Genomic DNA, 55,992 nt, shown 5'->3' with positions numbered 1-55,992 from the left:
GGTCGCTCCTCAGGCAGTTTTGCTCAGACGGGCCGACGACAGCACTTTGCTGAAGCGCAGCCGGCCATCAAACGGCGGCAGGCTGTACTCTTCTGCATCGCGCGTCAGGTCGAAGTGTGGCTGGTAGCCCTGGCTCAGGTAGAGCCGCACCGCCTCAGGCTGGCGAAAACCGGTAGTCAGGTAGATCTGGCTGTAACCGGCAAGCTCGGCACGGCGCTCCAGCTCCTGCACCACGCGTGCCGCCAGCCCCTGCTGGCGCAGCGCGGCGTCGGTCCAGATGCGTTTGATTTCGGCGGTGCGCCGATCAAACGGTTTATAAGCGCCAGTGGCGATAATCTTTCCCTCGCGCTCCAGCACGATAAACAGCCCCTGCGGCGGGAGATACCACTCGGTCAACTCCACCTCAGCGTCGCGGGAAAAGTAGTCACCGTAGCGGGCGGCATACTCGGCAAACAGCCCAGCGAGGATCGGTTGCAGCTCGTCGGCATCGGGCGAGAGATCGCGGAAACGTTCGTTCATCTTCTGCTCCTTAATCGCCAAGGCCTGGCGGGTTGATCTCAGATTGCGCGATACGCTCTACCCCTTCACCCCAGCGGTTGAGCACCTTGTCGTAATCGCCGCTCGCCATCGCGCCATTCAGGGCACTCTGCACCGCCGGTGCCAGCCCGTTGCCTTTACGCAACGTCACGGCAATATGCGCCGCTTTTGGCCAGCCGCCGTCGACACTACCCACCAACCGGGTTTTGCCGGTCAGCGCCGCTTTCCAGGCACCAATGACATTGGGGCCAAAGAAGGCATCCGCGCGCCCCGATTGCAGTGCCAGCGTCTGCGCGGCGTCATCTTTGGTGTAGACCGGGGTAAAGGGTTTCAGCCCCTTCTTCAGGTTTTCCGCGTTCCAGGCCAGCAGGATCGCCTCCTGATTGGTGCCGGAGCCAACAATGATGCGCAGCCCGGCGATATCCGCCGCCTGCTGGATCTGTTTAATGGGGCTGGCGGTTTTGACATAAAAACCGAGGGAGTCTTTGCGATAGGTAGCGAAATCAAACTTCGCTTTGCGCGCCTGGGTGACGGTGATATTGCTGATCGCGGCATCATATTTGCCGGAGGCCACGCCCAGCGGCCAGTCCTCCCAGGAGGTCGGCACCACATTCAGTTCAAGCCCGAGGCTGTCCGCCACCAGCCGGGCGATATCCACTTCGCTGCCGAGCAGGGTTTTGTTATCGGCGGCAAATACCGTCAGTGGCGGCGAGTTAAGCGCTGCAACCGCGACGGTGAATTTACCCGGCTGCACAAAGCGGTACCCTTGCGGTAACTGGCTTATCGCCTGCGGGTTTTTCGCTGTATGAATCGGCGTGGAATTGGCCTCAAGGCTAACGCCGGTGCCGTTGATGGTCACCTCGCTGGCCTGCGCCAGCGGCGACAATGCCAGCGTGGCCGCCAGTAAAAGGGTGCGTGTCTGCATAGCGTTCTCTTCTTCTATTGTGTTGACCGGGGGTGTACGGGCAGCGCCAGGCCTAAACTTTCGCGCAGGGTTGTGCCGGGGTAGTCGGTGCGGAACAGACCGCGCGCTTGCAGGATTGGCACCACTTTTTCGACGAAGCGCGGGAAAGTATCCGGCGTGCCGCCCTGGATAATGAACCCGTCGGCGGCGCGACTCTCAAACCACTGCTGCAAGCCGTCGGCCACTTGTTCAGCGGTGCCGGAAAAACGCGGGCGCGGCGAGGCGCTCTCCAGCGCTACCTGGCGCAGCGTCAGCTGGCGTTCGCGGGCATTGCGCTTGATCTCATCGGTGGTGCTGCGAAAGCTGTTCTGCCCTAAATCCCCAATCTCCGGGAAGGGTTCATCGAGCGGGTACTGGCTAAAGTCGTGGTGCTCGAAGTAGCGCCCGAGGTAGTTGAGCGCATCAGTAATGGAGACCAGCGCGGCGGTGGTTTGATACTGCTGCTCGGCATCCGCTTCGCTGTCGCCGACAATTACACTGACGCCCTGGAAAATGTGCAGCTCGTCGTGATGCCGCCCGTGCCCTTCCAGCTGCTGTTTCACGTCGCGGTAGAAGGCCTGCGCCTCGGCCAGCGTTTCATGGTGGGTAAAAATGGCATCGGCATGGCGTGCCGCCAGTTTTTTGCCATCTTCCGAGGCGCCGGCCTGGAAAATAATCGGCCTCCCCTGCGGCGTGCGACCAATATTTAACGGCCCTGCGACCTGGAAAAAGTCGCCGTGGTGGTTAAGGGTGTGCAGCTTTGCCGGATCGAAAAATTGCCCGCTCGCTTTATCACGAATAAAGGCGTCCTCCTCCCAGGAGTCCCACAACCCTTTCACCACATCGAGATACTCATCGGCAATGCGGTAACGCAGAGCGTGATCGGGGTGTTCTTCGCGGGAGAAATTTTTTGCCGAGCCCTCCAGCGGTGAGGTGACGACGTTCCAGCCTGCCCGGCCATGGCTCAGGTGATCGAGACTGGCGAACTGCCGTGCCGCGGTAAAGGGTTCGCTGTACGAGGTTGAGAGCGTGCCCACCAGGCCAAGATGGCGGGTGACACTTGCCAGCGCCGACAACACCGTCAGCGGTTCAAAGCGATTTAAGAAGTGCGGGATCGATTTTTCGTTGATATATAAGCCGTCAGCGACAAACAAGAAATCGAGTTTCCCCTGCTCCGCGATCCGCGCCGTCTCCTGCACAAAGTCAAAATTGATACTGGCGTCGGCGACCGCCGCAGGGTGTCGCCAGGCGGACATATTTCCCGATGCGCCATGCAAGATGGTGCCAAGCCGCAATTGTCGTGCTGTAGACATACTCCCTCCGGAATTCAGGCAACAGGTGGCCCGGAGCCAGCGCCCCAGGTTATTAAAAGGTTGGTTAAAGGTGCTGTAAGGCTTCCTCTGCCAGGCGGGCAAAGTAGCGCGCCGCCTCATCAATCAGCCCTTCATCAGGATTGAACGCGGGGTGATGCAGGCCGTACGGGCTGTCGCTGCCGATACTGACAAACGCGCCGGGTATCTGCTGCAGATAGAAAGCGAAATCCTCACCACCCATGTGCAGGTCTGCCTCTGCGGTGCGGTATCCCTGCTCGTCGGCGACCTCGCGGGCAAAATCCGCCCACTGCGGGTGATTGACCAGTGCCTCCGGGCCGTCAAACCAGGTCACGGCGATAGTGGCATCAAAAGCCTGCGCCAGCCCGGCGGCGATCGCCTCAACGCGTTTTTTTACCTGTGCGCGAATAGCCGCATCGTGGGTACGCAGGGTTCCCTCCAGTTCGACATGCTCCGGCAGCACGTTCCAGGTATTGCCGCCCTGAATACGCGTCACGCTTAACACCACCGATTCGAGGGTGTTGACGTTGCGGCTGGCGATACTCTGCAGCGCCACAACCAGCTGGCTGGCGAGCAGAATGGCGTCGTTGCCCTCATGCGGCCGCGCCGCGTGCGCCCCTTTGCCGCTTACCTTCAGACTGAAGCGATCGACATTGGCGTAAAAGGCACCACCGCGGGTGGCAAATGCGCCGACCGGCAGGCCCGGCTCGTTGTGCATGCCGAAAATCGCGCTCACATTCTCGAGCGCCCCGGCCTTAATCAGCCGTTTCGCGCCGCCAAAACTCTCTTCCGCGGGCTGAAACAGGATGCGTACCCTGCCGGTCAGCTCCGCTTCCCGCTCTTTTAATAGCAGCGCCGCGCCGAGCATCACGCTGCTATGAATATCGTGGCCGCAGGCGTGCATCACACCGGGGTTGCGCGAGGCAAACGGCGAGTCGACCGCCTCCTCAATCGGTAACGCGTCGATATCGGCACGCAGCGCAATCACCTTATCGCCGCTTCCGACTTCCGCCACCACTCCGGTCGGCAGTTCCAGCGGCAACAGGCGCAGCCCGGCATGCTCCAGCCAGTGGCGAATGCGCCGCGTGGTTTCAATCTCCTGGAGAGAAAGCTCGGGATGCTGGTGCAGCTCCCGCCGCCACGCAATCAACTGTTCGGTAAAACTCATCCCGTCACCTCCTGTAGGGTTTGCGTCTGCACGACCGCCTGCGCCAACAGCAGGAGCGAGGTTAAACGCGCGCGTCCTTCTGCTACCGGCGTGTCGATAATAAATTCGTTAATGCCAAACTGCTGATGCAACGCATCCAGCCCGGCCCGCACCGTCTCTGGCGTACCGGCAAGGATTGCACTTTCGCGCCGCGCAATGCGCACAGCTGGGCTGCCCGCCTGACGGGCAAAAGCCTGCCCCTGCGCCTCACTCGCCACGCTCACTTTTTGCCCGTTCGCCAGTTCAACGCCCCACACTTCCACCTGCTGCGCCAGCGCGTCTGCCCGCGCCTGGGTTTCGGCCACAATCACCTGTACAGCGACCAGCGTGTCGCGGCGGCTTTGCTGCTGCCATGCCGTGACAACGTCACGCAGGAGTGCCTTATCCCCGTTCAAATGTGCGGCGTAGACAAAGTTCCAGTCGAGAGAGGCGGCAAGCGTTGCGCTCTCAAGGCTCGCACCGAGCAGGAAACGCTCCGCCGGGATCGCCGCCAGCGGCGTCGCCAGTAAAGATTCATCCGCGCTGTCGTCCGGAGTCAGCGACAACCAGTTGTCCAGCTGCGCCAGCTGATCGGCAAAACGCCCCTTCTCTTCGGGATTCACCCCCTGCTGCAAAGCGCGGGTTGAGTGCGGTAAGCCGCCCGGCGCTTTACCCACGCCCAGATCGACGCGCCCCGGGGCGAGGTTTGCCAGCAGGTTAAAATTTTCCGCCACTTTGTAGGGGCTGTAGTGTTGCAGCATCACGCCGCCGGAGCCGACACGGATACGCCGCGTCTGGCCAAGTATCCAGGCAATTAATAGCTCCGGAGACGGGCTTGCCAGCTGTGAGGTGTTGTGGTGTTCGGCTATCCAGAAGCGATGATAACCCCAGTTTTCCGCCTGCTGCGCCAGTTGCAGCGTGCGCAGGAGCGCGTCCTGCGCGGTCTCATGTTCCGCGATGGGGCTTTTATCCAGCAAACTCAGTCGGTAAGACATGGTACGCTCTCGTGTCAGAGAAGATGAGCCAATACTGGCGCGCGCCGAATCTGCCGTGAAACAATTAATTTACATTTGGTAAGCAAAAAATTTGCAAAGCCAGCGTAGCCAGGCGCTAAAGCCATTAGCTGGCGAAATAAATAAAGCTGAATAGCGGTGCGGGCTGGGTAAAACACCGTTTTATGGTTGTGGTTTTTTCTGTTGCATTTTTCGCCATCTTGAATCATTTCCTCTGCTTGATGGAGTTGACTTCACAATTTCGACTAATAGTGTGCTGTTTACGGCTGGGTATGTTTTGCGTCAGTAAACGATTGCGGTTACGATGCTGCGCCATGTTTTCCCTTATCCATACACAGAAACAATGGAAAGAGAGAACGTGTAGCCGACGGTGCAAATCGTGTGGTTTTTGTGCTGCGGCTTGAGACATTCCGCAAGGTCAGACAGGTCAACAGGGTAATGCAATGAAAACAGAGAACAACAACACCACGGAGCATCACGCGGCAAAACGTCGCTGGCTGAACTCTCATGAAGAGGGCTACAGCCAGGCGATGGGTAACCGCCATGTACAAATGATCGCCATCGGCGGCGCAATAGGTACCGGTCTCTTCCTCGGTGCCGGCGCGCGTCTGCAAATGGCCGGGCCATCGCTGGCTATCGTCTATCTCGTTTGCGGTATCTTCTCATTCTTTATTCTGCGTGCGCTGGGCGAACTGGTACTGCACCGCCCTTCCAGCGGCAGCTTCGTCTCTTACGCCCGTGAGTTCCTCGGTGAAAAAGCCGCCTACGTCGCCGGCTGGATGTACTTCATCAACTGGGCAATGACCGGCATTGTCGATATCACCGCCGTTGCGCTTTACATGCACTACTGGGGCGCCTTTGGCGACGTGCCGCAATGGGTCTTCGCCCTCGGCGCGCTGGCGATTGTCGGCACCATGAACATGATCGGCGTGAAGTGGTTCGCCGAGATGGAGTTTTGGTTTGCGCTGCTGAAAGTGCTGGCGATTGTGCTTTTCCTGGTGGTCGGAACGGTTTTCCTCGGCACCGGCAAGCCGCTGGACGGAAATAGTACCGGCTTCCATCTGATTACCGACAACGGCGGCTTCTTCCCCCACGGCATGATGGCCGCGCTGGTGCTGGTGCAGGGCGTGGTCTTTGCCTTTGCCTCTATTGAGCTGGTCGGTACTGCTGCCGGCGAATGTAAAGAGCCGCAGACCATGGTGCCAAAAGCGATCAACAGCGTGATCTGGCGTATCGGCCTGTTCTACGTTGGCTCGGTTGTGCTGCTGGTGCTGCTGCTGCCGTGGAATGCTTACCAGGCTGGGCAAAGCCCGTTCGTCACCTTCTTCTCGAAACTTGGCGTGCCCTACATTGGCGATATTATGAATATCGTGGTGTTGACCGCCGCACTCTCCAGCCTTAACTCCGGCCTCTACAGCACCGGGCGTATCCTGCGCTCAATGTCGATGGGCGGTTCCGCACCGAAGTTTATGTCGAAGATGAGCCGTCAGCAGGTACCGTATGCCGGTATTCTGGCGACAATCTGCGTCTATATTGTGGGTGTGTTCCTGAACTACCTCGTACCGTCGCAGGTGTTTGAGATTGTGCTTAACGTCGCGTCGCTGGGGATTATCGCTTCCTGGGGCTTTATCGTGGTGTGCCAGATGCGCCTGCGCAAAGCAATCCGCGAAGGCAAAGCAGCCGATGTCAGCTTTAAGATGCCGGGCGCACCGGTAACCTCCTGGCTGACGCTGCTGTTCCTGCTCAGCGTGCTGGTGCTGATGGCGTTTGATTATCCGAACGGCACCTTCACCATCGGTTCCATTCCGCTGATCGCCGTTCTGCTGGTTGCTGGCTGGTTTGGCGTGCGTAAGCGCGTCAACGAAGTGCATGCCACCGCGCCGGGTGAACAGACGCCGCGTACCTGATCCCGCACCATTGGCGCTGCGCCATGCCGGACAGTGAAGTTGACTGTCTCGCAGGCGCAGCGCCTGTTTTATCCCTGCCTCGCTGTCCCTTTCCTGCATAATTGCCGTTTTTTACAGCGCCATGCTGCTACTTTGAGCGGTTACGCTTAAGAATATCCTCATTACCTGTACACTTACCGCTTTGCTGTCCTATATTTTTAGCGCTAAAGGTCACTTTTTTAGTACCAGACGCACGCTTCCGCTATTCAGGGCGTGTTATAAGCTTATATATTTGTAATATTTATACAAAAGTACACGGTGTACGGGGTGGTGAATGTTTTCTTTTGTGGCCAGACAGGCGATCTTTGATAACCAACTGAACACCGTCGGTTACGAATTGCTGTTTCGCAATAGCATGGATAACCGTTTTCCGGAGATCTCTGCCGAGCAAGCCACGACCCAGCTGATCGAAGAGCAGTTTCTCAGCGCGCCTGTCGGGCGTAAAAACGATCTGACGACGGTCTATGTCAATTTCCCCTACCAGTTACTGATTGAAGGCCTTGCCGAAACGCTGCCTAAAAACCGCGTAGTGATCGAAGTCCTCGAAGATGCGCAGCCGGACAAGCAACTGCTGGAGACAGTAAAACGTCTGCAGAACCTCGGCTTTCGCGTCGCCCTCGACGATTTCGCGCCTGGCAACCAGTGGGACGCTTTCCTGCCTTATATTGATGTGATTAAGTTCGATATCAGACGAAGCTCGCTCGAAGAGATTGACGCCTGGGTCAATGCCAACCGCGATGCATTGCGCCACGCGGTGCTGCTGGCGGAAAAAGTGGAAACCTATGAGGAGTTTGAAGCCTATAAAAAACTGGGTTTTCGCCTCTTCCAGGGCTATTTCTTCAGCAAACCGGTGGTCTCAAAGCGCAATAAACTGGTGCAGAATCGCGCCTTTGCGCTGCGGTTGATGCAGGAAGTGAACGTTGAGTCGCCGAATTTAAACCGCATTGAAGAGTTGTTGAAACGGGATGTCTCCCTGTCGTTTAAGATCATGCGCTACGCGCAGAACATCTTATATAACACCCGCGGGATTAGCGGCTTTCGTAACCAGTCCTTACGCGACATTGTCGTTTACCTTGGTATTAATGAGATGCGCCGTTTCGTGCTGGTCGCCTGTCTTACCTCTTTTGAAAACGTCACCAATACCGAAATTTACTATCTGAGCCTGATCCGCGCCAAGTTCTGTGAGCTGGTGGCGGCGCGTACCTCAAGTAACAACGTCGCCAACGACGCTTTTCTGGTGGGGCTCTTCTCCCTGCTGGATGTAATCCTCGGCCTGCCGCTTGAAGAGCTGATGGAGCAGATCTCCGTTTCGCCAGATGTGGCGACGGCGCTGGAGAAAGAGAGCGGCGAACTCTACCCCTACGTTCAACTGGCACGCGTGTATGAACAACGCTTGTGGGATGAAGCCAGCGCGATTGCCCGCAATATTGGCCTGCCTTACTCAGCGGTGTCGGAATTAATGACGCAAGCGACAAAGTGGGCAGATGAATTGCCTTTGAGCCTTAAAGGCTAATTATTCGCACACGGCTGGCGTGCGCGTAGAATAGCTTTGCGCTTTAAGTGAAATATTATTTCAATAAATTAACATCTCACCTTTACATTAATTAACACATCTCTTTTCCTTAAATGCAATTCCTCTTGCCGTGAGATATTCCTCAAAATATCAGCGCGATATGTGATGCCGATCTGGTTTTAACCTCAATCTTTTTATGGTTTATGCCGTTATTACTCATACCACTCTTTTTAAAAAACCAGGATCATGAAAAAAATTGCGCACGCGACTGTATTAACGAAACTGCTCGTTGGTTTCTCTATTCTTATTGTGATGATGTTAATTGTTGGTGTTGTCTCTATTTATCAACTCCACGCCAGCAAACAACAAATTGATAAATTTCGTCAGGAGCGTATGCCAGGCATTCGCTACACCCTCGAGATGCGCGGTGTACTCGCGGAGATGCGCCTGCAACAGGTGCAGTACATCGCCTCGACAACCCCCGAGTCTCTCGATCAACATCGCAGGGAGCTGCTGCAAAATCAGGAGACATTTCTCAATGCCCAGCGGCAGTACGCAAAAATCTCTGCCGGTGCGCCGCCAGAGATGAACGCGCTGTTTGTTACGGTGGTCGATAACTTCAAAAACTTTATCGACGTTAACGCGAAGGTGATTGAGGCGATGAATCACGGTGACGCGGCAGAGGCAGCAAAAATTAGCGGCGCGGTATCGGCGAAATACCGGACGCAGCTAATGAAAGATCTGGCCACGCTGGTCGATATGGAGGTGGCTATCGGCGATCGTATGGGTGAAACGACGCAGAATAACTATAACCAGGCGCTTTATCTGCTGGTCGGCTTACTGCTGCTGGCGCTGATCGCCACAGGCGTGAGCGCCCTCTTTATCTCGCGCAGCCTGGCGCATCAACTGGGCGGCGAACCGGCTTACGCTATGTCAATTATGCAGGCGGTGGCCTCCGGCAAACTGGAGACGGCGGTCGATTTACGTGAAGGTGACAGCAATAGTCTGCTGGCGACAATTAAATATATGAACAGCCAGCTGGCGGAGATTATCCGCGGCATTATTGAGGGCAGTGAATCTATCTCCCATGCCGCCAGCGAGATCGCCGAGGGTAACAATGATTTATCGCAGCGCACCGAGGAGCAGGCGGCCTCGCTGGTGCAGACCTCATCGAACATGCAGCAGATCACGGAAAACGTGAAGAGTAATGCGGAGAACGCCCGCAAAGCGAGCGAGCTGGCACGCCAGACATCCGCCACCGCGGTTAAAGGCGGCAAAGAGGTGAATGACATGCTGACGCGCATGCATGAGATCTCTGACAGCTCGCAGAAGATTGTCGACATTATTTCGGTGATTGAGGGTATCGCGTTCCAGACCAATATTCTGGCGCTCAACGCCGCCGTAGAAGCCGCGCGTGCTGGTGAACAAGGTAAAGGGTTTGCGGTGGTGGCAGGCGAGGTACGTAACCTGGCGCAAAAGAGCGCCGATGCGGCAAAAGAGATTAAGCAGTTAATTGAGGGAACGGTGGAGAAAATCACCGATGGGTCACGTTTTGCCGATACCGCCAGTCGTGCAATGGAGGAGATTGTCATGTCGGTAAACAAAGTGACGGATATTGTTGCCGATATTTCTGCCGCTTCTACCGAACAGCACCGGGGCATTAAGGAGATCAGCGTCGCCATCGATCAGATGGATCAGGTAACCCAGCAGAATGCCACGCTGGTGGAACAAGCAGCAGTGGCCGCCCAGTCAATGACTGAACAGAGCGAGGGGCTGCGCAACTCGGTGCGCTTTTTCCAGCTGGCGCGTTAATGGGCGGAGAACACGTCACCCCGGCTTATTAAGCCGGGGTGTGTTGCCGGATGGCGCTCGCGCTTATCCGGCCTACGAAACCCACACCGGTTCTGCATTGGTACGGGCCTGTGTTGTCGGATGGCGCTGCGCTTATCCGGCCTACAAAATCCCCACCGATTCTGCATTGGTACGGGCCTGTATTGCCGGATGGCGCTGCGCTTATCCGGCCTACAAAATCCCCACCGATTCTGCATTGGTACGGGCCTGTGTTGCCGGATGGCGCTGCGCTTACCCGGTCTACAAAACCCAGCAATTTGGCGTTGGCTATTCGAGATTCGCGCGATCGAGGCCGTAGGCTTTATCCAGCGCGCCCGGTGCGGTTTGCGACACAATCATCAAACGGTTCCACGTGTTGATAAGCGAGATAGCAAACGCCAGTTCTGATAACGCCACTTCATCAAAATGTTCACGTGCCGCGTCATAAACGGCATCGCTTACCCCTTCTACACCGGGTCGGGTCAGGGATTCGGTCAGTTCCAGCGCCGCCTTCTCTTTCGCAGTAAATAACGGCGATTCGCGCCAGATAGCAACATGGTGCAGCCGCAACTCCCGCTCGCCAAGAATTCGTGCCTGTTTAATGTGCATATCCAGACAGAAAGCGCAGCCGTTGAGCTGCGAGGCACGAATATCCACCAGGTTTTTAAGCGTGCTGTCGAGGCCACTATTGTGTGAGGCCTGGCTGGCTTCGGAAAGGGCTTTTATCAGGTCAGGAACGCGCTGGAAGAGATTGATACGGGTGCTCATATTATTTGCCTCGTTTATTGTTTCAACGGGGGCTATATTACGGACTAATGTCGCAGGTGAAAGATGCAAAAAAGCGAAAAACAGGTAGGACATGAAGCCGGGATACAGAGCTATTTATACGCAGTACCGGGAGAGCATTATACGAGGTTTGCTTAAGCCCGGAGATAAAGTCCCCTCGGTGCGCGTGCTGGCCAGCGAACTTGGCGTGGCGCGAAAAACCGTGGAAACGGCGTGGTCGATCCTGGTCGGCGAAGGATTTCTGGTCAGCGATGGCGCGCGCGGCACGCGCGTCAATCCTCAACTGGTGCTACCGCCGGTCAAGCGCAAAGCCAGCGATAACTCCCTTTCCACCCCAGCGTCAGTGTTTGGCGATGCCGAGCGTAAACAGACCGGTTTCTTGCGCCTCGGCATTCCGGCGCTGGATGCGTTCCCGAGTAAAAAATGGCTGTTGCTCAGTGCCAAAGCCGTGCGCGCGCTGCATCCGGGCGAAATGCTCGCGCCACCGCTAATGGGCTACGCGCCGCTGCGTGATGCTATCGCCCACTATCTCAATGTTTCACGCGGGCTCGCCTGCAGCCCTGATCAGGTGGTAATTACCGGCGGGTATCAGCACAACTTGCGGCTGATCCTCACCCTGCTTGCATGCACCCAGCAGAAAGTGGTGTATGAAGAGCCGGGCTACTTTTTAGGCCAGCGCATCCTGGAGCATATGTGCCCGCAGCTGCACAGCGTGCCGGTAGATAATGACGGCCTCGATATCAACTATTTGCTGCGCAATCATCGCGACGCCCACTTCATTTTTGTGACACCGTCACACCAAAGCCCGCTGGCGGTCACCCTCTCTCTGCCCCGCAGACAGCAGCTGCTGGCCTGGGCTTCGCAACGTAATAGCTGGATTGTTGAAGATGACTACGATGGCGAGTTTCACTACACCCGCAAAGTGGTTCCGGCGCTGAAAAGCCTCGATAATGATGACCGGGTTATCTATATGGGCACCTTTAGTAAAACTATGCTGCCCTCCTTGCGTACCAGTTACCTGGTATTGCCGCGAGTGCTGCTCGCACCGTTCAAACAAACCGCTGAACTTATCGAGAGCGGCCAGCCGCTATTAACGCAAAAAATCCTCGCCGCTTTCCTTGGCGAAGGCCACTTTTATAAGCATCTGAAGAAGATGCGTAACCTCTACTCTACCCGGCGCGGGTTTGTGCTGGGGGCGCTGGCGGAGATTTATCCGCTGACATTTGATGTGGAGGTTCGCGACGGCGGCATGCATATCATCGCCTTTCTGCGTGATAGCACGCAGGATGTGGCGCTGGCGCAACTCTGGCAAAGGCATGAATTGCAGGTCAGCCCGCTTTCAGAATGGTACAGGGGGAGTTCACCACGTTACGGCTTAATTATTGGTTACACCAATGTCACGTCAGCTGAAGAGGCGATTGCACTGTTGCAGCGCCCGGCGCAAGAGACGCAGGCGCTGCTGACAGATGGCTCACGGCAGGTTGCTGAAGAGCGAAATATCCCATGCCGTGGCAAGCAGTGACAGGCCAACGATAAATGTCAGCGCGAACGAGAAGGTTTTGTCGGACTTTTCCATCACATGTCCCTCTTTTAAATGACCTGAGCCAGGAGAGTGAAAAAATCTTACGGCTTACGCCCCTGTAAGTTTAGGTCAATTGATAATTTTTGTCCGGTGTCAGTTTGACCGGTAGATCGTCGGCGTCGACCATCTGCAGCAGGTCGATTTCAATTGCATTGCAGTAGGCATCCAGCGGCAGGTCGTTATCCTCTTCGCCAAAGGGATCTTCCAGCTCTTCCGCCAGCGTATCGAGCGAGATAAAGGTGTAGGAGATAAGCACCGAGATAAAAGGCGTCATAAAGTGCAGATCCACCACCAGTGCAAATGGCAGCATGATGCAGAAGAGATAGACCGTGCGGTGCAGGATCAGCGAATAGGCAAAAGGCAGCGGCGTATTAAAGATTCGCTCGCAGCCAGCTTGTATGACCGACATGTCGTGTAAGCGTTGAGTGATACTGTGAAACAGAATATCCGACAGCGCTCCTTGCGCCCTGCGCTCGCCGAGCCACTGCCCCATCAGTAGCAGGATACGGTTGGCCGGTGAATGGGCGTTTAAGACCTGGCGTAACTCATCGGCAGAGAGATATTTTGACAGCACATCACCCTGCGGTTTGCGTCGCAGCGTCATGCGCAGCGCATGAGCAAAGGCGAACTGCAGCTGCATAAAATGGCGCACATCGCCCTCATCAGGCAGCGTAGTTTTCACTTCCCGCAGCAGCGAACGCGAGGCGATCATCAACTGGCCCCACAACAGACGCGCTTCTGAGTAGCGGGCGAAACAGGCGTTATTGCGAAAACCGAGGAAGATAGCAATCGCCACACCGAGAATGCTGAACGGCGCGACCGTCAGTTTAATGCCCAGCGAGGTATACCACGGCAGCATCCAGATGACGGCGACCGAAAGCAGAAAGTTCATGGTCAGGCGTGAAGCGATTTTCGGCAGGACAGAGCCATGCCAGACGAAGAGACGAGCAAGCCAGTGTTTTTCAGGACGGACAATCATAATTATTCAGGAGGAAAAGGAGCGCAGCGGCTATTAAACGTGATCGATGTCACAGTTGCAAGTTTGCTAATAGATTGTGACGCAATTTCGTTCTGCCTGACGAAGTATTAGCGCATAGGTTGCTGGAACCTGTTATACAACTCGCTAATAGTATGTTGTAACTAGAGGCGTAATTTCAGCTATCGCTGTTTTGCCGGATGGCGGCTTCGCCTTATCCGACCTACGGGGATCGAGTGGTATGTGGGAGTGCCGGATGGCGGCGGCGTTTTATCCGGCCTACGGGGACGAGTGGTGTGTGGGAGAGCCGGATGACGGCGGCGTCTTATCCGGCCTACGGGGACGAGTGGTGTGTGGGAGAGCCGGATGACGGCGGCGTCTTATCCGACCTACGGGGACGAGTGGTGTGTAAGCCGGATAAGCGCGAGCGCCATCCGGCATTTTAGAGGCAGCTATCAGCAGAGCGGTTTTACCGCTTCGCGCATACCGCGCAGCAGAATCGCATCCAGATCGAGTGTTACCTGCTCCACCAGGCCCGGCACCTTGCTAAGATCTTGCTCCCAATGATCGCTTACCGACAGCACCGCCGTCACCAATTCGCGGGTGCTAATTTGACGGTCACCATGCTGGCTCCACAACTGCTGGTAACGCTCAATCCAGTGCGCGTCATCCTGCACCGGATAGCTTTTTCCGTCACGCTCACCGCGATAGAACGCAATCAGCGCCGCCAGCGCAAAGGTCAGACGCGCAGGGAGTTTACCGCTGGCTTTCTGCCCTGCCAGCAGTTGCGGCAGAATGCGGGTACGGTATTTGGTCATGCCGTTCAGGGCGATGGAGAGCAGCTGGTGTTTGATATAGGGGTTACGGAAACGCCCGGTCACCGCGCTGGCGAAAGACTCCAGCTCATCGCGCGGTAGATCCAATACCGGAATGATCTCTTCGTAAATGGCCTTCTCGACAAACGCACAGATCTCCGTGTCGCTCATCGCTTCGCCAACCGTATCGATACCCGCCTGGAACGCGACCGGCACCAGCGCCGTATGCGCCCCGTTGAGGATCGCCACTTTGCGCTCTTTATATGGCCTGATGTCATCCACAATCAGCACATTAAGCGGGTATTTATCCAGACGCAGTTCAGCGGCCAGCGATTTCGGCCCCTGAATCACAAACAGATAGAAGTGCTCGGCGGTATCGAGGAAGGCATCCTGATAGCCCAGCTCCGCCTCCAGTTTCGCCACCTCATCGCGTGGATAACCGGTAACAATGCGGTCAACCAGCGTCGAGCAGAAGCTGTTTGCACTCTCAAGCCATTCGATAAACTCCGCGCCCAGCGCCCAGTCGCCCGCATAGCGCAGCACCACTTCACGTAGCGCTTCGCCGTTATAATCGATTAATTCACACGGAATGATTATCCAGCCTTTATCCTTCGCGCCGGCAAACTGGCGGAAGCGTTCAAACAGAAGACGAGTCAGTTTTGCCGGATAGCTTACCGCCGGCGCATCGTCGAATTTATCCCCTGCGTGATAGCTGATACCCGCTTCGGTGGTATTGGAGAAAACAAAACGGATATCCGGGTTATGCGCCAGCTTCAGGAACTCGTCATACTGTGTGTAGACACTGATCTCCCGGTTCACCGAGCGGATGAGACGCGCATCACTCACCGCGTCGCCCTGCTCATTGAGACCGCGAATAATGGTGGTGTAGAGGCCATCCTGAATGCTCAGAGAGGGCGGAAAATCACTCGCAATTGGACGAACTACCACCACACCGGCGTTGAGGTCGGTGTGCTCGTTCAGCAGATCGATTTGCCAGTCGACAAAAGCGCGCAAAAAATTCCCTTCGCCAAACTGAATAATACGTTCTGGATAGTCAGCTCCGGGGAAATTGCGACGGTTTAATGTGTTCACAGTGAGTTCCTTTTTAGATTAGTCATACAACCTGGAAAGATTGGTGTAATAACTTATCAGACTTTAGAACCATGAAACCCTGTTTTGATCAAAGCGGCGCGGCTTATTGACCCCAGCTATATGAACTTGTAAAAAAGTGTCGTCGCCGTCACATTTCCATCCGGCATTAACGCATAGCGCGGGATCTCACCCGCCCGCTGCCAGCCGCAGGCGGTGTAGAAGTTCTCCGCCCCGCTGCCGGTCGCTGTATCCAGCACCAGCACGCTTTTTGCGTGCGCCTGCGCCTCACGCTCCAGCGCGGCCATCAGCCGACGCGCCAGGCCCTGACGTCGCGCTTTATCGTGCACCAGTAATTTCGAGACATCGGCGCGGTGCGGCTGGTTTTCCGGCTGTTCGAGCACCACCTGAACGGTGCCGACAACCTCGCCCGCCTCATCCTGCGCAACCAGCACAATCCGCTCGCCGCGCGTTACGCTTGCAGCCACATTGGACCAAAATTGATGTGATTTTTCCCGCGACAGCGGATGCATAAAGCTGACAGAGGCACCGCCAGCGACGCAGTTTTCCAGCACGTTACACAGGCTGTCGATATGGGAGAGGATCGCCTCATCAGAGAGGCTATTGATATGATAAGCGGTCATTTGGCTTCCTTGTAAAATGACCACTATTCAACGCGTGACGGGCTAACTCAAGCCCTGACACCATACAAAATTGTTATGGCTTAACGCCCGCGATTGTTGCGTGATTTCATGGCATACATCTTCTCATCCGCCTCTTTCATCCAGGCGCGCAGATCGTCATTACCGTCGTGATTGAACTCACTGATGCCCCAGGAGAAACCGAGCTTCCACGGTTTACCGGAGTGCTGGTTCCACGCTTCAACCTGCTCGACCAGATGCTGCATCGCAATCCATGCGCCCTCTTCATTAGTATCGGAGAAGACAATTGCGAACTCATCTCCGCCATAACGTACACGTAGATCCGCCTCGCGCAGGCTGGCAGTCATGATATCAGCCATTGCTTTCAGGGCTTCATCCCCCTCGCCGTGGCCGTAGGTATCGTTAATCTCTTTGAAGTTATCAAGATCGATCCACGCAAGCGTAAGGGGCTGCGCGCGGCGGCGGGCGCCAACAATCGCAAACTTTGCCAGGTTATCGAAGCCGCGGCGGTTGAAGAGGCCGGTTAACGCATCGGTGGTCGCCGCGCTCATTACCGCAAACTCATCTTCAACAATCATGGCGAAATCTTTCAGGCTATCCACTTCAGCCCCGGAAAAGCCACGCGCCGCTTTATCGATTACGCACAGCGATCCCACCAGCGCACCATCCGGCAAACGCAGCGGATAGCCAGCATAGAAGCGGATATGCGGCTCGCCGGTGACCAGCGGGTTATCGGTAAAACGCTCATCAAGATGGGTATCTTCGATAATCATCGCCGATTCAGACAAAATGACGTGACCACAAAAGGAGATGTTGCGCGGCAGAGTCTGGCTTTCCGCCGGGTAACCGCCCGTGGATTTAAAATGCAGGGTCTCTTCATCAACCAGCGTAATAAGCGCCGCAGGGACATTGAACATCCGTTGCGCCAGGCGCGTTAAACGGTCCAGGCGGGGGTTGACGCCCCCCTCCAGCAGGCCGGAGTCATGCAACGACGCCAGACGCTGCGTCTCATTAGCGGGAATCGCAGGTATTTTCATAGAGTGCCGATCTCATCATTCTCAGTCTGGATCGCCGCGCTCGAGTAAACGGGCGAGTAGACAACGGTTTACAGCATTAAGCGTAGCCTATTCGGCACGTTTGTCAGGGTGAGCGAATCCGCTGCTTGCGACCGCGCGACGTTAATAATATTGGTCATAAAAAAGAGCCGCAAGGTGTTTATAAGCTATTAATATTCATTGCGTTCATCATGTTACGTCGCGGCCGGGGCACGCTCTTCCGGCACGCTGTAGTGGCTATCAGTCGTGCAGTTTCTGCCGCGCTTCTTCGAGCGGTAAAGATGCTCGTCAGCTTCGGCCAGCAGTTCATTGAAACTCTCCGTTAGCTGGCGGGGGTCAGGCATACCGTGCCCGATGCCGACGCTCATCGTCAGGTGCAGCATCTGCTGTCGCCATTTAAAGAGATTACTTTCCACCGCTTTACGTAATTTCTCAGCCAGTTTTTTGCCCGCTTTGGCGTCTTCTGTCACCGCCACCACGACAAACTCCTCTCCGCCCATACGCGCTACCAGCCCGCGCTCGCCAAGCTCTTGCTGCACTTTTTGTGCGAACGAGGTCAGCACCCTGTCGCCGCACTCATGGCCATAACTGTCATTGACGCTCTTGAAGTAGTCGATATCCATCAGCATCACTGAAAGATGTTTGCCGGCAAAGCGCTTCTCCTCTTTGCGCAGTGCTTCATACAGGCCGGAGCGGGAGTAAACACGGGTGAGAAAATCAAAATCGGCGCGCAGTGACACCTGGCGCATCAGGCGGTTGATGGCTTCGACGCTGACAGAGACAATAACCGGGCAGATCGCCATCGTCGCTACGCCAAGCCGCGCAGAGAACATTTGTGGGATGTCAAATGGCGAATGGACATGAATGTCGATCTGCCCGCTGGAGACCAGAATAATCTCCAGCCCGCCGGTAATAAGCGTGACCAGGCACGTCAACGGCAGAGAATAGCGCACCGCACACCAGATCAGCGCCGGCAGCGGAAACGCAAGGCTTCCGGCACCGCCAATGACTACCGAAGCGGTGACCGAAACCGCCAGAGCGAGAACCGGCATCATTTGGGGTAGCGAAAATTTCAGCGCTATCCGCGGGCGCGTCATGGTCAGCAGGCACGGCAAGATCAGCACACCCGTGGAAAACTGCTCGCCAAACCAGTCCGCCAGCAGCGGCCAGAACCCCTGGTCGTTAATGCCTACCGACCCCAGCGCGCCAAAGAAGGCGCAGAGCAGCGCGGCCACCAGACAGTAACTAAAGAGTTTTAGCGCATTGATAGGCTGCGGCGTTTTCGCCATCTGGCGACGCTCCCAACTGATAAGCTGCGCCATGGTGATGATAAACACCATATTGGAGAAGTTGATGATAAGCGACGCCGTGCCCCAACTGGTGGTCACGGCATCATAAACCAACATCGCAATATAGCTGATTACGTAGTAGTGCCAGCGGTGCAAAAAAGCATAACGGGCAAAGAGGCCTGCCATCACCGCGTTCAGCGGCCAGAAGAGCGAGAGCTCTTCGACCAGGCGCATCATCGCGCCGATAAAGTAGAACAGCGTGGTCAGCGCAAAAATCATGCCCGCATTTATTAGCGGGGTCTCTTCCCTGAACGGACGCCAGGAGGACAATAAAGCTCGCATCAAATCTCAATTCCTGTCGCGGGCGCAGGGAGCAGCCCGAAGTAGCGTCGGAAATAGCCTAAAGCTTAGCATGCTTGTTTTCCGCCATAGGGTGTTGCGCAACAGCCGTCAGCGCGGCGAATTCATCTGGACAACCAGCCAGTGATAAATCACATCAACCACATACTGCTGCTGCGCGGGCGATAACGGCTGGCCCGGCGCAATCGCGTGCCATTTCGCAAGGCAGCCACGACAGCAGGTAGCGGTGGCATGCTGGGCGATAAACACCGGGTGACCGCGCATCGGCGTCTGTTTACCGTCATTATGCGGCAGCGCTGGCGCAAGGCGCCTGGCAACAAAATCAGCGGCGTGGGCGGCAATCGTCTCTGCCCCCTTCTCTTCGCAGTAGAGCCGCTCCTTTACGCCTAAGCGAAAACGAGAGCGAAAGGTTGAGCGCGCAAGGCGGGCAAACAGCGCATCAAAGTCGGCCATCAGTAAACCGATCGCCCCAGCCGCTGGGTTAGCGCTTCCAGCAGCGCAACGCCCGCCAGCGAATTGCCCGCATCGTCCAGCTCCGGGCTCCACACCGCAATCGCCATTTCATGAGGCACAATTGCCACGATCCCCCCTCCGACGCCCGACTTCGCTGGCAGTCCGACGCGAAAGGCGAACTCCCCGGCATTCTGATACATGCCGCTGGTCGCCATCAGGGCATTGATCTGCCGCGCCTGCACTGGCGATACCACTGGGTGCCCGCTCTGCGCCAAAAAAAGAAAGGTGCGTGCAAGCTCTGCGCAGCTCATCTTCAGCGCGCAGTAGTGGAAGTAGTTTTGCAGAACGGTGGTGACATCATTGTGGAAGTTGCCGAAAGATTTCATCAGCCAGGCAATGGCGGTGTTACGCGCGGCATTGTCGAACTCCGATCGCGCCACCGCCGTGTCATAAAAGATATCGTCGACGCCCGCGAGTCTACGCACAATCTCCAGCATACGCTGGCGCGGCGCGCTAAGGCGGCTTTGCAGCATATCGCACACCACCAGCGCCCCGGCGTTAATAAAAGGATTGCGCGGCTTGCCCTGCTCAATCTCCAGTTGCAACAGTGAATTGAAGGGCTGGCCGGAGGGATCTTTACCGACGCGCTGCCAGATCTCCTCCTCGCCGTAGTGGTTCATCGCCACCACCAGGCTGAGCACTTTTGAGATCGATTGAATCGAGAAGCGCTCATCGGCGTCGCCCGCCTGATAGTGCTCCCCATTGACGGTGCTGATCGCGATACCCAGTTTGTTACCGCTGACTGCCGCCAGCGCCGGGATATAATCCGCAACCTTACCGCGTCCCAGCAGCGGGCGCACCTGGGAGACTATCGCCTCCAGCACGCCATTATCCATCACCGATGCCACGTTCACTCCTCGCCCACAGGCCAAATCGGGCTGCGAGTATACCAGAGCTGTTTTGCCGCGTCAGGCGCTGAGACGAAAACGCGCAACCGCTTGCATCAATACCTGCGAATCGTGATAAAGCTGCTCCGAGGCCGCCGCTGCCGTGGTCACCAGCTCACCGGTGCGCCGCGCCACACTGTTGAGAGAGTGCAGGCGTCGGGTCATCTTATGGATGCTCTCGCCCTGGCTTAGCGTGGCGGCAGAGATTTCACTCAATACCCCGCTCAAATGTCCGACCAGCCCGGTCACTTGTTGCAGGTTATCTTCAAGACGGCTCACCGCCTGGGTGCCATCATTGATCCCCTGCAGGGAGTGGTTAATCAGTTGCTGAATGGTTTGCGTCGAGTGGCTACTCTTACGCGCCAGCAGGCCCACCTCTTTCGCCACCACAGCAAAGCCGCGCCCGTGGTTGCCCGCATGCGCCGCTTCGATAGCGGCATTCAGCGCCAGAATGTTGGTCTGAAACGCCACGCCGTCAATCAGTGCCACAATATTACGCATCTCGGCGGAGCGGTCGACAATCTCGCGCATCGACTGCGTCACCGTCTCCATCATCCTGTCGCCCCCCGCCGCCACTTTACGCGCTTCGTCCGCCTGCTGGCGCGCCTCTTCGGCAAAACCGGTGTTCCCTTCAACGTGCGATTCCAGCGTGGCGATATGTTCGGTGACATCATTCAGCTCCTGCGCCTGTTTCGCCGACTGCTGGTTAAGCGACTGGTTACCTTCCGTCAGGCTGCCGATAGTACCAACCATTGACGCGGTGGCGTCGCTCACCTGCATCACCAGCTGTTGCAGCCCCTGCTGCATAGTGGCAACGCTATGGTTAAGCTGCGTGATTTCGCGGTTAAAGCGCCGCACCGGCGGCAGCGGTGTGCCGAGATCGCCAGCAGCGAGGATATTAATATGGGCAATCAACGTGCGCAGTGGGGTGATGACCCAGCGCGACATGCCGAACCACACCAGCAGCGCAATGGCCACCAGCAGCACCGGGATCAGCATAAAGACCTGCTGCAAACGGCTGAGGCTGGCAAGCAGTGACTGCCTCCCCTGCTCGGCGTGCTGCGCTCCCGCCTGCTGGAAACGGGCGTAGTTATCGTTGAAATCAGCCTGGAATGCCTGCGCCGGCACAGCAAAAAAGGCGTCGATCGACTGGGTTTTTACCAGCCCGTCGGCCTGCTCTTTCAGCGCGCCGTAAAAGAGCTGGTAGCTGTTGACCAGACTTTCATCTTTTGGTGGGTTGAGCGCCTGAAAAGCACGCCAGGCTTTATTCGATGCGGCCAACGCCTGCTGGGTCTCGTCCATCAGGCTGTGCCAGCTGCCGTCCGAACCGGTCGCTTTATCCTGCATAAAGTAGACGCCAGCGCGGTTGAGCAGATCGCTGGCGGTAAGGAGCGCAATGCGCGCTTCGTCCGCCCGCATCTGCTGCAGATGCGCTTGTTGATTCAGGCTCTCATCATGCTGCGCGCTACGAAGCGAGGCGGTCAGGAAAAAGGAGGAGGCGATTTGCAGGGCGGAAAAGAGTGCGATAATGCAAAAAATCCCGGCCAACAAACCAAACTGCTTTGCTGCCATACGCCGAAAAATTCGGCGAAAAATTTGTGTTAAGTTCATGATATTCTTCTGTAACCACTAAGTTGCGGTGAGTCTACAAAAGGATCATGACACATCCATGACAGCCAATGCTGACGCGCCCCCCAGGGGCGCGCCTGGTTTACAGACGATCTTTCCACACTGTCTGAACGTTGCAAAACTCGTGCAAACCAAAGTGGGAGAGCTCGCGTCCGAAACCGCTCTTCTTCACGCCGCCGAAGGCGACGCGTGGATCGCTGGCGCTAAAGCCGTTGATAAACACGCCGCCGCACTCAAGTTTATCGGCAAACCACTCGGCCTGCGCGCTGTCGGCGGTGAAGATCGTGGCCGAGAGGCCAAAGTCGCTGTCGTTGGCAAGCGCCAGCGCATGTTCAGCATCGCGGGCGGTGCTGATGGCGGCAACCGGACCAAACAGCTCCTGGCTAAACGCGGTCATCTCTGGCGTCACGTTGGTCAGCACTGTGGCCGGGTAGTAGTTGCCGCTGCCCGGCGTCTTCTCACCGCCAAGTCGCAGGGTAGCGCCCTCTTTGATGCTCGCCGCAACCTGGGCATGCAGTTCGTCACGCAGATCGAAGCGCGCCATCGGCCCAAGGTAGTTCTCCTCATTTTCCGGCGAGCCCTGCTGTAGCGCCGCGGCAGCGGCGACAAATTTCTCCGTGAAGGCCTCGGCGACCCCCTCTTCCACAATGAAGCGTTTCGCCGCAGCACACACCTGCCCGGTGTTCTGGTAGCGCCCGGCCACGGCGGCTTTCACGGCCAGATCGAGATCGGCATCGTTGAGCACGATAAAGGGATCGGAACCGCCCAGTTCGAGCACGCATTTTTTCAGCGCCGCACCGGCCTGAGCGCCAATAGCCGCCCCGGCACGCACGCTGCCGGTGACGGTCACGGCGGCAATGCGCGCATCGTTAATCGCCTGGCTGACGCCCTCATTTGTGGCATTGACCCAGCCAAAGACGCCCGGTGTAAAGCCAGCTTCACTGAAAAATTCGCCAATCAGCGCCGCAGAGCCAAGCACATTTGGCGCATGTTTTAACAGATAGCTGTTGCCCGCCAGCAAAATTGGCACCGCGCCGCGCAGCACCTGCCACAGCGGGAAGTTCCACGGCATTACCGCCAGAATCGGCCCCAGCGGGCGATATTCGATGCGCGCGCGCTGCGCTTCAACTTGCGTGGCTTCGCTGCCGAGCATCAGTGGGCCATGTTCGGCGTACCAGTCGCACAGCGCGGCGGACTTCGCCACTTCTGCCCGCGCCTGCAGAATCGGTTTGCCCATCTCTTCACTCATCATCTGCGCCATCTCTTCTGCGCGGTTACGCAGTACGACGGCCAGATCGCGCAGCTTCTGCGCACGGTCATTGACGCTGACGTTGCGCCACAGGCGGTAGCCGCTCTCGGCCAGTGCCAGCGCGCGGTCAACCTCATCATGGCTTGCCCACGGCGTGGCGCGCAGGGTTTCTCCCGTCGCCGGGTTAATGGAGAGTGCATGGGTAGTTGCGGTCAGAGACATTATTTTTCCCCTTAATGATTTCAGAACTTGCATTAGGGTGACGCAGTTTGTTATTTCTGAAAACTGAATAATATTAACTTCACCATTCACGTTATGAGAACAGCATGGATTTAACCCAGCTTGAGATGTTTAACGCTGTGGCGCAGACCGGCAGCATTACCCAGGCCGCGCAAAAGGTACACCGGGTGCCGTCAAACCTGACGACGCGCATTCGCCAGCTGGAAGCAGATCTCGGCGTCGATCTCTTTATCCGCGAAAATCAGCGCCTGCGCCTCTCGCCTGCCGGGCACAGCTTTTTACGCTACAGCCAGCAGATCCTCGCGCTGGTGGATGAGGCGCGTATGGTGGTGGCGGGCGATGAGCCGCAGGGGTTGTTCTCGCTGGGCGCGCTGGAGAGCACCGCCGCGGTGCGCATTCCGGCGACGCTTGCCGCCTATAACCAGCGCTACCCACGTATTCAGTTTGATCTCTCCACCGGCCCATCCGGCACCATGATTGACGGCGTGCTTGAGGGGACGCTGAGCGCGGCGTTTGTTGATGGGCCGGTTATGCATCCGGGGCTGGAGGGTATTCCGGTCTATCGTGAAGAGATGATGATTGTCGCTCCGGCGGGCCATGAGCCGATTACCCGCGCTTCACAGGTGAACGGTGCCAGTATTTATGCCTTTCGCGCCAACTGCTCTTACCGCCGCCATTTTGAGAGCTGGTTTCAGGCCGACCGTGCCACGCCGGGGAAAATTCATGAGCTGGAGTCCTATCACGGCATGCTGGCCTGCGTGATTGCCGGTGCCGGGCTGGCGCTGATCCCACGCAGTATGCTGGAGAGTATGCCCGCCCATCAGCAGGTCAATGCCTGGCCGCTGGCGGAGGAGTGGCGCTGGCTCACCACCTGGCTGGTATGGCGGCGCGGCGCGAAGAGCCGCCACCTCGAGGCGTTTATTGCGCTTTTGCCGTAACGTTTAGTTCCGTGCGGCCTGCGGTGCCGGATTGCGCGTTACACGCTTATCCGGCCTACATTAACAGAGCCACTGAAACCGTGGCTGATTGCCGGATGGCGGCTACGCCTTATCCGGCCTACAGGAAAGATGCGGCTGAAACCGCGTAGGCCTGATAAGCGTAGCGCCATCAGGCATTGTCTCCCCGACACCTATTGCCGGATGGCGGCTGCGCCTTATCCGGCCTACGCTCGCAGTGCCATCAGGCACTTTTCCGATGCAATGGCTTTGCCATAAACACGCTTAACGGGTCGGGCTCATAGGGCGCGAAAGCGTCGCAGATCTGGTATCCACAGCGCTGGTAGAGTTTTACCGCCGCGTGCTGCTTGATGCCCGTCTCAAGTCGCAGCGTATGACACCCCTTCTCGCTCGCGGCCTGCTCTAGCGTGGCAATCAACAGCTCGCCCAGTTTCTTCCCGCGGTGCGTCGGGTCGATAAACACCCGCTTCATCTCTGCGTTGCCATCCTGATTAAGCAACACCGCGCCACAACCCACGGCATCCTGTTGATACACAATTTTATGCAGGATCACTCTCTCTGCGGGGAAGGAAGCCAGGTCAACCAGATGGTTGCTCTCTGCCGGGTAGAGCGCGGTCTGGTAACAGTCGAGGGCGGCGATAAGGGCCACCACCTCCGGCTGTGCGGCGGTGGCATCGACAATACGGTACATAGCAGCTCCTTGTGGTTATTGCATTGTTAAATTAGCGAAAATAGCGCCGCTTAACTCATATGAATAACCTATAGATCCGTGACAATATTGCGCAGCGGCAATAACAGGCTGTACCTTACGTAAGAGATTATTCTGACAAGGGAATCGCCATGAATACAAAAGCCCGCAAGGTGATGATTATCGGCACCGGGAATGTCGGTGCGTCTGCCGCTTACGCTCTTTTAAACCAGAACATTTGTGAAGAGCTGATCCTGGTGGATGTTAACGAACAGCGCGTAGAGGGACACGCGCAGGATCTGGCGGATGCCGCCGCGTTTATGCCGGGGATGATGACTATCTCTACCCGTTCTATTGAGGCGTGCGCGGATGTCGATATCGCGGTCATCACCGTTTCCGGCGGCGCGCTGAAGCCCGGACAGACACGGCTTGACGAGCTTGCCAACACCGCGCGCATCGTTAAAAACATTGTGCCCACCATGATGGCAAACGGCTTTAACGGCATTTTTCTGGTGGCGACCAACCCTTGCGACATTATTACATGGCAGGTGTGGTCTCTCTCCGGCCTGCCGCGCAACCAGGTGATCGGCACCGGCGTCTGGCTTGACACGACTCGTCTTCGCCGTCTGCTGGCGCAGGCACTCGATATCGGCGCGCAGAGCATTGACGCGTTCATTATGGGCGAACATGGCGACACGCAATTTCCGGTATGGTCACACTCGTCTATCTACGGCTCGCCCATTGCCGATGTTTATCAGCAAAAAACCGGCCAGCCGCTGGATGCGGATGCGCTGGCGGATCGCGTGCGTCGCCACGGTTTTGAGATCTTTGCCCGCAAAGGCTGCACTGAATATGGAATTGCCGGTACGATTGCCGAGATTTGCCGCAACATCTTTACCGGTAGCCACCGCGCGCTGGCGATCTCCTGCATTCTTGACGGCGAATATGGCGCGCACAACGTAGCAATTGGCGTGCCGGCGGTGCTGACGCACAGCGGCGTGGAGCAGATTATCGAACTGCACTTAACCGAGGACGAAGTCGCCAAGTTCAACCACTCCGTTGAGGTGATCAAAGCCAATATCGCGCGCTTGCCGTAATAAGCGTACTGCGGGGGCGCTGCCGCCCCCGGAAATCCTGTTAACGCAAATAGACTTTGCCGATGGAATAGAGCGTTGCCTGGCCGCCAATCAACACCCGCTCGCCCCGCCACTCACAGCGCAGATCGCCGCCGCGCGCCGAGACCTGGCGCGCCTGCATCACCGTTTTACCAAGCTTCTCACCCCAGTATGGGATCAGCATGCTGTGTGCCGAACCGGTAACCGGATCTTCGGCTACCGACTCGCCCGGGCAGAAGAAGCGGCTGACAAAGTCATACTCTTCTCCCGGCGCCGTGACGCAGACCATTTTCCCCAGCGGTTTCATGGCGTCGATATCGGGCTGTAAGGCCTCGACCTGCGCCCGGCTCTCCAGCACCACCATATAATCACGCCCTGCATAGACCGCCTGCGCCTGCGCAATGCCGAGGGTTTCCAGCAACAACGGTGGCGGGTTTTCAACAGGCTGGGCTTTCCACGCCGGAAAGTTGAGGGTAAGCCAGTCGCCGTTGCGGGTAACGGTTAACTCGCCAACAAAACGGGTGCTGAAGCGGATCTCGGTCTCGGGGTAATCGAGGTATTCGAAGATAACGTGAGCGGCGGCCAGCGTTGCGTGGCCACAAAGGTTGATCTCATCCTGGATGGTGAACCAGCGCAGCTCGAAGCCGCTGTCATTGCGCACGAAAAAGGCGGTTTCCGACTGGTTATGCTGCTGCGCCATTTTCAGTAACAGCGCGTCCGGCAGCCACTCGGTAAGCGGACAGACTGCGGCGGCGTTACCGCCGAAGGTGCGATCGCTGAAGGCGTCGATCAGATAAAAGTCAATTGTCTGCATTGTTTTTCCTCATCTTTTCTTCTGTTCTGACGGCAAACCGCCAGCGGCGCAATGGCTATTTTTTTGCTGAATGAAAAATGAGATCTACATCACAAAAAGTTTGTCTTTCCGCCAGCAAAAGCATTAAGATCTTCGCCTCTTCTTCTCTCCAACCAACCCAAAGCACTCTTATGATGACGAATACTGTTTCACGTAAAGTCGCGTGGCTACGGGTGGTTACGCTTGCCGTTGCCGCTTTTATTTTCAACACCACCGAGTTTGTGCCAGTGGGGTTGCTCTCTGATATCGCCCAGAGCTTTGATATGGAGACCGCGCAAGTCGGGATCATGCTGACCATCTATGCCTGGGTGGTGGCGCTGATGTCGCTGCCTTTTATGCTGCTAACCAGCCACATTGAGCGGCGGAAATTGCTGATCGGGCTGTTTGTGCTGTTTATCGCCAGCCACGTCCTCTCCTTCCTGGCGTGGAATTTTGAGGTGCTGGTGATTAGCCGTATCGGCATTGCATTCGCCCATGCCATCTTCTGGTCGATTACTGCCTCACTGGCAATCCGCCTGGCTCCGGCGGGCAAACGCGCGCAGGCGCTAAGCCTGCTGGCCACCGGTACCGCGCTGGCGATGGTGCTCGGCTTGCCGATTGGCCGCATCGTCGGGCAGTACTTTGGCTGGCGCACCACTTTCTTTGTGATTGGCATGGGCGCGCTGGTCACTCTGGTTTGCCTGGTAAAGCTGTTGCCGACGCTGAAAAGCGAGCACTCCGGCTCGCTGAAAAGCCTGCCGCTGCTGTTTCGTCGCCCGGCGCTGGTCAGCATCTACGTGCTGACGGCGGTGGTGGTCACCGCCCATTATACCGCTTACAGCTATATTGAGCCGTTTGTGCAGAATGTGGCGGGCTTTAGCGCCAATTTCGCGACTATCCTGTTGCTGCTGCTTGGCGGTGCGGGGATTATTGGCAGCGTGCTGTTTGGCAAGCTTGGCAACCGTCACGCCTCCGGGCTGGTGTGCAGCGCTATCGGGCTGCTGGTGATTTCGCTGGTGATGCTGCTGCCCGCCGCCGGGAGTGAAAGCTATCTCGCCGTCCTGAGCCTGTTCTGGGGCGTGGCGATTATGATTATCGGCCTCGGTATGCAGGTGAAAGTGCTGGCGCTGGCACCGGATGCGACCGATGTCGCGATGGCGCTCTTCTCCGGGATTTTTAATATCGGCATTGGCGCAGGCGCGCTGGTGGGCAATCAGGTGAGCCTGCACTGGTCAATGAACATCATCGGTTATGCCGGTGCTGTCCCGGCGATTGCCGCGCTGGTGTGGGCAGTGGTGATTTTCCGCCGCTGGCCAGTACAGCTCGAGGAGCAGAGCGAGCCAGTGTGACCGTTCTGAAACCGCGTAGGCCGGATAAGCGTGTAACGCGCCATCCGGCATATTGCGCGACAATCATGCCACATGGGTGGAATGATTCCGTTCACCAGGCGCTGGGGAGTGTCATTAACCGCTTCTGCGGTGAACGGGATAAGGGAAGCGGCCGCGCTCCCCTTATCAATCCCCGCGGCCCCGCAAGGAAATCGGTGCTGCGCACTGCGCTCACCTCCCGCGTGCCTGACTGCGGCCGGCTCGACTCGGCTTGCTCGCCCCTACGGGACTCGCTCCATGCCTCGGTTCGCCTCTGTCCGCCATCCATGGCGTCCAGACCTTGTCATTCCCGCTTCGGTTCGCCGATTTCAGCGGGGACACAACCCCTCGCTGCCATATCGCAGATAAAAGCCATACTGGTGTCGCTGTAGGCTCGATTTTGTAGGCCGGATAAGGCGCAGCCGCCATCTGGCAAAGGTGCCGCGGCGATAATGCCGGATGGCGCATACGCTTATCCAGCCTACTCGGTTTCAGCGGCTACTGTGAAGCCATCAGGGCGCTGCTGTGATAACGTCGTGCATCACCGTGTTTTGCCATGCAAACCACGGGTTCCATGTCAGGCGGGCGTGAATTTTTCCCGGTGTCACTAACCCCCAGTCGGAATACCACACCTCTTCGCCTTTCAGGCAGCGCCTTGCCGCCTCTTCCGACTGCCCGTTGCCGCAGAGCATGATGCTGCCTTTCCGACCATAGAACGGGTTGTCCGGTGAAAAGAGCACCGACATATGGGAGAACTGGCTGATGCGCTCCTGGGGCAGAATATCCGTTTTCACACGCAGACGTGACATTGTCACCGCTTCCGGCGGCGGTGTGCCGTACCAGATCGCCCGGCTGGCGGGGTGGGTAAAGGCATGATCGAACCGATCGAGGATCCAGCGCGTATCGAGCACCGAATCATGCTCCGTTAACACCAGCAGCGTCGGTTTATCGAAGGACTTCTCTGCCAGCAACCGCTGCGCACTGGCGCTGGTCCGCCAGAACTGGGCAAAACCGTTGGTCGGCACGCGAAGATAGCGAGTGGCGATCTGCTGGGGGAAAAGTGTTCCCGGCGGGCGCAGCCAGTCGCGAAAAAGCGCCAGCGTTGGGGCCAGAAAAGCGTAGCGGGTGCCCGGCCTGAAGGCCGGCGAGAAGAGCAGCAGCCCCTGCACGTTGTCATGAGTCATGGCATACTCCAGCGCCAGGTTGCCGCCGGTAGAGAAGCCGCCGAGCCAGAGCGAGTCGACCTCTTTCGCCAATATCGCCGCCTGCTCACTCACCACCTGCCGCCACTGCTCAACGCTGGCGCCAATCAGATCGGCGGGACGCGTGCCGTGGCCGTCCAGCAGCACGGTGCGCACCAGAAATCCTTCGCGGGCAAGCTGGGGGCCGATATCGATAAACGATGCCGGCCCGTCGCCGAGACCGTGGATCAACAAAATCCCCTTGCGCGCTTTCTGCGCAGGACGCCACTCCTGCGGCGTATTGAGCCGCAATTCGGCGGGTTTATCCAGCGTCTGAAAAGCGCGGTGGGCGGTGACATAATCGCGCGTCTGCTGTTGATACCCGGCAAAACTGTGCTGCCCGAGCGGCGCAGGTTCGCGCTGTTGCTGTTGGCAGCCAACGAGCAGCAGACAGCAGCAGAGAATGAAGCAGGAGAGCTTGCGCATCAGGCGCCTGCCGGATAGGTAGAGATAATCTCCAGCACGCCATTAATGATGAACTGCACGCCCATGCAGACCAGCAGGAAGCCCATCAGGCGCGAGATGGCTTCAATTCCGCCCTTGCCCACCAGCCGCATAATCGCGCCGGAGCTGCGCAGGCTGACCCATAAAATCAGCGCCACGGCAGCAAAAACCAGCGGCGGCGCAACGGCGATCACCCAGGCGGGAAAATCAGCCCCATGCCGCACGGTTGAGGCCGAGCTAATGATCATCGCAATGGTGCCTGGCCCGGCAGTGCTTGGCATCGCCAGCGGGACAAAGGCAATGTTGGTCTCCGGCTCATCTGCCAGCTCCGCCGTTTTGGCTTTCGTTTCCGGCGATTCATGACTTTTCGCCGGTGGAAAGAGCATACGAAAGCCAATAAACGCTACGATCAGCCCGCCGGCAATGCGCAGACCTGGGATCGAGATACCAAAGGTGTTCATCACCACCTGGCCTGCGTACCAGGCGACCATCATGATGATAAAGACATAGAGCGAAGCCATGCGCGCCTGCTGATTACGCTGGACGCTGTTCATGTTCCCCGCCAGACCTAAAAACAGCGCGACGGTGGTCAGCGGATTAGCCAGCGGCAGGAGCACCACCAGCCCGAGACCGATAACTTTGATCAATTCCATCATGGTACGTTTCACCTCTCCCCGGTTAACAACCTCGCCAGTATAGCCGCAACGCGGCGGCAAAAGCGCCTTTGCTTATGCTGGTAATGGGTAAAAGTTACGTAAATTCAAGCAGATGAAATTACAAATATTCTTAGGCGTGAAAAGTTTTAGCAATTAGTGGCATCCGATACCCATTTGGTTGACTTATATTTGCCTGAGCAATAATATCTGCCGTGATTAAACTACTTGCCGGGGCAACCATTGTGAAAAGCACGAATGATCTATTCAACGACATCATTCCTTTAGGCCGCTTGATCCACATGGTTAACCAAAAAAAAGATCGTTTACTCAACGACTATCTTTCGCCGCTGGATATCACCGCCGCCCAGTTTAAGGTGCTCTGCTCTGTCCGCTGTGAAGGGTGTATTACCCCGGTTGAGTTGAAAAAGGTTCTCTCCGTCGATCTTGGCGCACTGACCCGCATGATGGACAGGCTGGTGTGCAAGGGGTGGATTGAACGCAGCCCGAATCCTAATGACAAGCGCGGCGTGCTGGTGCGATTAACACCTGAAGGCGCGACGCTCTGTGAGCAATGTCATCAATTAGTGGGTCAAGACCTGCACCAGGAATTAACAAAAAACTTAACCGCAGAAGAAGTGGCAACACTTGAGCATTTGCTTAAGAAAATCTTGCCGTAAAAACAAAGAGGTATGACGATGTCCAGACGCAACACTGACGCTATTACCATTCATAGCATTTTGGACTGGATCGAGGATAACCTGGAATCGCCGCTCTCCCTGGAAAAGGTGTCAGAGCGTTCGGGTTACTCTAAGTGGCACCTGCAACGGATGTTTAAAAAAGAGACTGGTCATTCACTGGGACAATACATTCGCAGCCGCAAGCTGACGGAAATTGCGCAGAAGCTCAAGGGAAGCAATGAGCCGATCCTGTATCTGGCGGAGCGTTACGGGTTTGAATCGCAACAAACCCTGACCCGCACGTTCAAAAACTATTTTGACGTGCCGCCGCATAAGTTCCGTGTCACGGATATGCCTGCAGAGTCTCGCTATCTCTATCCGTTAAATCACGCTTGTTAAACTAATCGCCTGTAATTAAAGACGTATCGAGGAAAGTATGAAACGTATTACCTGTGCCGCAGCGGCATTAATGGTGCTGCTGAGTGGCCAGAGTTATGCGGAGCAGTTTGATCACCGCGCCGGGCAAAACGCTCGCGATGCGATGGTCATACCCGCCGCCCAACAAACATCGCCGTATGACTTCAACCATATGGGGGCGGGAAGCGACAAATCTGACGAGTTAGGCGTAGCGTATTACCATCAACGCAGCTAACCGCTTGCCCCGCTCCGTGCGGGGCTTTTTTTATCTTCAGTTTGCCTGTGCCGCCCGGCGCAGACGAAAACCAAACACATTAATATAGAGCCCTGCCATCACCAGCACGGCCCCGGCCAGCTGCATCACAGATAATTTCTCATCCAGCAGTAGCGCAGCACTCGCCATGCCGACTACCGGCACCAGCAGGGATAACGGCGCGACGCGCCAGGTTTCATACCGCCCCAGCAGCGTACCCCAAATTCCATAACCGAGAATGGTGGCGATAAACGCCAGATAGACCAGCGACAGCAGCGTTGTGATGTCGATCGTCACGACGCTTTTCAGCATCAGTGCCGGGCCGTCAAAGATCAGCGAACAGACCATAAACGGCACAATCGGAATCAGCGCGCTCCACACTACCAGCGACATCACCGCCGGGCGCGAGCTGTGCTGCATGATTTTTTTATTGAAGATATTGCCGCAGGCCCAGCTAAAGGCCCCCGCCAGCGTGAGCATGAAACCGAGCAGCGGAATATGTTGCCCGGTGAGACTTGCTTCAATCAGCACCAGCACGCCGACCACCGCCAGCGCAATGCCGATCAGCTGTTTGACTTGCAACCGCTCGCCAAAGATCCCCGCCCCAAGAATGATGGTGAAGAAGGCCTGTGCTTGCAGCACCAGCGAGGCTAATCCTGCGGGCATACCGAACTTGATAGCGCAGAAGAGAAACGCAAATTGCCCGAAGCTGATGGTCAGGCCATAGCCGAGCAGCAGGCGCATCGGCACTTTTGGTCGGGCGACAAACAGCAGCGCCGGGAAAGCGACCAGCAGAAAGCGTAACCCCGCGAGCATCAGCGGCGGCATGGCGTGCAGGCCCACTTTGATCACTACAAAATTGAGTCCCCAGGCCACGACTACCAGCATCGCCAGTAGCACATCCTTACGCGCCATTTGCGCCCCTTTTTGTTTACAAATTTGTTAAAAATTTACGTTAACTGAAAAAATAGTCCAGTAATAGATCATTAAATTCGGTAGGTCGTTTTTGGCACCTACAGACAAATTGGCGGTTGTGCGCCGCAGTTTCGGCGTGTTATTGCTGTTGGCATCACAAAAACGAAAATAATCATGCCGGGTAAGAAAATGACCTCGACACAAACACGCTCCACCGCCGCACTCCTGATTTCGTCACTTTTATTAACGATTGGTCGCGGCGCTACGCTGCCTTTTATGACGATCTACCTCAATCGCCAGTACGGTATGGCGGTGGATCAGGTCGGTTATGCAATGACTATTGCTCTGACCGTGGGGGTGCTCTTCAGCCTTGGCTTTGGCATGCTGGCGGATAAGTTCGATAAAAAACGCTACATGTTGCTGGCTATTGTTGCCTTTATCGGCGGATTTGCCGCCATTCCGCTCTCCCATCATGCGGGTTTGGTAGTGCTCTTTTTCTCTCTGATTAACTGCGCCTATTCGGTCTTTTCAACGGTATTAAAGGCCTATTTCGCCGATACGCTGCTACCTGCAACGAAAGCGAAAATTTTCTCGCTCAACTACACCTTCCTTAATATTGGCTGGACTGTTGGGCCGCCGCTCGGCACGCTGTTGGTGATGCAGAGCATTAATCTGCCCTTCTGGCTGGCGGTCTTCTGCGCCGCCTTTCCGCTGGTCTTTATTCAGCTCTATGTTCAGCGCATTGCCGTCGGAGAAGGTCACGATCCCGCTGCGGCCTGGTCTCCGTCGGTGCTGCTGAGGGATAAAGCGCTGGGCTGGTTTACCCTCTCCAACTTTCTCGCCTCGTTCGTTGCCGGCTCTTTTGCCTCCTGCCTGTCGCAGTATGTGATGGTGGTCGCCAGCAGTGAGTTCGCCGAGCGCGTGGTGGCGGTGGTGCTGCCGGTGAATGCGGCGATAGTGGTCAGCTTGCAGTATGCCGTGGGGCGAAAACTCACGCCGGGCAACCTGCGACCGTTGATGGGGATTGGCACCCTCAGTTTTGTTATCGGCCTCGCGGGCTTTATGATTTCTGGCGACAATTTATGGCTGTGGGGACTCTCCGCCGCGGTGTTTACCCTCGGCGAAGTGATCTATGCGCCGGGCGAGTACCTGTTGATTGATAACATTGCGCCGCCGGGCATGAAAGCGACCTACTTCTCGGCGCAGGCGCTCGGCTGGCTGGGCGCGGCGATGAACCCGCTGTTAACCGGCGTGATCCTGACCACGCTGCCCTCCTGGTCGCTGTTTGTCATCCTGATGGTCACCATAGTCATCGCCTGGCTGATGATGCTCAAAGGGATGCGCGTCCGGCCATGGGGCGTATTGCAGACGCAATAAGTAGATGCTCGTCATTTCGGATCACAACTGCGTCTTATTCGGCCTACGGTAACGAAGCTGCTGAAACGGCGTAGGCCGGATAAGCGCCAGCGCCATCCGGCAATGGGGTTGGCATTTGTGGAATGATTCCGTTCACCAGGCGCTGGGGAGTGTCATTAACCGCTTCTGCGGTGAACGGGATAAGGGAAGCGGCCGCGCTCCCCTTATCGATCCCCGCGGCCCCGCAAGGAAATCGGTGCTGCGCACTGCGCTCACCTCCCGCGTGCCTGACGGCGGCCGGCTCGACTCGACTTACTCGTTCCATTCTGGAACGAGTCCCTGTCTCGGTTCGCCTCTGTCCGCCATCCATGGCGTCCAGACCTTGTCATTCCCGCTTCGGTTCGCCGATTTCAGCGGGGACACAACCCCATCGCTGCAAGACCTGAAGAAAAAAATATTGGTATCGCTGTAGGCACGTTTTTGTAGGCCGGATAAGGCGTAGCCGCCATCCGGCAATTGTGCCGCGAAAACAAAGCCGGATGGCGTCTGTTACCACACCTGCTCAGCGATACGGGTTACCAACCGCACTTTTTCCCACTGCTGCTCCGGCGTCAGGGAGTTGCCCTCTTCCGTTGAGGCAAAACCGCACTGCGGGCTGAGGCAGATCTGGCTGATATCGACATACTTCGCCGCTTCCTCAAGACGCGCTTTTATCCCTTCCGGATTTTCCAGCTCGCCATTTTTAGTGGTGATCAGGCCCAGCACCACTTGCTGTTTGCCCGGGCGCACAAAGCGCAGCGGCGCAAAGTCACCGGAGCGGTCATTGTCATACTCAAGGAAGAAGGCATCAACATTGACGCCGCCGAACAGCACCTCTGCTACCGGCTCGTAACCCCCTTCGGAGATCCAGGTCGAGCGGAAATTGCCGCGACAGACATGCAAACCAATGGTTAAGTCTTCCGGTTTGCCCTCCAGCGCCTTGTTCAGTACCCGAGCGTAAATACGCGCCAGCTCTTCCGGATCGTCACCGCGCGCCACAATCTGCTTGCGCTGCTCGTCAGAGCAGAGATAGGCCCAGACGGTATCGTCCAGTTGCAGGTAACGGCAACCCGCCTCATAAAAGGCGCGGATGGCATCGCGCCAGGTGGTGGCGAGATCGTCAAAATAGGCATCCAGCTCGGGGTAGACGGTGGCATCGATCACTTTACGGCCGCCGCGGAAGTGGAGCACGCTCGGGCTGGGAATAGTCATTTTCGGCTGCGCATCGCCGCTGATGCTCTTCAGATAGCGAAAATCTTCCAGCATCGGGTGGTCTTTGAAGCTCACTTTACCCGTCACGCGTACGCCGTGCGCTTTAGTCTGTACGCCGTTGAACTGGATCCCCTGCTCGGCTTCGAAAAGCTCGACGCCCTCCAGCCCGGCAAAGAAATCAAAATGCCACCAGGCGCGACGAAACTCGCCATCGGTTACCACATGCAGACCACAGGCGCACTGCTGCTCTACGACATGACGAATCTCTTCATTCTCAATATCACGCAGTCGATCGGCGCTGATTTCACCCTGCGCAAACTGCTGGCGCGCCTGTTTAATGGCGTCGGGACGTAAAAAGCTGCCGACTACGTCTGCGCGGAACGGGGCCTGATGTCGCTGCATAATTCTCTCCTTATGCGCCGTAGCAGATGGTTGCCCGGCGTGATAATTCATCATTTGAATATTTAGACTTCTGGATGGCTAAATGTCCAAACAAAATGTCACACCGGGCCAGCGGCGGCAAACGAGAAAATTTCACGTCCCATGAAAAAGATTCATGTTCAGTGCAGAAAAGTGAAAAAATCCCAGGTTATGCAGCATGCCCTATCCCGCTGGCGAAGCTGAACCCCTCATCTTGCCAACCGGTAATGCCGCCAATCATAATCTTGACCGCCAGCCCGAGGCGCGCAAGCTTCAGTGCGGCGAAATCAGCCCCGTTGCAGTGCGGACCAGCGCAGTAGACCACAAATAAGGTGCCGGCAGGCCATTCGGTCATGCGTTCAGCGGTTATAGTGCTGTGAGGCAGATGAATCGCGCCCGGTAGATGACGGCGCGCGAACGCATCCGGGCTGCCGACCACGTGCAGTAGAACAAAATCTTTTTCGTTATGGGTCAGGGCGTGGTGTACATCTGCACAATCCGTCTCGACACTTAAACGGTGCAGAAAGTGGCTTGCTGCTTCTTCCGGGGAGGCGGCGGGAATATCAGTTACATAGCTCATCGTCTTTTCTCCGTGGTTGTGTTAACACTAATCTAACCAAAACAGCGCGCCCTGAATGCGCCCTTCTCTGCCAGATAACACCAGGATAATGACAACTTTACGACACCCTGCTTCCCGCCATCGCGTAGTCGCCCTCGCCTATGACGGGCTCTGTACCTTTGAATTTGGCGTCGCCGTAGAAGTTTTCGGTCTGCCGCGCCCGGAGATGGGCGATAGCTGGTATAACTTTGCCGTTGCCGCCGTTGACGCAGGCGAATTGCGCGCCACCGGCGGTATACGCATTATGGCGGAAGGCGGTCTTGAGCTGCTTAATGAGGCGGACACGGTGGTTATTCCCGGCTGGCGTGGTGCCGATCAGCAGGTGCCAGCCGCCTTATGCCAGGCGTTACAGAAGGCCTGGCAGCGCGGCTGTCGGGTGATCTCGATCTGTTCCGGGGTGTTTGTGCTGGCGGCTGCGGGATTACTCAACGGGCGTAAAGCCACTACGCACTGGCGCTATACCGACCAGCTACGTGAGCACTATCCGGCCATCGTTGTGCTGGACGACGCCCTCTATTATGACGAGGGGAACGTGATGACCTCGGCGGGCAGCGCGGCAGGCATCGATCTCTGCCTGCACATAGTGCGCGAGGATTTTGGTATTGAAGCGGCTAACAACGTCGCCAGACGGCTGGTGGTGCAACCCCACCGCGATGGCACGCAGACGCAGCACCTGTCTCGTCCGGTGGCGCGTACGCGTGAAAGCCGACAGCTCGGCCTGCTGTTTGATTATCTGCATCAGCACCTGGCGGGCAATCATACGGTCGCCGCACTGGCGCAGCGCACCGGCATGAGCGAGCGCACTTTTCTTCGCCGCTTTCAGGAAGCCACCGGCACGACCCCCGCACGCTGGATCCTGCAGGAGCGGTTGCTGCGCGCACAGTCGCTGCTGACGCAAACGCGAATGAGCATTGAGCTTATCGCCCGCCATAGCGGGTTCGCGAACGCCGCTTCGTTGCGTCACCATTTTCAACAGCAGCATGCTCTGTCGCCCGCGGCTTATCGGAAAAAATTTACCGAAGCGGTAAATTAATTCACATTATTAAGCGTTCGTTGATATTTAGCAGGCTATTATCCCTCCATTGCTGCAATAAAATTTTCAAGTGAGGCAAATCAGTGAAATAAATGGAGAGGTAAAAATGGGAAATATGCATGTTTTTATGGCGGTTCTGGGCATTATTTTGTTTTCAGGTTTTTTAGCCGCTTATTTTAGCCATAAATGGGACGATTGATGAACGACGATAATCCCCCACCGCGACGGCTTCTTACATTATGTGTAAGAAGCCGTTTTTGCTTTATCTGGCGCAAAAAAAAACCGCCGGTTATGGCGGTCAATGCTTGCATGGATAGATTTGTGCTTATTGTTACACGCTAACTCATTTTCAATGTTAACGGGCTGGTGTCACTTTATCAGTCACAACCTCAACAGAACCTAAACAATGCCACTCTCGAAGCCGGCAACAAGCGAAGCCATCGAAACGATTGCCTGACATACATTGACGTTTTTCTTTGAAAATAAAGAGAATATATCCCTTTTATTGCGATGGTCGTGTTAGTGTGGTTTCTCACTTCAACAGACCGGAGGGGTTATCCCCAATCTCAAATTTACGTGCCCGGTTTGCAGCAGCCACAAGTTTACTTTTACTACCTATTGTTCAGATAAACTTCCTTCGCACGGAGCGATTTGCTCAGTGTGTGGCGCGCGACTTACTGCGTTAACCTGTATTCCCGCACTCAGAAGACGACGCTGGCCGAAAAACGTTTTATAAAAAAATGGGGCTTTTTTATGGCCCCGTTTTTTTGGATTTATGCGTTTTTCGCTTTGCCCAATGTAAACCCACTGACCTTCGCAATATGCACGCGTAATATTGTACCCTTCACGCTCGTCCAGCCGCCATTACCTGTCATCCAGGAAGGATCTTTAATATGCAGGTAATTGAGCGGAATCTCATGTTGATCGTCTATGCGGTAATCTTCTGCCAGTTGATCAAAAAAAGTGGCGATAGGATTTTTAATATTCTCATCACCGGCAACAGAACGAATCGCCTGCGCTGTCGACAACGCATACTCTTCGCCTGAGACCAGTTCACCAGCCACTACCTGCCCCCCCACCACCAGCGTGACGACCATGCCGGCCCCCAGGTTTGCGCAGGAGACGAGATGCGACAGCGCGCTGTCCTGAGTATTGATGGTCGGCGTAGCAGCCACTACTTCACGTTCTGTTTCCATGGATACCTCCACATACAGGCAGAAAAAAACCGCCCGCAGGCGGTTAGGGTTTAATGAAACTTGCGAATAGCTTGCTCCGTTTCCTGCTGGGTGACCAGATCGGAGAAACGGGCGACAAGGTAGGTCTCGCCGTCCAGCTCCCAGGGCTCAATGGGGATTTCCAGAAAAGCGCTTTGCTCATTTTTAAAGGTGACCGATTTGGCGTTATCTTCCACGGACACCTGCTCAACCTTACCACCGGCGCGAATTACCACTACATTTTTGCTCATGTCGGTTACCTCAGTTGCTTAAATTGCCATCGACAGTAACACAGCCATGCACTTCATGCCTGCGCCATGCCGTAGATTGTTAAGCGCTAAAAATTAGGTCCTATAATTTGGCTTAATGAGAGGGAGAACGCTACGGTGGGAAACGTGAGGTTGACCACACTTTCGCAATTGTATGGCTATAAAAAGGGATCAAAAAGCCAGAGACCGGCTAAAAAACCCGTCTCTGGCCAAGGATATTACGGTGATGCCGGGTGCCTCCCGGTGAGTGCGCGCCAGCCCGCACAACTCGCTTTCACCCCAAAAGATGTGGCTGGTAGCCCCTCCGCGTAGGGGGATTCATCACCACGCTTAACGTTATTAAGCGAAAGGAGATCGGTCAATGCTCGCACGGGTTATGTAACTTTTTAAAGCATAAGCGCTTATCGCAAAGCAGCAGTGCAAAGTAAATAAGACGGTTTCGCCCCCATGGTATTGCCGTGAAGCGCGTTGAATGCCGCCATTTCAATTTTTGATAAAGAATAAAGGTTTCCCGGTCGATAAAGGTTACAGGAAACATTCGCAAACGCTGACGGGGGCAAACCGGACAGGTCAGGGTTTAGCGCCTTTTCACGAAACGGCTGTGGACTGTACCGTTCAGGGTTAATCGTTTTCAGAAACGGCTTGGCCGTTTTAGACACCTCGCGTGGCGTTAACTCATTCAGGTAGTCTCAACAGAACGTTTTTCAACCAATCGATATGATGTATCAAAGCATTTCTTAAGGAGAGATGATGAAGACAACCGAAGAAACGATTAACGATCTGCAGTGTCGCGCTTTAGCCTATGAAGTCATTTTCCAGTCCATCTTCTCTGAGCTGCCGCAAGTCTTCGTTGATAGAGCCGTTGAAAAGATTGAAGGTAACTTCAAAACATTCGAATCAGGTACCCATTCTGAAGCAGGAAAAGCGAAGCTTGATGCGGCTAAAGCGATTGTATCCCGGATTATGGGAACGAAGATTTAACTCTCTTTTCATGATGTTTATGAAGTTGCGCAGTTTTAAACATGCACGACAGCAATGACTCATCATCTGCAGCATTCTTATCACTGGCAGTGCCGATATCGCTGCTGCCAGGACTCTATCGCCTGCCTGGCCGCCAGTTCAACAAAAATTTACGCTCTATTGATATTCAAAAGGGAAGATACGCATGAATGACCTTAAGAATGCATTTGAAAAACTTGTTAGTGTCTGCAGCAAGTATGCCCTTACGGGGCATTTCAATGCTGTTAATGAGCTGAATAATCTTTTCCCGGCTTCCTTGCCGCGCTCTGAAGAGCTGGATTATTTTTATAAAAGATATAATCCAGAAGGTGTGGTGATTGAAACCGGATTGACTCCCATAGAGCTTCACTCCGTCAATGCGTTAGAAAAATCTCAGGCCGGTTATGGTTCCCTTCCGGACAATTATCTTGTTATTGGGGATGATTACGGTGGCGGAAAACCCCTTATAGCAGTGGTAGATCAGAAGAACACGCCTGTCTATGCAAGTTATGATGTTGCACAACCCTTCAAAATCGCGGACAGCCTCTCCGACTTTATTCTCTCACTGGCAAATTTAATTGAGTTAGTGTACGGCCGTTATAATATTTTCGAGGTGTTTGATGATAACGATGAAATAAAAAAAGAGTTTACAGAAGAACTGCAGCGCGCGCTCTCTCCTGTCATTGGAGATGAAAATTTTGTCGCTTTCTTCGATTATTTTTATGGCTAAGATGGTTCTTTAACGGCATGGACAAATACAGGCGTGCTAGCCGAACACTATTTGGCCGATATAATGCGCTACACCCTGTTTTGAGCAGAAGTGCAAAAGACGCAAGAAGAAGCGGTAATGATCCCTTCTGGCGAAAAAGGTATCATCATCCGTGGTTCAACCGCATTTTGTTAAGAAAGGGGGTTGAGCCATCACATCTGACAAAGAGTGCAGAGTGCCCCACAGGGAGCGCACAGCAAATGGGAGAGTGTTTACCGGCGTCAATGAGGTGATACCAGCAGCCTGTCAGATGCATAGGATGAAGAGCGCCAGCAGGCCGTAGTGTACAGCTGGGGCGGTAGCCTGCGCAGATGCTTTTTACAAACTGGATGGCCTGCCCCAAAAACATATTAACTGATAAAAATTGATACCCCGCATGAATCAGGAACAACGGATCCTCATCCTGATGACTACTACAGAAATGCGGCGTAAGGGAAACAGAATGACGTTATATGATTTGGTGAATAGCCTCACGAGTGTTGATGAAGATAAAACGATCTACGCGAAGCGCCCATGGCAGCCTGGTACAGCTGTAGTTGTCGCAACTGAGCTTGATGAGGGAGGCGTACCAGATGAAGCCGCAAAGGCAGGAGCTGAATATTTTCTGGAGGTCTTTCTCGCCAATGACGTTCTGAAGGGGTGGCTATCATCTTTAGACAAAGAGCCAACGATTGAGGAAAAGTGCTTACGATTAATTAAGTATGCTGAAGAGGATGCCTGATGAGAAAAATATATCACTATAAGTCTATTACCCTCAGGCTGCTTGAAAAAGTGTCCGTTTAGTATTCGCTTAAGATGATTACCCACGATCATCTAAAAATGACATTACTGCCGCATAACATTCAAATAATAACAACCGAAGGTGCGTACTGTATTCGAATACTAAGCGAGAGCTGAGGGTTCTGTTTTAAGAGCTTTGCCAAAAACCGGCAATTACGCTGTCATCATTTGTACTCTGATACAAGTACAGAGCGCCATAGCCAAATATATAATCCCCATCAAGCAAGTCCTCCGGATAAAAATCTTCATCAAGCTGTAGTAAAAAGACGAATCCATCACGCTTAAGGTTCAGATAATAATAATCTTCATCCTGAATAAATTTTGCCTGGCTGGCTTTAGTAATAAAACCATAATCATTTCCTCCGCTCTCTTTGTAGCCACTGATATTGGTTTTCTTAATGTAGTCTATTGTGTAATCTTCGTTGTTGCTTTCATCGGCGCAAGGATGAACGAAAACCTTGATGCCACAATCGGGATACATGTTTTTTTCGAGCAGTTCATCGTAACTTTTCGGTACAAAAATAGAAATATAGTCCATTTTTTCAGGATGCTGGAAAGTAGCATAAAAATTCAGCCCTTCAATTTCAGTAAGTTTCTCATTGAAATTTTCAGGTATATTCCCCCCTATTCTGCCGATGATATTATCCTTAACGGTGTTGTCGATATTAGCGAGCAAATTGATGTTTTGCATTTTATTATCCTCTTGATGTTGCACAATCGTTCGTTCGAGGTAAGCTACCTGCCCTTACGATTGATATGAACAGACACATCGCGCCATAGTAACCGTAATAATGCTCACATTCGCATGTTAGTGATCGATTCGGATAATAACCTTTCCCGCCGATGCACAGGGAGCCTTAAGACAATCATTCACGATCACGTCAAGCATAAATTACCATCATAGCCGGGCCTGAGTAAAAGGTTGATGATTTAGCACGAGAGTCATCCTGTAACTCACACATTAGACAACGCATACAGATGACGTGTCGCTAACGGACGTTATGAAAAAGTATGTAACATATGATGCTTTTAACCCGGTCCGGCTTTTACATCCTCTTTCGACCTCAGATAAACTACCGCCTCAATTTTTATGGCAGAGTTGAACAATGCTAAAAACGTTACGCTTTATCATTCCACTGGTTGCGCTGGTTGGCGCTGTAGCTTTCTGGCTGACACCTCATTATAGCGAAGAGGAGAAGGGCTATTACCGCTCGGTATTCTGCGCCATAGATCACACCGATCCCCAGGTATTCTTACGTGATATGGAAAAGATGGTTGAGGACGGGAATTCCGGCTACGCGTTACGTAAAAATCACTATATTCCGGCACTCGGCGAGCAAATGGTCAACAGCTGGAACAAGCTAAGCGCTCAACAAAAAGCTGCGATCAATCAACATCAACAGCTGTGTCGCGAAATCATCGCTAAAGAACAGCAGTCATAGACTTTAGAGGCGCTCAAGGATGCTTGACCACATTGTTTCTTACAGGACCAATAAAGTCTATGCCACAATTGAATATGAAAACCATTGTGACATTAAACATTTCTTCCAAGGTACCATCCTTGAGTTTGCCTTCCCTGAAACCTTACATAACCTCATCAGTGAGTATGACGAAATTTTAAGCGAGATGGCTTTATCGCTTTTAGATGAAGTAGAAGAAAAAATACAAGCCTATGATTTGCGGCTAGAAAAAGCAAATGAAAGAATTTTTTGCGTTGTAATAAAAGATAAAAGAGAAATATCTTTTTTTATAAAGTATCCCACAAGCCATGGATTCAGGGACGTATACTGAAAAGCGGACTATTATTTCACTCGCAATGCTTATGCCTTCTAAAAAAAAGAACAATTGTGGTACGAATATCTATAAACAGCTAACGATATTAAACAAAAGAGTGTGAAAGAATGTATCAGGTAAAGGTTGAGTGGATATCTGCTCGAGATGGCGGAAGAAAAGCCCCTCCCCCTGCTGGACGGTATTTTGCTGTATCAAGATTTCCTGAAGATAAGGAATGGCAGAATAATGCCTGGAGCGTTGTTTTCGAACTCACAGCTACGCTTATGCCAGCGGATAAAAATGACAGCTTTGTAAGTGAAGGTAGCGTTCGCTTTCTGGTTGAAAATGCCCCACATGAACGCATGAAAAAAAGCAGTTGTTTTGATATTTATGAAGGCCCTAAGAAGGTAGCTAAGGTTTTTTTGTTAAGCCGCGTGTGATCCCGGCGATATATAACAGCATACGAGTCACTATGAGCGATACGCTTGCAATCTTTCATTTTTATCCAATATCTGTTGAGACAAGTAGTTCCATTTGCGCCACCCTACCCCTGTAAAAATACGCGGGATATATCATTCAGCGATGAACGCTTTTTTGTAAAAGTTAAATAACAAAACCAGACAAAGGAAAAAACATTGTGGATGAGTTAAAGAAAAAAGCCGTAATGCTAAGTCAGGGCGAAATCAATGCCTTAAAAAAAGCGATACTTTATTTGAAGTTTGAGTGTGAAGATGTCAGCTCAATGATATTCTCAGGCAGCACATTAATAAACTCTGCCTTCGACGAACTTCTCGTCAATAGCGACACCTATGAACGTGAGGCTGAATTTTATCACCGAGAAAATCCTGATGCTCAGGAACTCATTGTGCAAAAAATCAAACAGCAACAATATCCTGATTCAAATAGTCATGAGGAGGAAACAATTGATGATGAGTACCTTCGTTGTTGTTTGCATCCTTTCAAAAAAACCGGGAATTGAGTGCCCCTATCTGGTATTTGTTGGTTAGATCTTTATCTCTGACAACTGGCTAATTTTGTCTCATATAAGCGCTATGACGCAGGTAGCATAAACTCACCGAACGACAGGTAAAAACTCAATGCATATGCAGGTTTACGGCAGCGAGCAATCTCTGCTCAATTGAAACGATGGCCGAGGCCGCTTGAGCACAAAAAACCGGGCCTCGCGCCCGGTTCGGTTACTGCCTGCAAATGCCTTACTCACTCAATCCCCGGTTTTTCAGCATCGGCTCGATCTGCGGATCGTGCCCGCGCCACTGGCGATAAAGTTCAGCTAAATCCGTGCTGTTGCCGCGCGACAGAATGGCGTCGCGGAATTTCTGTCCGTTTTCACGGCTTAACCCGCCCTGCTCAACGAACCACTGATAGCCGTCATCGGCGAGCATTTGCGTCCATAAATAGGCGTAATACCCCGCTGCGTAGCCACCGCCGAAGATATGGGAAAAATAGCTGCTGCGGTAGCGTGGCGGTACGGCGGCCAGATCGAGCTTCTCTTTGGCAATGGCCTGCGCTTCGAAGCTTGCTACATCATTGACTTGCGCATTCGCCGCCAGCCCATGCCAGTTCATATCCAGCAGCGCTGCGCTCAGCAACTCGGTCATGTCGTAACCTTTATTAAACTGCGTGGCGCGCAGCATCTTGTCGCGCAGGGCATCCGGCATCGGCTCGCCGCTTTGGTAGTGGCGGGCGTAATGGGCAAATACCTGCGGCTGGCTGGCCCAGTGCTCGTTGATCTGCGACGGGAACTCAACAAAATCGCGCGGTGTATTGGTTCCGGAGAGGCTGGCGTAACGCTGGCTGGCGAATAGCCCGTGCAGCGTATGACCAAACTCGTGGAAAGTCGTAATCACTTCATCCCATGAGAGCAGCGCAGGCTGACCATTGGCCGGTTTCTGATAGTTACAGACGTTGTAGATAACAGGCTGCGTCCCATTGAGCGTCGACTGCTCGATAAAATTACCCATCCATGCACCGCCGCTTTTAGAGTCGCGGGCAAAAAAGTCGCCATAAAACAGCGCCAGCCCGCGGTCATCGGCGTCAAAAATCTCCCATACCCGCACATCCGGATGATAAACGGGGATATCAAACCGTTCCTTGAAGCAGATGCCAAACAGCTGGTTTGCCGCCCAGAATACCCCTTCCGTTAATACCGTGTTCAACGCGAAATAGGGTTTAATCTGCGTTTCGTCGAGATCGTATTTCGCCATGCGAACCTGTTCCGCATAGAAGGCCCAATCCCAGGCTTGTGCGGTGAATCCACCCTGCTGGTTATAAATAACCTGTTGAATATCTGCCAGCTCACGCTCGGCGCGCGCACGGGCAGCCGGTGCGATATTGCGCATAAATTCCAGCGCCGCCTGCGGTGTACCCGCCATCTGATCGGCAATCTTCCAGCTGGCGAAATCATCAAAACCAAGCAGGTGCGCCTGTTGCGCCCTTAGCTCTGCCAGACGCAGCACCAGCGCGCGCGTGTCGTTGCCATCGTTGCGCTCGGTACGTAGCCAACTGGCTTTAAACAAATCTTCACGCGTCTGGCGATCGCGCAGCACGGCCAGCGCCGGCTGTTGAGTGGTATTCAGCAGCGTTATCAGCCAGCGGTTTTCCAGACCTTTGGCTTTTGCCGCCTCGGCGGCATGCTCAATCTCTTCAGCGCACATGCCGTCGAGCTGGCGCACATCCTCCACCACCAGGCCGCCTGCTTTATCCGCTGCCAGCAGGCGCTGGTTGAACTGGCTAATCAGCGAGGCCGCTTCGGTATTAAGGGCTTTCAGCGTCGCTTTATCCTGCTCATCCAGCATCGCGCCCGCCAGCACAAAGCGCTGATAGGTTACCTCAACCAGGCGAGCCGATTCTGCGTCGAGGCTGGCAGTATCAAGGCTTTTCCATACCGCTTCAACGCGGTCAAACAGCTGTTCATCAAGATAAATATCGTTGGCGAGCTCCGCTAACTCTGTGGAGAAGGCTTCGTCGAGCTGCTGGAGGAAATCATTGGTGTCCGCCGAGGTCATGGCGAAAAAAACGCTGGTCACGTAAGTGAGCAAGGCTCCGCTCTGCTCCAGCGCCAGGATGGTGTTGTCGAAGTCCGCTGGGGCGCTGTTTTGTGCGATCGCCGCGATCTCGTCGCGTTTTTGCCGCACTCCTTCATCAAAGGCCGGGCGATAGTGCTCCTGCTCGATAAGATCGAAGGGCGGTGCCTGATATGGCAGCGGGCTTGCAGTAAAAAAGGGATTAGAGACCGGCATGGTTATCTCCTGAATGCGGTAAGTCTCCTCAGAGTAGGCATCCACCGCGCGCGACGCAATCCTTTCTCACCCCTACGCAAGCCACCAATTTTTGCCACACTCTTTAACAGTCAATACTTGTATTGCCGCCTTTGTGCGGTGCATGCTATGTGACGACATCACAAAAATCGTTGAGGAACAAAGAGATGATTATTCTTGTTACCGGAGCAACCGCAGGGTTCGGCGAGAGCATTACTCGCCGTTTTATCCAAAATGGTCACCATGTGATCGCCACTGGTCGCCGTCAGGAGCGGTTGCAAGAGTTGAAAGAGGAGCTTGGCGAGAATCTTTACACCGCCCAGTTGGACGTACGTAACCGCGCAGCTATCGACGAGTTTATCGCTTCTCTGCCCGCGCAATGGCGCGAGATTGATGTACTGGTCAATAACGCCGGGCTGGCGTTGGGCATGGAGCCTGCGCACAAAGCCAACGTGGATGACTGGGAGACGATGATCGACACCAACAACAAAGGCCTGGTCTATATGACCCGCGCCGTGCTGCCGGGTATGGTCGAGCGCAATCGCGGTCATATCATCAATCTTGGCTCTACGGCCGGAAGCTGGCCTTACGCGGGTGGCAACGTCTATGGCGCAAGCAAAGCCTTTGTGCGCCAGTTCAGCCTCAACCTGCGCACCGATCTGAGCGGTACCGCGGTGCGTGTCACCAATATCGAGCCGGGCCTGGTTGGCGGCACCGAGTTCTCTAATGTGCGTTTTAAAGGCGATGACGATAAAGCGAATAAAACCTATGAAAACACGACTGCGTTGAGTGCAGAAGATGTGACTGAAGCGGTATGGTGGGTGGCGACACTACCTAAGCACGTCAATATCAACACACTTGAGATGATGCCGGTCAGCCAGAGCTACGCCGGTCTGAGCGTGCACCGCCAGAGCTGATGCTTCCTCCCGGCCTGCGGGCCGGGTCTGGGATGTATGCAGAAACAATGGTATGGTAGCCGGGTTAACCCTTTAAAAAGTCAGAGCGAATGGCCGTCGAAACGCAACTCAACCCTACGCAACCCGTTAATCAACAGATCTACAGCATCCTGCGACGGGATATTGTCCACTGCCTGATCCCACCGGGCACGCCGCTCTCTGAAAAAGAGGTGTCGGTGCGTTTTGACGTCTCGCGCCAGCCGGTGCGTGAAGCATTTATCAAGCTCGCGGAAAACGGCTTGATTCAGATCCGCCCCCAGCGCGGAAGCTACGTGAATAAAATTTCGCTAACACAAGTGCGCAACGGCTGCTTTGTCCGTCAGGCGATAGAGTGCGCCGTGGCCCGCCGCGCCGCGCAGATGATTGATGACAGCGCCTGTTATCAGCTTGAGCAGAATCTCCACCAGCAGCGGATCGCCATTGAGCGCAAGCAACTGAACGATTTCTTTGAACTGGATGATGCATTCCACCACAAGCTGGCGCTAATTGCTGATTGCCAGCTGGCGTGGGATACGATTGAAAACATCAAGGCAACGATTGACCGTGTGCGCTATATGAGCCTCGATCACGTCTCCCCCCCAGAGATGCTGCTGCGCCAGCACCAGGCCATTTTCGAGGCGCTGGAAAAACGCGATGCCGACGCGGTTGAGCATGCGATGACGCTGCATTTGCAGGAGATCAGCGAGTCGGTTAAAACCATTCGCCAGGAGAATCGCGACTGGTTTAGCGAAGAGTAGTCATCCTCCTCTCTCTCATCAGGTCACCTTTTTTGTCAGAAAAAAGTGTGACCTTGATCAAAAGCAAAAACTCATCATCTCAGTGGCGTATTTATAGGGCGTCCGTTTTGGGGCCATCTTCTGCCCCGGTTCGCTTTATGGATATTATCAAGGAGAAATCATCATGATGACTTATGACCGTAACCGTAACCCTATCACCACCGGCTCACGCGTAATGATTAACGGCACTGGACGCACCGGCAAAATTGTCGCAATTCACGCCGAGGGGCTAAGCGCTGAAAAAGTGCGCCGCAACAAAACGGTGGAAGTTGAAGGGTGTGAAGGCAAATTCGAGCCGGTAGAGCTGATTCGGCTCGGCCTGCACTGATCGGCAGAACGTGATGAAGATGAGTGCCGCCTCTGCGGCACTCATCATTTAATTACAGCCCTGCCGCGAAGTGTGCGACCGCCGCTTTTGCGCCTTTCGCCAGCAGCATCTCATACGCCTTCTGCACCTGCGCCACAAACGCGCGCTCTTTCGGCAAATCACGGCCAAAAATCGCTTCAATCCCCAGCAATGCCTCAATGCGCGCTTCGCCTTCTGCGCTACTGTTCACCGCCTTCTGGATCACCGCAAGCAGCGGATCGCATACCTCAATCGCCTGCCCCTGCTCGTCAACGCCGCCGACATAGCGCATCCAGCCCGCGATACCTAACGCCAGCAGTGAGTAGTCGCTGCCCTGCGCCAGGTGCCAGCGCACAGAATCGAGCATACGCTGCGGCAGCTTCTGGCTACCGTCCATGGCGATCTGCCAGGTGCGGTGGCGCAGCGCAGTGTTACTGTAACGCGCGATTAGCAGATCGGCGTAGTGCGGCAGATCCACGCCTTCAACTTTTAGCGTCGGCGCCTGTTCGTGCAGCATCAGCGCATGCGCCGCGCGGCGATAGTGTTCATCTTCCATGCACTCGTTGATGTGCTGATAGCCTGCCAGATAGCCAAGATAGGCGAGGAAGGAGTGGCTACCGTTCAGCATACGCAACTTCATCTCTTCAAACGGCACCACATCGCTTACCAGTTCTGCCCCCGCTTTTTCCCACGCCGGGCGGCCTGCGGCAAAGTTATCTTCAATGACCCACTGCCGGAAGGGTTCGCAGGCGACACCCGCCGGATCGCGCACGCCGGTAAGCTGTTCGATCTTCTCAAGGGTTTCAGCCGTAACGGCCGGGACAATACGGTCGACCATCGTGGAGGGAAAGGTGACGTTCTCTTCAATCCAGCGCGCCAGCGCGGCGTCCACCGTGCGGGCATAGGCACAGACAACGTTACGCGTGACGTGGCCGTTTTCCGGCATGTTGTCGCAAGACATTACGCTAAACGGGGGTAAACCTGCGGCTTTGCGACGAGAGAGCGCTTCGACAATCACCCCCGCGGCAGATTTTGGCTGATGCGGGTGTTGCAGATCGCCGGCGATCAACGGGTGCTCTAGCATCAGCTCCCCTGTCGCAGGCGAATGGCAGTACCCCTTTTCGGTGATGGTCAATGAGACAATCGCGACCTGCGGCTCACACATCGCATCCAGCACCGTTTCCAGCCCATCGACCTGCGCATGCAGCGCGCGCTTCGCCACGCCAACCACGCGCGCGGTCCACGCATCGGCGGACATCTCCGCCACGGTGTAGAGGTTATCCTGCTGTTTTAGATCGGCAATCTGCTGTTCGCCGCCGATGAGATTAACTTCACAGTATCCCCAGTCGCTGCCGTGTTCTGCGGCAAGAATATCGGTATACACCGACTGATGCGCGCGGTGGAAGGCGCCAAAACCAAGATGCACAATGCGCGCAACCAACTTGTTGCGATCGTATTGAGGTAGAGTGGCTTTTGCCGTTAACAGCCTGTTTTCCATAGTGAGACTCATCTTATTAAATGAAACAGTGGTTCACTAGATTAAGGCGTAGCGCAAACCCGACTATGATTTGCGACAGGCTTTGCTGACTACACCAACTAGAATGGTAACCAAATGTGTCTTAACACTGTATTAAAACAACTCAGACATAGCGGCGCGAGGCGACAGGCTGCGCTGCGCTTTTGCTCTGGTTCTGAGGCTCGGCTGCGTCTTCAAGAATACTCAAATCGCGGTCGCGCACTTCTGGCATCAATACAGCGGAAACGAGGCCAATAAGCGAGTAAGCCATTAACATCATCGCGATTGGCCACCATGAGCCGGTCATGTTACAGAAGATACCCGCCAGTACCGGACCGAAACCGACCGCTATCAGGCCGCCCGCCTCTTTTGAGATCGCCATACGCGTGAAGCGGTTACGCGAGCCGAACATCTCCGCCATGGTGATATTCTCCAGCGCGAACAGCCCCAGCACGGCAATATTATGGATAACGATGATCGACAGCATAATCACGCCGGGTGAGTAGGTTTTATCAACGATCACCGCCATCATGGGCCAGGCGAGAAGAATCGATGAAACCGAGAGACAGATATAGGGTAAACGGCGCCCCACTTTGTCCGACAACCAGCCGAGCAGCGGAATGGTGATAAAACCGATAATCGAGCTAATCATTAACGCATCGGTCGGTATGCGCTTCTCAAACAGCAGCGTCTGCACCAGATAGCCTGCAAGGAAAGTCTGAATCAAACCGGAGTTTCCCGCCTGACCAAAACGCAACCCCGTCGCCAGCCAGAACGTTTTACTAGCGAACATGGCACTCAGGCCAGTCTGCGCCGGGGCGATCTTCGCCGGGGAGTGCTCCCCTTCGTGCACCTGTTCAAACACCGGGCTCTCTTTCAGGTTAAGGCGTAACCAGATGGCGAACAGCATCACCACCACGCTGGCAATAAACGGCACGCGCCAGCCCCAGGCCAGTAGCGCTTCACGATCGAGGGCAAAAAACATTATCGCCCAGATGGCGGTAGCGCTCAGCGTACCGCAGTTGGTGCCCATTGCTACCAGCGAGGAGATGATGCCGCGCTTTCCTTTCGGCGCATATTCGGCAAGCATGGTGCCAGCACCGGAAATTTCCGCTCCTGCGCCAAAACCCTGAATGATGCGTAGCGTCACCAGCAGCACCGGTGCGAAAATGCCGATCTGCGCATAAGTCGGCAACACGCCAATTAAGGTCGTACAGATGCCCATCATGGTGATGGTAATGAAGAGCACTTTTTTACGCCCGATGCGATCGCCCATTTTGCCAAAGACAAATGCGCCGATAATACGGGCGATATAGCCCGCTCCATAGGTGCCCATCGCCAGGATGAGCGCCATCGCGGCGGACTGCTCCGGGAAGAAGATTTCATGGAATACCAGTGCCGCACCGAGGGAGTAGAGCTGGAAATCCATAAACTCGAGAGCCGTACCCAGCCAGCCGGACACCGCCGCCTTTACCAGGTCCGAGGTCGTTCTTTCAGCTTTTACGTCAGTCATAATCGCCTTCTCAATCGTGTTGAATGCGTACGCCTGCAACGCACTTATTGTTATTTAATTGAACGTTAATAAAACTTTGCAGCAGCGACGCTGGTCTTTTTCAAACAGTTCAATCGCATCGGTGACGTGGTGATACGCAAATTTATGCGTCACCAGTTTGCCTGGGTCGATAAGGCCGCGATCCAGCCAGTCGATAACCACCGGGAATTTATTGGCGTTGAGCCGGGAGGAGAAAATCGACAGCTCTTTACCGGTAATGCCCTGCTGAACAATGGTGCTGGGCTCGCTGGAAAACCCCATTATCACGATGCGCGCCGCAGGAGACGCCAGCGTTATCGACTCCTGCAAAATCGACGGATGACAGGCGGCATCTACAATCAACGTCGGTTTGATGCCAGCCTGCGCCAGCGCATCCGGCAGCGTTTGCTGGCTGTTGTTGATCACCCGATCGGCACCGCTGCGCTGCGCCATTGCCAGCCGCTCATCGATTCTGTCAACGACAATGACCTGCTGAACGTTGTAGACCCCCTTCAGTACCTGCAATGTGGTCAGCCCCATCGGCCCTGCGCCGTAAATCAGCGCCACATCCTTTTCGCGGGGTTGAACCTGGCCGGTGACATTCGCAGCGATGGTGAAAGGTTCAACCATCACGGCATCCTCATCAGAAATGGTGTCGGGTATGACCCAGGCGTTGCGCGCCGGAACCGTCGCATATTCGCTAAAGCCGCCATCGCGGTGAACACCGAGCACTACCAGCTCTTTACAGACATTCGGTTTACCGACAGAACAGGGATAGCAATGACCACAGCTGATCACCGGATCGACCGCTACCCGCTCACCGATACGCGAGGGTGAGACACCTTCACCAACGGCATCAATCAGCCCATAAAATTCATGGCCAATAACCCGCGGGTATCTGGCGAAAGGATTGTGCCCGCGATAGATATGGCTGTCAGAGCCGCAAATCCCGGCGAGCTTAATATCGACTCGCACCTCCCCGGCAGTGGGCTCTGGCAGAGGACGTTCAGCAAGGTTCAGTTGGTTAGGTTGTTCAATTACCACACTTTTCATTTAGATATCCTTTATGACCGGTTCAGCAGCAGGCCAGAGACGCTGGGCAACGATAATGAGCGGGTTTAAAGATGAAGGCGCCAGGCGAGGCGTCGCCCGGCGTAAGCAGGCCGTCATCGGGGAGGATATGCAGTGAGAGAGAGTGGCGCTTTGCCAGGCTGGCGCAGCGTTTTACAGGTGCAATGCTCATCGGAAACCCCTTACATCAAATGAATCTGTTGTAAGGGAACTTACGTAATGCGGCAACTACCATACAAGTATAACGATCGAAATTTACGCGTTCGATCACAGAACTTTAACACTTACCTTCTCAATTACGTGACCATCCTGCGACGATGATCAACATGCCGCACAGGGCAACCGCTGCGCCCAGCCAGTCATAAATCGTCAATTTCACCCCTTCCACAACGCGCAGCCAGATAAGCGCAGTACAGACGTAAACCCCGCCGTAAGCAGCATATACGCGCCCGCTGGCGACAGGATGGAGGGTCAACAGCCAGACAAAAAGCGCCAGTACGATCGCTGCGGGAATTAGCAGCAGCGGCGTGCCGCCGCGTTTAAGCCATAACCAGGGCAAGAAACAGCCTACAATTTCACACAGAGCGGTGACAAAAAAGAGCAGCGTGGTTTTCAACATAGTCAGGTGGTTGATTGAAATTAGGTTGAACCATCTTACCTGATAATGCTCTTAGAGTCGGTTACGCCCCGATATGCTGGCAGGCGGAGATCGCTTAGAATAGAGACGTTTTTCCTCACTAAAGGACCATTGCCATGACTTCTACACTTAGCAAACGCCTGTGCCTGACCGCAATGCTGACGCTGGGTGCCATTGTGTACACCACTTCCGCACTGGCTGAAACCAACCGTCTGGTGATCGAGTCGGGCGACAATGCGCAATCCCGTCAATCTGCCGCGATGGAAAAAGAGCAGTGGAACGACACCCGCAGCCTGCGCCATAAAATCAATAAGCGCGTCGAGAAAGAGTGGGACAAAGATGATGTCGCCTTCGATGCACGCGATAACTGCCAGAAAAGCAGCAACCTGAATGCTTACTGGGAGCCCAATACCCTGCGCTGCCTGGATCGCCGCACCGGGCGTGAAGTGCAGTAACTTCGTCGGGCGCTCTGCGCCCGCCTTCATCTCTGAGAAAGGACTTTTATGAGTGTCGACTACCCTGTCCGGCTTCGCCCTCTCGAGCGCGAAGATCTTCGATTCGTCCACCAACTCGACAATAACGCCAGCGTAATGCGCTACTGGTTCGAAGAGCCCTATGAAGCCTTTGTTGAACTCTCCGATCTTTACGACAAACATATCCACGATCAGAGCGAGCGCCGCTTTGTCGTTGAGTGTGATGGCGTCAACGCAGGGTTGGTCGAACTGGTTGAGATCAATCATGTTCACCGCCGCGCGGAGTTTCAAATCATCATCTCGCCAGAATTTCAGGGCAGAGGGCTGGCTTCAAAAGCGGCTAAGTTAGCGATGGATTATGGCTTTACGGTATTAAACCTCTATAAGCTCTATCTCATCGTCGATAAAGAGAATGAGAAAGCAATTCACATCTACCGCAAACTGGGTTTTCAGGTGGAGGGCGAGTTAATTCACGAATTCTTTATTAATGGCGAATACCGCAATACTATCCGCATGTGTATTTTTCAGCAGCACTATCTGCAAGAGCATAAAACCAGCGGCAGTACGCTGTTAAAACCCACCGCGCAATAAGCGCGATGAGCGGGCAGCATCAAAAATATTTGATGGTATTTTTGATGCTCGATTTATGCGTTACCTACGGCGTCACAACATTGCTCCATTAGCGCTCATCAGCATGGAGCATTTTTATCTCTTCAGCATGTTTTCTATTAAGGTTGATCTGGCATTGGTAGATAGAAGGCCAGTAGTCATAGGCATCTTCACCAATTTGCGAACCTACGCCCAGGCAAAAATCATTACGATAACTTTTCCAGGATTGTTGAGATGCCAGAAAGTGCTTACTAAAAACGTCACCTATAGTCAGCTCTGCATAATTGCGTTTGTAGACCGGGCCCGTGTTATTTTCCTTTATCTGTTTTACAGTTTTAGTAATTAGCGCATCCATTTCTCTATTACTTTTGTCATTCAATTGGTGCAAGCACGTTACGGCTTGACCACGATCCTGCTGGTTACGCCAACAACTTTCTATTTCTGGCCCCTGAGAAATATCCTGACTTTCAGCGCAATTAACCGCCGGAGATAGCGTCATGATAAAAAAAAGAGTTACTGTTTTTTTCATCGCAAGCACCTCTGTCTGTGTCCCGAAGATCCCGCATAAGTGCTGGATTACCTAAGGAAGGTTTTCCCGTCTTTGGCTGCAGTTATTAAGCTGGCTGGTTTGTTGAAGTGATAGAGCAACAGCATAAATCCACCGCGCACTCAGCGCGGTGGCGGGCAGCATCAATAATACTCGATGGTGTTTTTGATGCTGTATTTATGCGTCACCTGCGGCGTCACGCTCTCATCAACAATCTCCAGGCTGCAGCTCAGAGGATTGTCATGCTTATCATAGTCGCAGCTCTGCTGCACTTTACTCAGCGGCTTATCATTGAGTGTGCTTACTGCGGCGTAATCGAGCTTTTTACGCTTATCCTTCGCTGGCGTGGAGGAGACATCGAGATGCACATCCTTTGAGGTGGTAGATTTCCCCAGCGGATAGCCTTCGTCATCGTAGCGATACTTCACTTCCATATCTTTGCCTGAGGCGCGCACCACAAAACCATTATCGTCGGTATCCCAGGTGACGCCCGCCGACGGAAATTCTGCCAGCTGGCATTTTCCCTGCAGCCGCAGCCGCTTCTCCTGGGTTTCAGCTTCGATATAGTAGTTAGCATCCAGCACCAGCGATACGCCGCTATTGTTCTCCAGATCGTGGAGTTCAAGCGTATCAAAACAGCCCTCTTTCGACAGCGTTCCGCTGACGCGCTTCGTTACTTCGCCTTTCTCATTAAGTAGAGTTTGACTAAAGTTTTTTACCGCGCCGCGCAGAGGATCAAAATCGAATTCATTCGAAAAACTCGCCATTTCCGGCGTG

At 54.7% G+C, this 55,992-nt stretch carries 57 protein-coding genes and 1 pseudogene (1 of these 58 running past the window's edge); 25 read left to right on the top strand and 33 right to left on the bottom strand.

Translation table 11 applies throughout. The features are described from left to right. Positions 1 to 9: 9 nt before the first annotated feature. The 5 genes and pseudogenes from HF650_RS11195 to HF650_RS11170 form a co-directional block, all read right to left on the bottom strand. Complete coding sequence (locus HF650_RS11195; protein ID WP_187802428.1) at positions 10 to 519, bottom strand: GNAT family N-acetyltransferase; 510 nt, start codon at positions 517 to 519, stop codon at positions 10 to 12. A gap of 10 nt (positions 520 to 529) precedes the next feature. Next, positions 530 to 2,793: pseudogene (locus HF650_RS25260) on the bottom strand (NtaA/DmoA family FMN-dependent monooxygenase). 64 nt (positions 2,794 to 2,857) lie between these two features. Further along, the gene (locus HF650_RS11180; RefSeq protein ID WP_187802425.1) at positions 2,858 to 3,979 is read right to left on the bottom strand and encodes an amidohydrolase; all 1,122 of its coding nucleotides are present in this window, start codon (positions 3,977 to 3,979) and stop codon (positions 2,858 to 2,860) included. Beyond that, on the bottom strand, positions 3,976 to 4,992 hold the full coding sequence (locus HF650_RS11175; RefSeq protein ID WP_187802424.1) for an MsnO8 family LLM class oxidoreductase: 1,017 nt from the start codon (positions 4,990 to 4,992) through the stop codon (positions 3,976 to 3,978). Before HF650_RS11175 ends, HF650_RS11180 begins: the two co-directional genes overlap by 4 nt. Before the next feature lie 14 nt (positions 4,993 to 5,006). Then, positions 5,007 to 5,219 (bottom strand): hypothetical protein, encoded by a 213-nt coding sequence (locus HF650_RS11170; protein WP_187802423.1) that lies wholly within the window; start codon positions 5,217 to 5,219, stop codon positions 5,007 to 5,009. 234 nt (positions 5,220 to 5,453) lie between these two features. On the opposite strand from HF650_RS11170, the gene ansP reads away from it, so the two are divergent. The 3 genes from ansP to HF650_RS11155 all read left to right on the top strand — a co-directional run bounded on the left by ansP (position 5,454) and on the right by HF650_RS11155 (position 10,281). Then, a complete protein-coding gene (gene ansP, locus HF650_RS11165) occupies positions 5,454 to 6,917 on the top strand; it encodes an L-asparagine permease (protein ID WP_187802422.1) in 1,464 nt (487 codons plus the stop codon). A gap of 313 nt (positions 6,918 to 7,230) precedes the next feature. Beyond that, positions 7,231 to 8,469 carry an EAL domain-containing protein gene (locus HF650_RS11160; RefSeq protein WP_187802421.1) on the top strand — a complete coding sequence of 413 codons (1,239 nt, stop codon included), beginning with the start codon at positions 7,231 to 7,233 and terminating at the stop codon, positions 8,467 to 8,469. Between the two features lie 246 nt (positions 8,470 to 8,715). After that, entirely contained in the window at positions 8,716 to 10,281 is a 1,566-nt protein-coding gene (locus HF650_RS11155; protein ID WP_187802420.1) for a methyl-accepting chemotaxis protein, read from the top strand. A gap of 306 nt (positions 10,282 to 10,587) precedes the next feature. Here HF650_RS11155 and HF650_RS11150 read toward each other — a convergent pair whose 3' ends face one another. Continuing rightward, positions 10,588 to 11,067, bottom strand: a complete 480-nt coding sequence (locus tag HF650_RS11150; RefSeq protein ID WP_187802419.1) for a carboxymuconolactone decarboxylase family protein — start codon at positions 11,065 to 11,067, stop codon at positions 10,588 to 10,590. Between the two features lie 91 nt (positions 11,068 to 11,158). Between HF650_RS11150 and HF650_RS11145 the strand changes: the two genes are divergently transcribed. Continuing rightward, positions 11,159 to 12,607: a PLP-dependent aminotransferase family protein gene (locus HF650_RS11145; protein WP_187802418.1), complete on the top strand. Its 1,449-nt coding sequence runs from the start codon at positions 11,159 to 11,161 to the stop codon at positions 12,605 to 12,607. A gap of 124 nt (positions 12,608 to 12,731) precedes the next feature. Here HF650_RS11145 and HF650_RS11140 read toward each other — a convergent pair whose 3' ends face one another. The 9 genes from HF650_RS11140 to sad form a co-directional block, all read right to left on the bottom strand. Then, a complete protein-coding gene (locus HF650_RS11140) occupies positions 12,732 to 13,646 on the bottom strand; it encodes a bestrophin family ion channel (RefSeq protein ID WP_187802417.1) in 915 nt (304 codons plus the stop codon). Between the two features lie 452 nt (positions 13,647 to 14,098). Next, the gene (locus HF650_RS11135; RefSeq protein ID WP_187802416.1) at positions 14,099 to 15,550 is read right to left on the bottom strand and encodes a tagaturonate reductase; all 1,452 of its coding nucleotides are present in this window, start codon (positions 15,548 to 15,550) and stop codon (positions 14,099 to 14,101) included. Between the two features lie 116 nt (positions 15,551 to 15,666). Continuing rightward, positions 15,667 to 16,191 (bottom strand): GNAT family N-acetyltransferase, encoded by a 525-nt coding sequence (locus tag HF650_RS11130; RefSeq protein ID WP_187802415.1) that lies wholly within the window; start codon positions 16,189 to 16,191, stop codon positions 15,667 to 15,669. 80 nt (positions 16,192 to 16,271) lie between these two features. After that, the gene (locus HF650_RS11125; RefSeq protein WP_187802414.1) at positions 16,272 to 17,246 is read right to left on the bottom strand and encodes a sensor domain-containing diguanylate cyclase; all 975 of its coding nucleotides are present in this window, start codon (positions 17,244 to 17,246) and stop codon (positions 16,272 to 16,274) included. Positions 17,247 to 17,458: 212 nt separating this feature from the next. Further along, positions 17,459 to 18,895 (bottom strand): diguanylate cyclase, encoded by a 1,437-nt coding sequence (locus HF650_RS11120; RefSeq protein WP_187802413.1) that lies wholly within the window; start codon positions 18,893 to 18,895, stop codon positions 17,459 to 17,461. A 108-nt stretch (positions 18,896 to 19,003) separates the two neighbouring features. Continuing rightward, the gene (locus tag HF650_RS11115) at positions 19,004 to 19,366 is read right to left on the bottom strand and encodes a DUF4186 domain-containing protein (protein WP_187802412.1); all 363 of its coding nucleotides are present in this window, start codon (positions 19,364 to 19,366) and stop codon (positions 19,004 to 19,006) included. Further along, entirely contained in the window at positions 19,366 to 20,274 is a 909-nt protein-coding gene (glsB, locus tag HF650_RS11110; RefSeq protein WP_187802411.1) for a glutaminase B, read from the bottom strand. The genes HF650_RS11115 and glsB overlap by 1 nt, the downstream gene beginning before the upstream one ends. A gap of 60 nt (positions 20,275 to 20,334) precedes the next feature. Then, positions 20,335 to 21,924: a methyl-accepting chemotaxis protein gene (locus HF650_RS11105; RefSeq protein WP_187802410.1), complete on the bottom strand. Its 1,590-nt coding sequence runs from the start codon at positions 21,922 to 21,924 to the stop codon at positions 20,335 to 20,337. Positions 21,925 to 22,024: 100 nt separating this feature from the next. Further along, positions 22,025 to 23,413, bottom strand: a complete 1,389-nt coding sequence (sad, locus tag HF650_RS11100; protein WP_187802409.1) for a succinate-semialdehyde dehydrogenase — start codon at positions 23,411 to 23,413, stop codon at positions 22,025 to 22,027. Positions 23,414 to 23,517: 104 nt separating this feature from the next. Here sad and HF650_RS11095 point away from each other — a divergent pair, with 104 nt between their 5' ends. After that, the gene (locus tag HF650_RS11095; RefSeq protein ID WP_187802408.1) at positions 23,518 to 24,369 is read left to right on the top strand and encodes a LysR family transcriptional regulator; all 852 of its coding nucleotides are present in this window, start codon (positions 23,518 to 23,520) and stop codon (positions 24,367 to 24,369) included. A gap of 241 nt (positions 24,370 to 24,610) precedes the next feature. Here HF650_RS11095 and HF650_RS11090 read toward each other — a convergent pair whose 3' ends face one another. Further along, the gene (locus HF650_RS11090; RefSeq protein WP_187802407.1) at positions 24,611 to 25,078 is read right to left on the bottom strand and encodes a GNAT family N-acetyltransferase; all 468 of its coding nucleotides are present in this window, start codon (positions 25,076 to 25,078) and stop codon (positions 24,611 to 24,613) included. Positions 25,079 to 25,227: 149 nt separating this feature from the next. Between HF650_RS11090 and HF650_RS11085 the strand changes: the two genes are divergently transcribed. Beyond that, the gene (locus HF650_RS11085; protein ID WP_187802406.1) at positions 25,228 to 26,172 is read left to right on the top strand and encodes an L-lactate dehydrogenase; all 945 of its coding nucleotides are present in this window, start codon (positions 25,228 to 25,230) and stop codon (positions 26,170 to 26,172) included. A 40-nt stretch (positions 26,173 to 26,212) separates the two neighbouring features. Here HF650_RS11085 and HF650_RS11080 read toward each other — a convergent pair whose 3' ends face one another. After that, complete coding sequence (locus tag HF650_RS11080) at positions 26,213 to 27,004, bottom strand: PhzF family phenazine biosynthesis protein (protein WP_187802405.1); 792 nt, start codon at positions 27,002 to 27,004, stop codon at positions 26,213 to 26,215. A 170-nt stretch (positions 27,005 to 27,174) separates the two neighbouring features. Here HF650_RS11080 and HF650_RS11075 point away from each other — a divergent pair, with 170 nt between their 5' ends. Then, positions 27,175 to 28,371: a sugar transporter gene (locus HF650_RS11075; protein ID WP_187802404.1), complete on the top strand. Its 1,197-nt coding sequence runs from the start codon at positions 27,175 to 27,177 to the stop codon at positions 28,369 to 28,371. Between the two features lie 530 nt (positions 28,372 to 28,901). Here the strand turns inward: HF650_RS11075 and HF650_RS11070 are convergent. Next, positions 28,902 to 30,056 (bottom strand): alpha/beta fold hydrolase, encoded by a 1,155-nt coding sequence (locus tag HF650_RS11070; RefSeq protein ID WP_187802403.1) that lies wholly within the window; start codon positions 30,054 to 30,056, stop codon positions 28,902 to 28,904. Then, on the bottom strand, positions 30,056 to 30,730 hold the full coding sequence (locus HF650_RS11065) for a MarC family NAAT transporter (protein ID WP_042715624.1): 675 nt from the start codon (positions 30,728 to 30,730) through the stop codon (positions 30,056 to 30,058). The genes HF650_RS11070 and HF650_RS11065 overlap by 1 nt, the downstream gene beginning before the upstream one ends. Before the next feature lie 242 nt (positions 30,731 to 30,972). On the opposite strand from HF650_RS11065, the gene marR reads away from it, so the two are divergent. The 3 genes from marR to marB are packed head-to-tail and all read left to right on the top strand — an operon-like array spanning position 30,973 to position 32,059. Then, on the top strand, positions 30,973 to 31,407 hold the full coding sequence (marR, locus tag HF650_RS11060; protein WP_187802402.1) for a multiple antibiotic resistance transcriptional regulator MarR: 435 nt from the start codon (positions 30,973 to 30,975) through the stop codon (positions 31,405 to 31,407). A gap of 18 nt (positions 31,408 to 31,425) precedes the next feature. Further along, entirely contained in the window at positions 31,426 to 31,806 is a 381-nt protein-coding gene (marA, locus tag HF650_RS11055) for an MDR efflux pump AcrAB transcriptional activator MarA (RefSeq protein WP_023478575.1), read from the top strand. 37 nt (positions 31,807 to 31,843) lie between these two features. After that, the gene (gene marB / locus HF650_RS11050) at positions 31,844 to 32,059 is read left to right on the top strand and encodes a multiple antibiotic resistance protein MarB (protein ID WP_187802401.1); all 216 of its coding nucleotides are present in this window, start codon (positions 31,844 to 31,846) and stop codon (positions 32,057 to 32,059) included. A 36-nt stretch (positions 32,060 to 32,095) separates the two neighbouring features. Here marB and eamA read toward each other — a convergent pair whose 3' ends face one another. After that, entirely contained in the window at positions 32,096 to 32,992 is an 897-nt protein-coding gene (gene eamA, locus HF650_RS11045; RefSeq protein WP_187802400.1) for an O-acetylserine/cysteine exporter, read from the bottom strand. Positions 32,993 to 33,181: 189 nt separating this feature from the next. Here eamA and ydeE point away from each other — a divergent pair, with 189 nt between their 5' ends. After that, a complete protein-coding gene (ydeE, locus tag HF650_RS11040; protein ID WP_187802399.1) occupies positions 33,182 to 34,369 on the top strand; it encodes an efflux MFS transporter YdeE in 1,188 nt (395 codons plus the stop codon). Positions 34,370 to 34,897: 528 nt separating this feature from the next. Here ydeE and HF650_RS11035 read toward each other — a convergent pair. Beyond that, positions 34,898 to 36,001, bottom strand: coding sequence for a cobalamin-independent methionine synthase II family protein (locus HF650_RS11035; RefSeq protein ID WP_187802398.1), 1,104 nt, complete (start codon positions 35,999 to 36,001; stop codon positions 34,898 to 34,900). A 187-nt stretch (positions 36,002 to 36,188) separates the two neighbouring features. Continuing rightward, on the bottom strand, positions 36,189 to 36,599 hold the full coding sequence (locus tag HF650_RS11030; RefSeq protein ID WP_187802397.1) for a rhodanese-like domain-containing protein: 411 nt from the start codon (positions 36,597 to 36,599) through the stop codon (positions 36,189 to 36,191). 88 nt (positions 36,600 to 36,687) lie between these two features. Here HF650_RS11030 and ftrA point away from each other — a divergent pair, with 88 nt between their 5' ends. Both ftrA and mgtS read left to right on the top strand, forming a co-directional pair. Continuing rightward, positions 36,688 to 37,671: a transcriptional regulator FtrA gene (ftrA, locus tag HF650_RS11025; protein ID WP_187802396.1), complete on the top strand. Its 984-nt coding sequence runs from the start codon at positions 36,688 to 36,690 to the stop codon at positions 37,669 to 37,671. Positions 37,672 to 37,777: 106 nt separating this feature from the next. Further along, on the top strand, positions 37,778 to 37,870 hold the full coding sequence (gene mgtS / locus HF650_RS11020; protein WP_023481773.1) for a protein MgtS: 93 nt from the start codon (positions 37,778 to 37,780) through the stop codon (positions 37,868 to 37,870). A gap of 574 nt (positions 37,871 to 38,444) precedes the next feature. Here the strand turns inward: mgtS and HF650_RS11015 are convergent. Beyond that, positions 38,445 to 38,867, bottom strand: coding sequence for a hypothetical protein (locus HF650_RS11015; RefSeq protein ID WP_187802395.1), 423 nt, complete (start codon positions 38,865 to 38,867; stop codon positions 38,445 to 38,447). A gap of 50 nt (positions 38,868 to 38,917) precedes the next feature. Continuing rightward, a complete protein-coding gene (locus HF650_RS11010) occupies positions 38,918 to 39,136 on the bottom strand; it encodes a hypothetical protein (RefSeq protein ID WP_187802394.1) in 219 nt (72 codons plus the stop codon). A gap of 765 nt (positions 39,137 to 39,901) precedes the next feature. Between HF650_RS11010 and HF650_RS11005 the strand changes: the two genes are divergently transcribed. From HF650_RS11005 to HF650_RS10995, 3 genes are all read left to right on the top strand, one after another. Continuing rightward, a complete protein-coding gene (locus HF650_RS11005) occupies positions 39,902 to 40,135 on the top strand; it encodes a hypothetical protein (protein WP_223284301.1) in 234 nt (77 codons plus the stop codon). A 184-nt stretch (positions 40,136 to 40,319) separates the two neighbouring features. Next, positions 40,320 to 40,883: an SMI1/KNR4 family protein gene (locus HF650_RS11000; RefSeq protein ID WP_187802393.1), complete on the top strand. Its 564-nt coding sequence runs from the start codon at positions 40,320 to 40,322 to the stop codon at positions 40,881 to 40,883. A 415-nt stretch (positions 40,884 to 41,298) separates the two neighbouring features. Further along, entirely contained in the window at positions 41,299 to 41,643 is a 345-nt protein-coding gene (locus tag HF650_RS10995; RefSeq protein WP_187802392.1) for a hypothetical protein, read from the top strand. Positions 41,644 to 41,829: 186 nt separating this feature from the next. Here the strand turns inward: HF650_RS10995 and HF650_RS10990 are convergent, their stop codons facing one another. Then, complete coding sequence (locus HF650_RS10990; protein WP_187802391.1) at positions 41,830 to 42,393, bottom strand: hypothetical protein; 564 nt, start codon at positions 42,391 to 42,393, stop codon at positions 41,830 to 41,832. A gap of 415 nt (positions 42,394 to 42,808) precedes the next feature. On the opposite strand from HF650_RS10990, the gene HF650_RS10985 reads away from it, so the two are divergent. The 4 genes from HF650_RS10985 to HF650_RS10970 all read left to right on the top strand — a co-directional run bounded on the left by HF650_RS10985 (position 42,809) and on the right by HF650_RS10970 (position 44,454). Further along, positions 42,809 to 43,144 (top strand): hypothetical protein, encoded by a 336-nt coding sequence (locus HF650_RS10985; RefSeq protein ID WP_187802390.1) that lies wholly within the window; start codon positions 42,809 to 42,811, stop codon positions 43,142 to 43,144. 19 nt (positions 43,145 to 43,163) lie between these two features. Continuing rightward, on the top strand, positions 43,164 to 43,493 hold the full coding sequence (locus HF650_RS10980; RefSeq protein WP_187802389.1) for a hypothetical protein: 330 nt from the start codon (positions 43,164 to 43,166) through the stop codon (positions 43,491 to 43,493). 110 nt (positions 43,494 to 43,603) lie between these two features. Further along, a complete protein-coding gene (locus HF650_RS10975; RefSeq protein ID WP_187802388.1) occupies positions 43,604 to 43,915 on the top strand; it encodes a hypothetical protein in 312 nt (103 codons plus the stop codon). A 197-nt stretch (positions 43,916 to 44,112) separates the two neighbouring features. After that, positions 44,113 to 44,454 carry a hypothetical protein gene (locus tag HF650_RS10970; protein ID WP_187802387.1) on the top strand — a complete coding sequence of 114 codons (342 nt, stop codon included), beginning with the start codon at positions 44,113 to 44,115 and terminating at the stop codon, positions 44,452 to 44,454. Positions 44,455 to 44,689: 235 nt separating this feature from the next. On the opposite strand, the gene dcp is transcribed toward HF650_RS10970, so the two are convergent. Continuing rightward, the gene (gene dcp / locus HF650_RS10965) at positions 44,690 to 46,735 is read right to left on the bottom strand and encodes a peptidyl-dipeptidase Dcp (RefSeq protein ID WP_187802386.1); all 2,046 of its coding nucleotides are present in this window, start codon (positions 46,733 to 46,735) and stop codon (positions 44,690 to 44,692) included. A 185-nt stretch (positions 46,736 to 46,920) separates the two neighbouring features. Here dcp and ydfG point away from each other — a divergent pair, with 185 nt between their 5' ends. From ydfG to ydfZ, 3 genes are all read left to right on the top strand, one after another. Then, positions 46,921 to 47,670, top strand: a complete 750-nt coding sequence (ydfG, locus tag HF650_RS10960) for a bifunctional NADP-dependent 3-hydroxy acid dehydrogenase/3-hydroxypropionate dehydrogenase YdfG (protein WP_187802385.1) — start codon at positions 46,921 to 46,923, stop codon at positions 47,668 to 47,670. 89 nt (positions 47,671 to 47,759) lie between these two features. Next, positions 47,760 to 48,446, top strand: coding sequence for a GntR family transcriptional regulator (locus HF650_RS10955; protein WP_187802384.1), 687 nt, complete (start codon positions 47,760 to 47,762; stop codon positions 48,444 to 48,446). Between the two features lie 163 nt (positions 48,447 to 48,609). After that, entirely contained in the window at positions 48,610 to 48,813 is a 204-nt protein-coding gene (ydfZ, locus tag HF650_RS10950) for a putative selenium delivery protein YdfZ (RefSeq protein ID WP_023481798.1), read from the top strand. Positions 48,814 to 48,865: 52 nt separating this feature from the next. Here the strand turns inward: ydfZ and HF650_RS10945 are convergent, their stop codons facing one another. The 5 genes from HF650_RS10945 to HF650_RS10925 all read right to left on the bottom strand — a co-directional run bounded on the left by HF650_RS10945 (position 48,866) and on the right by HF650_RS10925 (position 53,568). Then, entirely contained in the window at positions 48,866 to 50,329 is a 1,464-nt protein-coding gene (locus tag HF650_RS10945; RefSeq protein WP_187802383.1) for a fructuronate reductase, read from the bottom strand. 142 nt (positions 50,330 to 50,471) lie between these two features. Continuing rightward, complete coding sequence (locus HF650_RS10940) at positions 50,472 to 51,860, bottom strand: MFS transporter (protein ID WP_187802382.1); 1,389 nt, start codon at positions 51,858 to 51,860, stop codon at positions 50,472 to 50,474. Between the two features lie 54 nt (positions 51,861 to 51,914). Beyond that, positions 51,915 to 52,931, bottom strand: a complete 1,017-nt coding sequence (locus HF650_RS10935; protein ID WP_187802381.1) for a Zn-dependent oxidoreductase — start codon at positions 52,929 to 52,931, stop codon at positions 51,915 to 51,917. Between the two features lie 22 nt (positions 52,932 to 52,953). Beyond that, positions 52,954 to 53,121: a hypothetical protein gene (locus HF650_RS10930; protein WP_187802380.1), complete on the bottom strand. Its 168-nt coding sequence runs from the start codon at positions 53,119 to 53,121 to the stop codon at positions 52,954 to 52,956. Positions 53,122 to 53,241: 120 nt separating this feature from the next. Continuing rightward, positions 53,242 to 53,568 (bottom strand): YnfA family protein, encoded by a 327-nt coding sequence (locus tag HF650_RS10925; RefSeq protein WP_187802379.1) that lies wholly within the window; start codon positions 53,566 to 53,568, stop codon positions 53,242 to 53,244. A 134-nt stretch (positions 53,569 to 53,702) separates the two neighbouring features. Between HF650_RS10925 and HF650_RS10920 the strand changes: the two genes are divergently transcribed. Together HF650_RS10920 and speG are read left to right on the top strand one after the other, a co-directional pair. Continuing rightward, entirely contained in the window at positions 53,703 to 54,041 is a 339-nt protein-coding gene (locus tag HF650_RS10920; protein WP_187802378.1) for a DUF1283 family protein, read from the top strand. 48 nt (positions 54,042 to 54,089) lie between these two features. Beyond that, a complete protein-coding gene (speG, locus tag HF650_RS10915) occupies positions 54,090 to 54,650 on the top strand; it encodes a spermidine N1-acetyltransferase (protein WP_187802377.1) in 561 nt (186 codons plus the stop codon). Positions 54,651 to 54,738: 88 nt separating this feature from the next. Here the strand turns inward: speG and HF650_RS10910 are convergent, their stop codons facing one another. Together HF650_RS10910 and HF650_RS10905 are read right to left on the bottom strand one after the other, a co-directional pair. Then, positions 54,739 to 55,197 (bottom strand): DUF1311 domain-containing protein, encoded by a 459-nt coding sequence (locus tag HF650_RS10910; RefSeq protein WP_187802376.1) that lies wholly within the window; start codon positions 55,195 to 55,197, stop codon positions 54,739 to 54,741. 161 nt (positions 55,198 to 55,358) lie between these two features. Beyond that, positions 55,359 to 55,992: the 3' portion of a YnfC family lipoprotein gene (locus HF650_RS10905; RefSeq protein ID WP_187802662.1), read on the bottom strand. It continues 77 nt past the right edge of the window; only the last 634 of its 711 coding nucleotides appear in the window; its start codon lies off the right edge, out of view — the gene reads right to left on this strand; it ends in the stop codon at positions 55,359 to 55,361.

It is taken from the genome of Kosakonia sp. SMBL-WEM22, from assembly GCF_014490785.1.
Lineage (GTDB): Bacteria > Pseudomonadota > Gammaproteobacteria > Enterobacterales > Enterobacteriaceae > Kosakonia.
The sequence above is the reverse complement of the archived record's forward strand: the minus strand, read 5'-3'. Positions and strand labels throughout refer to the sequence as shown.

Excerpts from the sequence above, each read along its gene's own strand:
- HF650_RS11195 (WP_187802428.1), bottom strand. The coding sequence starts at position 519 with ATGAACGAACGTTTCCGCGATCTCTCGCCCGATGCCGACGAGCTGCAA.
- HF650_RS11180 (WP_187802425.1), bottom strand. The coding sequence starts at position 3,979 with ATGAGTTTTACCGAACAGTTGATTGCGTGGCGGCGGGAGCTGCACCAG.
- HF650_RS11175 (WP_187802424.1), bottom strand. The coding sequence starts at position 4,992 with ATGTCTTACCGACTGAGTTTGCTGGATAAAAGCCCCATCGCGGAACAT.
- HF650_RS11170 (WP_187802423.1), bottom strand. The coding sequence starts at position 5,219 with ATGATTCAAGATGGCGAAAAATGCAACAGAAAAAACCACAACCATAAA.
- ansP (WP_187802422.1), top strand. The coding sequence starts at position 5,454 with ATGAAAACAGAGAACAACAACACCACGGAGCATCACGCGGCAAAACGT.
- HF650_RS11160 (WP_187802421.1), top strand. The coding sequence starts at position 7,231 with ATGTTTTCTTTTGTGGCCAGACAGGCGATCTTTGATAACCAACTGAAC.
- HF650_RS11155 (WP_187802420.1), top strand. The coding sequence starts at position 8,716 with ATGAAAAAAATTGCGCACGCGACTGTATTAACGAAACTGCTCGTTGGT.
- HF650_RS11150 (WP_187802419.1), bottom strand. The coding sequence starts at position 11,067 with ATGAGCACCCGTATCAATCTCTTCCAGCGCGTTCCTGACCTGATAAAA.
- HF650_RS11145 (WP_187802418.1), top strand. The coding sequence starts at position 11,159 with ATGAAGCCGGGATACAGAGCTATTTATACGCAGTACCGGGAGAGCATT.
- HF650_RS11140 (WP_187802417.1), bottom strand. The coding sequence starts at position 13,646 with ATGATTGTCCGTCCTGAAAAACACTGGCTTGCTCGTCTCTTCGTCTGG.
- HF650_RS11130 (WP_187802415.1), bottom strand. The coding sequence starts at position 16,191 with ATGACCGCTTATCATATCAATAGCCTCTCTGATGAGGCGATCCTCTCC.
- HF650_RS11125 (WP_187802414.1), bottom strand. The coding sequence starts at position 17,246 with ATGAAAATACCTGCGATTCCCGCTAATGAGACGCAGCGTCTGGCGTCG.
- HF650_RS11120 (WP_187802413.1), bottom strand. The coding sequence starts at position 18,895 with ATGCGAGCTTTATTGTCCTCCTGGCGTCCGTTCAGGGAAGAGACCCCG.
- HF650_RS11115 (WP_187802412.1), bottom strand. The coding sequence starts at position 19,366 with ATGGCCGACTTTGATGCGCTGTTTGCCCGCCTTGCGCGCTCAACCTTT.
- HF650_RS11105 (WP_187802410.1), bottom strand. The coding sequence starts at position 21,924 with ATGAACTTAACACAAATTTTTCGCCGAATTTTTCGGCGTATGGCAGCA.
- sad (WP_187802409.1), bottom strand. The coding sequence starts at position 23,413 with ATGTCTCTGACCGCAACTACCCATGCACTCTCCATTAACCCGGCGACG.
- HF650_RS11095 (WP_187802408.1), top strand. The coding sequence starts at position 23,518 with ATGGATTTAACCCAGCTTGAGATGTTTAACGCTGTGGCGCAGACCGGC.
- HF650_RS11090 (WP_187802407.1), bottom strand. The coding sequence starts at position 25,078 with ATGTACCGTATTGTCGATGCCACCGCCGCACAGCCGGAGGTGGTGGCC.
- HF650_RS11085 (WP_187802406.1), top strand. The coding sequence starts at position 25,228 with ATGAATACAAAAGCCCGCAAGGTGATGATTATCGGCACCGGGAATGTC.
- HF650_RS11080 (WP_187802405.1), bottom strand. The coding sequence starts at position 27,004 with ATGCAGACAATTGACTTTTATCTGATCGACGCCTTCAGCGATCGCACC.
- HF650_RS11075 (WP_187802404.1), top strand. The coding sequence starts at position 27,175 with ATGATGACGAATACTGTTTCACGTAAAGTCGCGTGGCTACGGGTGGTT.
- HF650_RS11070 (WP_187802403.1), bottom strand. The coding sequence starts at position 30,056 with ATGCGCAAGCTCTCCTGCTTCATTCTCTGCTGCTGTCTGCTGCTCGTT.
- HF650_RS11065 (WP_042715624.1), bottom strand. The coding sequence starts at position 30,730 with ATGATGGAATTGATCAAAGTTATCGGTCTCGGGCTGGTGGTGCTCCTG.
- marA (WP_023478575.1), top strand. The coding sequence starts at position 31,426 with ATGTCCAGACGCAACACTGACGCTATTACCATTCATAGCATTTTGGAC.
- marB (WP_187802401.1), top strand. The coding sequence starts at position 31,844 with ATGAAACGTATTACCTGTGCCGCAGCGGCATTAATGGTGCTGCTGAGT.
- eamA (WP_187802400.1), bottom strand. The coding sequence starts at position 32,992 with ATGGCGCGTAAGGATGTGCTACTGGCGATGCTGGTAGTCGTGGCCTGG.
- ydeE (WP_187802399.1), top strand. The coding sequence starts at position 33,182 with ATGACCTCGACACAAACACGCTCCACCGCCGCACTCCTGATTTCGTCA.
- HF650_RS11035 (WP_187802398.1), bottom strand. The coding sequence starts at position 36,001 with ATGCAGCGACATCAGGCCCCGTTCCGCGCAGACGTAGTCGGCAGCTTT.
- HF650_RS11030 (WP_187802397.1), bottom strand. The coding sequence starts at position 36,599 with ATGAGCTATGTAACTGATATTCCCGCCGCCTCCCCGGAAGAAGCAGCA.
- ftrA (WP_187802396.1), top strand. The coding sequence starts at position 36,688 with ATGACAACTTTACGACACCCTGCTTCCCGCCATCGCGTAGTCGCCCTC.
- mgtS (WP_023481773.1), top strand. The coding sequence starts at position 37,778 with ATGGGAAATATGCATGTTTTTATGGCGGTTCTGGGCATTATTTTGTTT.
- HF650_RS11015 (WP_187802395.1), bottom strand. The coding sequence starts at position 38,867 with ATGGAAACAGAACGTGAAGTAGTGGCTGCTACGCCGACCATCAATACT.
- HF650_RS11010 (WP_187802394.1), bottom strand. The coding sequence starts at position 39,136 with ATGAGCAAAAATGTAGTGGTAATTCGCGCCGGTGGTAAGGTTGAGCAG.
- HF650_RS11005 (WP_223284301.1), top strand. The coding sequence starts at position 39,902 with ATGATGAAGACAACCGAAGAAACGATTAACGATCTGCAGTGTCGCGCT.
- HF650_RS11000 (WP_187802393.1), top strand. The coding sequence starts at position 40,320 with ATGAATGACCTTAAGAATGCATTTGAAAAACTTGTTAGTGTCTGCAGC.
- HF650_RS10995 (WP_187802392.1), top strand. The coding sequence starts at position 41,299 with ATGAATCAGGAACAACGGATCCTCATCCTGATGACTACTACAGAAATG.
- HF650_RS10990 (WP_187802391.1), bottom strand. The coding sequence starts at position 42,393 with ATGCAAAACATCAATTTGCTCGCTAATATCGACAACACCGTTAAGGAT.
- HF650_RS10985 (WP_187802390.1), top strand. The coding sequence starts at position 42,809 with ATGCTAAAAACGTTACGCTTTATCATTCCACTGGTTGCGCTGGTTGGC.
- HF650_RS10980 (WP_187802389.1), top strand. The coding sequence starts at position 43,164 with ATGCTTGACCACATTGTTTCTTACAGGACCAATAAAGTCTATGCCACA.
- HF650_RS10975 (WP_187802388.1), top strand. The coding sequence starts at position 43,604 with ATGTATCAGGTAAAGGTTGAGTGGATATCTGCTCGAGATGGCGGAAGA.
- dcp (WP_187802386.1), bottom strand. The coding sequence starts at position 46,735 with ATGCCGGTCTCTAATCCCTTTTTTACTGCAAGCCCGCTGCCATATCAG.
- ydfG (WP_187802385.1), top strand. The coding sequence starts at position 46,921 with ATGATTATTCTTGTTACCGGAGCAACCGCAGGGTTCGGCGAGAGCATT.
- HF650_RS10955 (WP_187802384.1), top strand. The coding sequence starts at position 47,760 with ATGGCCGTCGAAACGCAACTCAACCCTACGCAACCCGTTAATCAACAG.
- ydfZ (WP_023481798.1), top strand. The coding sequence starts at position 48,610 with ATGATGACTTATGACCGTAACCGTAACCCTATCACCACCGGCTCACGC.
- HF650_RS10945 (WP_187802383.1), bottom strand. The coding sequence starts at position 50,329 with ATGGAAAACAGGCTGTTAACGGCAAAAGCCACTCTACCTCAATACGAT.
- HF650_RS10940 (WP_187802382.1), bottom strand. The coding sequence starts at position 51,860 with ATGACTGACGTAAAAGCTGAAAGAACGACCTCGGACCTGGTAAAGGCG.
- HF650_RS10935 (WP_187802381.1), bottom strand. The coding sequence starts at position 52,931 with ATGAAAAGTGTGGTAATTGAACAACCTAACCAACTGAACCTTGCTGAA.
- HF650_RS10930 (WP_187802380.1), bottom strand. The coding sequence starts at position 53,121 with ATGAGCATTGCACCTGTAAAACGCTGCGCCAGCCTGGCAAAGCGCCAC.
- HF650_RS10925 (WP_187802379.1), bottom strand. The coding sequence starts at position 53,568 with ATGTTGAAAACCACGCTGCTCTTTTTTGTCACCGCTCTGTGTGAAATT.
- HF650_RS10920 (WP_187802378.1), top strand. The coding sequence starts at position 53,703 with ATGACTTCTACACTTAGCAAACGCCTGTGCCTGACCGCAATGCTGACG.
- speG (WP_187802377.1), top strand. The coding sequence starts at position 54,090 with ATGAGTGTCGACTACCCTGTCCGGCTTCGCCCTCTCGAGCGCGAAGAT.
- HF650_RS10910 (WP_187802376.1), bottom strand. The coding sequence starts at position 55,197 with ATGAAAAAAACAGTAACTCTTTTTTTTATCATGACGCTATCTCCGGCG.